The following is a 57,671-nucleotide window of genomic DNA, read 5'->3' on the forward strand; positions in this document are numbered from 1 at the left end:
TCGTGACAAACAAGGTAAAGCGCCAATTCGTGAACATTTAGCGGCAGCGCTGGTTAAACGTAGCGGCTGGCTTGAAGATACTAATAAGCCGCTTTTTGACCCCTGCTGTGGTTCTGGCACGTTATTAATTGAAGCGGCATCTATGGCGCTTGGCTTACCTACTAACCTTAATAAAGATTTTGCCTTTAAACGCCTGCCGAGTTTTCGTGAAAGTAAGTTCACCGAGCTTAAAGCACAATTAAAGGTACAGCCAGAGCAAAAGAGCTTATGGCTGATCGGTAGTGATATCGATGAACGTGTGCTGTCAATTGCTGAGCGTAATGCCAAGCGCGCAGGCGTTGAGTCACATATTAAGTTTAAGTTTGAAGATGCCAATCACCTTAGCCTTGCTGCTAAACGTCCTGGCATTGTGCTGAGTAACTTGCCTTATGGCGAACGTCTAGGTGGTATGGCTGAAATTATTACGCTATATCGCAATATGGGTATCGCCTTTAAAAAGCACTATAAAGACTGGAATTTGGCGTTACTTGCGAGTGAAGAAAGCCTATTAAAAGTGCTAAAACTAGCGCGTAAAAAGTCTTATAAGTTCAAAAATGGCCCGCTCGACGTGCTGCTTAACTTGTATGAAATGAATGAAATGCAGGTACAGCAAAATAAACAGAGCAGTGGGCTTAATTTTGAAGGCTCGACTGCGTTTGGTAACCGCTTGAAGAAAAATCTACAAGGCTTAAAATCTTGGCTGAAAAAAGAAGACGTTAATGCGTATCGTGTTTATGACGCGGATATCCCTGAGTACAATGTTGCGGTTGATGTATATAACGACAACGCAGTCATCTTTGAATACAAAGCGCCAAAAGAAATTGACGATAGCGTTGCGCAAAAACGTTTGCAAGACGTGATCACACTGACCGCCGAGCAGCTTAATATTGACCCGCTAAACATCGCGGTAAAAGTAAGAAAGCGCCAAAAAGGTCAAGAACAATACAAAGCCCTAGACAAGCAAAACCGTACTGAGGTAGTAGAAGAGTACGGTGCTAAATTTAAGGTTAACCTATTTGATTATCTTGATACTGGTCTATTCCTTGACCACCGTTTAGCCCGCAAGTTTATTCAGCAACATTCGAAAGATAAACGCGTGTTGAATCTTTTTGCATACACAGGTAGTGCTTCCGTGCATGCCGCAGTTGGCGGTGCTAAGTCTGTTACCACAGTAGATATGTCAAAGACCTATCTAAAATGGGCTGAGGAAAACTTTGAGCTAAATGGTTTGAAGAACCCACGTTTCAGATTTGAGCAAGCGGACTGCTTAAAATGGCTTGAAAGAGCAGTTGGTCAATATGATTTGATATTCTTAGACCCACCAACATTCTCTAACTCTAAACGTATGTCAGATGCATTTGATGTACAAAGAGATCATTTAAAACTATTTGGTTGGGTAAAGAAGATATTAGCACCGAACGGTGTACTGCTGTTTTCTAACAACAAACGCGGATTTAAAATCGATGAAATGGGACTTGCGGCACTTGGCCTAACCGCTGAGGAATACTCATCGCAAACCTTGTCTTTGGATTTTAAGCGTAACAAACAAATTCACAACAGCTGGTTGATCCGTCATGATTAAATGTACTTTATTTCACACCGATGGTTGTCATCTTTGTGAAGAAGCATTGGCGATGTTAATTCAATTTTTGCCTGAAGCCGAAATTGAACTCGTTGATATCGTCGATTGTGTAGAGACGATGACGGAATATCAATATAGAATTCCAGTGATTAAAAAAGGCGAGACAGGTCAGGAACTTGGCTGGCCTTTTACTCAACAACAACTACAAGAATTTATAGAATAATATGGATCTCATTCGAATTGCTAAAGCGCAACTGGCTTTTGGCTCACACCCTATACTTGACCAAGCTGATGCCGTTATTGAATCTGGCGAGCGCGTTTGTATCGTGGGCCGAAACGGTGCCGGTAAATCAACGTTACTGAAAGTACTTGATGACCAAGTTCAACTTGATGATGGTGAAATCAATCGTGTTGGTGGATTAAAAGTTTCAAGGCTAGAACAAGACCCACCAAAGGGCGCAAATGGGTCGGTCTTTGATTATGTTGCAAACGGTTTACCTGATGTTGCTGAGCTACTCATTGAATTTCATGAAGTCAGTGAAAAACTACAAACCAGCCAGTCAGATAAACTGATGACCTCGCTTGAGCGCCTGACTCAGCGATTGGAAAGCGAAGATGCGTGGCGTTTTGAGTCACGGATCAAGCAAGTGCTTAGCCAGTTGCAATTAGATGCGAATATGCGCCTAGAAGAACTCTCAGGTGGCTGGCTACGCAAAGTTGCACTGGCCAAAGCCTTGGTGAGTGACCCAGATTTACTGTTACTCGACGAGCCGACTAACCACCTTGATATGCAAAGTGTCATCTGGCTTGAGCAATTCCTGAAAGAGTTTAAAGGGGGGATCGTGTTTATCTCTCACGACCGTGCCTTTATTCGCGCAATGGCGACCCGAATTTTAGATTTAGACCGTGGCAAGTTGGTTTCATACCCTGGAGATTATGCGCAATATCTAGAACAAAAAGCTCATGATTTAAAAGTGGAAGAGCAACAGAATGCCTTGTTTGATAAAAAGCTTGCCGAAGAAGAAACCTGGATAAGGCAAGGGATCAAGGCCCGCCGAACCCGTAACGAAGGGCGTGTGCGAGCACTAAAAGCGCTTCGTGTTGAGCGCAAGCAACGCATCGAGCAACAAGGTAAGACAGACTTCAACATCGAGACGGCGGATCGTTCCGGTAAGCTGGTCTTTGAAGCGAAACATTTAGACAAAGCATTCCAAGAAAAATGCATTGTAAAGGACTTTTCAACGCTGGTGATGCGTGGCGATCGTATTGGCTTGGTCGGTCCTAATGGAGCAGGTAAAACTACGCTGTTAAAAATGCTTTTTGGTGACATTAAACCTGACGCAGGCAGCGTAAAACAAGGCGTGAACCTGGAAGTTGCGTACTTCGACCAATACCGTGAAAAATTGGATGAAGAAGCAACTGTGCAGGATAATGTCGCAGAAGGTAAGCAAGAAGTAATGATGGGCGGCCGCTCACGTCATGTGCTTGGCTATCTGCAGGACTTTTTATTTCCGCCTGCGAGAGCTCGAACCCCTGTAAAGGCATTATCAGGCGGTGAAAAAAACCGCTTATTGCTTGCTAAGCTCTTCCTTAAGCCTTCAAATATTATTGTGCTGGACGAACCGACCAATGATTTGGATATTGAGACGCTTGAGTTACTTGAAGAAATCTTAAACCAATACCAAGGCACGGTGCTGGTCGTCAGCCACGACCGAGAGTTTATCGATAATACCTGCGGCAGTGTCTGGGCGTTCGAAGGCGAGGGCTTGGTGACAGAAATTGTTGGCGGTTATAGTGATTTTGAACTGTACCAGCAAAGACGAGAGCAGCAAAAGAAAGAAGCACAAAAGGTTCATCAAGAAAAGCAGCAACAAGTCGAGACTAAAAAAGCAGCTGCACCTGCTCGTTCAAATAAGCTGAGTTACAAATTAAAACTTGAATTAGAGTCGTTGCCCAGTAAAGTAGAGGAACTTGAAGAGGCTGTGAACAAACAACAAGCACTGGTCAGCGATCCAGACTTCTTTAAACAAGATCAAGAAACGACCCACAAGGCATTGAACCATTTGACTGAGCTAGAGTCGAAGCTGGAAGCCGCGTTTGAACGCTGGGAAGAACTAGAAGCATTACAGAATCAGCAGTAAGGATTAAAATGAAATTTAAACTTTTAGCCGCGAGTGTCGCCGTAGCCCTTTCACAACAAGCGGCCGCTGCCACCTATCAGTTAACTGAATTACCAAGACATGATAATAGTAAATATAGCTACGTGTCGGACGCAAATGAAGCTGGAGACGTGATTGGTCATGCTTCCAATTTATTTGGTGTTAAGATTGATGTGTCATATATCGACTTCGATGATTCAACACTGAAAAGCGATTATGACAATGTAAAGAAGCAATATGAGCAGATAGAAGAAGAAATTACCTTCACCTTAGATGATATTCAAAATAATGATGCTGCAAATACCAACGCACAAGCTCATGCATTTATGCTTTATCACTTAAGTCGAAGAGGGGCTAATCAATTTCAAACTGTTGTTCAAGCAATCTCTCTTACGTACAACAACAATACTGCTGAAGAATTTGTAGTATATGATGAACAATCTCCTGATTACGAAGGGCTAACTCGCTCGGTCACTAACTACCTTACAAGCATCGCAGAAGACGGTACAATAGTGGGCTGGGGCTCTGCACCTTTTAAAAAGATAACTTTTACTCCTGAGGGTGAAACAGAAGAAGAAACTTATTTTGTACGCGATTGGCGAAATAAAGGAATTTTGGTAACTCCTGCTGGTGAGAAAGTTAGGCTGGAGCCCGCATTTACTGAGCATGGCGGTATTTCTATCGCGACAGACATCAAGCAAACTAACGAAGGTGGTTATATTGTCGTCGGGCAAAGCTCTACGTCATTATCTCAAAGAGCAATCGAAAATATAGCGGATGATTGTGATGGTGTAGATGAGCCAGTGGATGTTTGCATCCAGAGTATCAGCACTCCATATCACACTAGGGCATATAAATGGACTTTTGATAACAACTTTAATTTAGTTGATGCAACAGATTTAGGGCTCGGTTTTACGCCTGATGAAGATAGTGAAATTGCATACTCTAGTATTGCTGTTGCGACTAACTCGGATGGGTTAACCGTTGGTTACTCTCGAGTACGTAGACAAAGAGATGATAGACTACTGCCATATGAACAAGCTGTTTATTTCGAAGACGGTGAAATCAAACGAGTTAGAGAAGTTGAGAGCTTTATTGAATATAGCCAAGCAGTCGATGTGAATGACAACGGTACCATAGTTGGTGTATTTGGACGTTTCAGTGGAGGCTCTAGAGACTATGACGCAACTGGCTTCTACTTTAATACTACAAGTGCTGAGTTTAAGGAGATGCCCACATACTTTGAAGGTTCAGCAACAGCAATAAATGACATTAACAATAATGGCTTTGTTGTTGGTCAAGGTGTGATTGAAAAGAGTGGTTCAAACCGTCGTCGTGAAGCCTTCTTATATGAAATCGGGGCGGAAAAGCTAGTAAACATTAATTCTCTTCTTCCCTGTAAGAGCGATACCTTCCCTTACACGATTGCGGAAGCAGTAAAAATTACTGACGATAACAAGATCTATGCGATTGCCACCAAAACGGTTGAAAGACGCAATACACTTGGTGAAATTGAGAAGGACAGCAAAGGTGAGACTGAGTATGAGTCGGTAAGCTTACCGGTTCTACTTACGCCAATTTCTGGTGAACCTGAAAGCTGTACACCACCTGAAGCAGAGACATATGAGCGTCAATCTGCAAGTTGGTCTTGGCTTAGTTTACTCGCGCTACCACTAGTGGCGCTGAGAAGACGTCGTAAAGCCTAAAGTACAATTTATACGATAAAAAAGCCCGGAAGGGCTTTTTTTGTGTTTGAAAAGAAATATTCGCAAATTCAATTCGATATTTAATTCAAGCGATAAAAATCTTAACTATACTGGTATTAGCCTTGGCCGCGACTTTGCCACGCTTTATTCACTGAGCGTCGCCACAGGTAGTCGATACCGAAAAAGCCGATAATGGCGGCAAGTGTTGCGCAGATCAAAGAGCCGACGATAAATGCAGGCCCAATCGTTGTTAGGCTTTGTGCAAGCCATTCCCAACTCGCCTCAAAATGGAATGGTTGCTGCTCTTGACCAAGAGCAAATACACCGACTAGGTATGAGCAGTAAAATATAGGTGGCATCGTAAGTGGATTGGTGATCCACACGAGTGCAATAGACAAAGGCAAGTTAACGCGAAATGGAATCGCTAGTGCTGCCGCCAGTACCATTTGAAAAGGAACAGGGATGAATGCGAAAAATAGCCCCACCGAGAATGCGCCGCGTGCTGAGCGCCGGTTTAAATGCCACAGGTTGGCATCATGCAGTAACTTACCAAAGATTTTTAATGATTTCTGTTGTTTGATTTTATTATGATCAGGTAAAAAGCGTTGAATCGTTTTTTTCGCCATTTGCAGCTGCCATCTACTTGGATTCTGATATGTTTTGGAATAATTCTGGGTTGCTTCAGTGCGGTATTTCTTCTCGACAATTGGCGATCAGCCGCACTAAGCATATTCCTCTACTTCATGGGCCGCTATTCTAAGCTTTTTTGTCCTATATTGGCAGGATTTATTTTAGGGATTTCCATTGCTATTGGTCATTACTTTGTTTTTTATCAGCTAAAAATACCAGAAATGTGGCAATCGCAGCTTGTTACTGCTTCGGGTAAAGTTATTGAGGTTGATAATTCTGTGATTGGTGAAGCGTTAAAGGTAAAGCTTGAGCAAGTTGATGGCTACCAATTTGCCCGTTGGCGTACAGTAAACGCAAAACTCTATCGTAACTCATCCACGCCTATGTTGCGTGTCGGTGACCACATTGAATTTACGGTAAAACTTAAGCGTTATCGTAGCCGAATTAATATCGGACTTTTTAATGCTGAATTGCATGCGTTTAGGAAGCATATATATTTTAAGGGCAGCATCAAAACAATCAAGTCGGTAGTGAAGGACACTACGTGGCGAGATAACTACCGCTTATTCATAGATAAAAAGCTTGATGGGCGCAGCTATGCTTGGCTGTACTATATTTTATTAACTGGCGATACAAGCAAAGTCGACTTCGAAAACAAAACACAATTTAGAAGTCTTGGCTTGAGCCATCTGTTAGCGATTTCAGGGCTGCATATCGGAATGGTATTTGCCATCGCGTTTTTGCTGATAAAAGTCGTGCTGTATTGTATCCCGGTAATAATTCCCCAAGCAGCTAACTTACATCAATGGTGTTTGGTTTTTGCGTTACTGTTGTGTTTTGGTTACGTCATTCTCTGCGGTTACAGCGTATCGGCGACTCGAGCTTTAATCATGGCAATGGTGTGGGTTGCTTGTTACCTCTTTGCTGTGCGCCTTAAAGCGCTTCAGGTGCTAACAGTTGCGTTGACCATCGTCTTGATAGTAGACCCGTTTTCACTACTCAATCCTGGTTTATATTATTCCTTTTTTGCGGTTGCTATCATCGTAACGTTAGTGACAAAAGTTGGCAGAGGTTTAGGTGCAAAGCTACTTGCCTTAACCAAGTTGCAGCTTGCGTTATTTACCTGTCTGTTGCCACTCAACCTGTATTTCTTTTCCGGTGCGAGTATTATCTCATTGGTTGCGAACATCATTGTGATCCCGTTGGTTTCCATCGTGGTATTTCCGCTACTACTGCTTCATGTTACTGCGCTGCACGCTATTGGTTGGCAACTTCCACTTCATTTAGTTGATAATGTGTTAGTGTTTCTTTTTGAGCTGTTGCAAAGCGCTCCACTAACTTGGGTAGATATACCCGGCGTTTCGTCCATGTTTCTAATAACCAGCTACTTAAGTGCTTTGCTGCTGTATTTATTCAGAAATTATCTTGGTTTATTACCCATATTGTTTTTCCTCGTTCAGTATCAATTTCGAGCCTCTCCGCTATGGCAAATCGATATCTTTGACGTGGGTCACGGAACGGCAGTGTTAGTTTCTCGCAATAACAAAGGGCTGCTCTATGATGTGGGGGCCAAGTATTTTGGTTATTTTTCGATGTTCGAGTTTGTGATCAAACCTTATCTTTTGAATAATCGAATTACGCTGCAAGATACCATCATTAGTCATAATGATGGCGACCATAATGGTGGCGTTGACGACCTCATAGTCTATGACGGCGGAAAATCGTTACAGCGTTTTCACCCTGCAAGTCCAGCTGATAGTTGTGTGCTAGGAACACATCAATTTCAAGGGCTAGACGTATCTGTGATCTGGCCTCAAGAAGTGTCGAACAATGACAATAATAATTCTTGTGTGGTTCGTATCTCTGATGGGCGTTTTACGCTTTTATTACCAGGAGATATTGAGAAAATAACCGAAACTAAGCTGCTTAACATTGAAAAAGAAGCACTCAAGGCCGATATATTACTGGTTCCGCATCATGGTAGTGGCAGCTCTTCAAGCGAGCAGTTTATTCAAGCGATTGACCCAGATATTGCGATATTTTCTCGTGCCTTTTATTCGCCGTGGAAAATTCCCAATGAGAAAGTGATTGAAAGATACCAAAGAGTAGGGAGCACACTATTGGATACCGCCTTAGATGGCCATATAAAGATCTCAATTTTTGCTCAAGAAATTACAGTTGAACGAGCTCGGGAAGTGGAAAATTACTGGTTTCTCAGATAATCCATTCAGTTTTAACGATTTGAAAGTTACAATAATGCCATATAGAAAAGTAGAGGCTGGCAATGCAACCAACCGACAAGCAGATTTACGCTAGATTATTTAGCTATGTAAAAGATTTTAAACTCGCTGCCGTATTTTCAGTAATTGGCATGATAGGGTACGCTGCGATGGACGCTTCGTTCGTTGCCTTAATGGATCCGTTTATCGATGAGGGTCTCACTGCAGGCAATCGCGATGTACTAAAATTGGCTCCCTTTGTTGTCATCGCGCTAGTTATTGGACGCGGCATCTTTAATTATATGGCATCGTATTGCTTGTCTTATGTCGGGTCGCAGGTTGTGCGTGCTTTGCGACAGCAACTATTTGAACACATGTTGTATCTACCAGTGTCGTTTCATGATCAACACTCTAATGGTGAAATGATATCAAAAATCACTTTTGATACGGAGCAGGTACAGCAAGCCGTCACTAAGGCACTTCAAGTGCTGATCCGTGAAGGTGCATTTGTATTTTTCCTGCTCATTACGATGTTTTATGCAAGTTGGCAGCTATCGCTCATTTTCTTAGTTGTGGTACCGATCGTGGCGGTGATCGTTACTGTGGTGTCTAAGCGCTTCAAGAAAATCTCCAAGAATATTCAAGATGCGATGGGAGAAGTGACGAAAAGCTCTGAGCAAATGATGGCGGGTCATAAAGTCATTCATGGCTTTGGCGGCCAAGAAAAAACCATCTCTCACTTTGCTAAAGTTAATAATCATAACCGTCAGCAACGCGTAAAAATGGATGCGACTAAAGCGCTGAGCGTATCTATCATCCAAATCATAGCGGCGAGCGCAATGGCGGTGATACTCGCGATTGTCGCGATGCCTACTATGGTAGACAAAATTTCATCGGGCACTTTTGTCACTTTGATCACCTCTATGATGATGATGCTGCGTCCTTTAAAACAACTTGCCAATGTGAATAGCGACCTGCAACGCGGGATCTCTGCGGCGAAAAGTGTGTTTGCGGTGATTGATCTTGAACAAGAAAAGGACACTGGCACTCAGTCTTTATCTCGTGCTCAAGGTAACCTACAAGTCAAAGACTTAACCTTTACTTATCCATCTAAAAACGATCCGGTGATTGAGTCATTAAACCTTGAAATCAAAGCTGGGCAGAGTATTGCGTTGGTAGGTAGAAGTGGTTCAGGCAAATCAACTATCTCTAATCTATTACCACGTTACTATGATATTGAAGCGGGCAGTATTGAGTTAGATGGCACGAACATAAATGATTACCAGCTTGCGGATCTACGCGCGCAGTTTTCCATCGTGTCGCAGCAAGTGGTGTTGTTTAATGACACCATTGCAAACAATATTATGTACTCGTTAAAGCAACCCTTATCGCAAGAAGCCCTAGAAAAAGTAGTAAAACAAGCCCACGTCTGGGAATTTGTTAAAGATCTTCCTGAGGGCCTAAATACCGTTGTTGGTGAAAATGGCGTGATGCTTTCTGGCGGACAACGACAACGTATCGCTATCGCGCGTGCTATTGTGAAAGATGCACCTATCCTTATTTTAGATGAAGCAACATCAGCATTAGACACAGAATCTGAGCGTTTGATCCAACAAGCGTTAGAAGAGCTGATGGCCGACAAAACAACCATAGTAATTGCCCATAGGTTATCGACAATCGAGCGTTGCGACTGCATCTATGTGCTAGATAAAGGTAAGATCATCGAACAAGGCAAGCATGCTGAATTGGTCGCGCAGGAAGGGGTTTATCATGCACTTTGCAAAATGCAGTTTGGTGAGCAATAAATGGCATCCAAAATAGAGCAAAGTTGGTATAAAAAACCGGGACTACTAACGCTATTATTGCTTCCGCTAAGCCTGTTATTTGGACTTATTAGCTCGGTGAGAAAGGGGCTTTATCAACTCGGCTTTTGCCCTGCGTACCGCTCGCCTGTTCCGGTTATTATTGTCGGTAACATCAGTGTGGGCGGTAACGGCAAAACGCCATTTGTACTTTGGTTAGTCCCTTTTCTTGAAAATCTTGGTTTTAAGGTTGGGGTGATCAGTCGAGGCTACGGTGCAAAACCCAGTTTAACCCCATTTTTGGTCACTGAAGCGACCTCAACGGAAGAGGGCGGTGATGAACCTTGTTTGCTCGCCAAACGATTGAAATGCCCAGTGATGATTGGTGCTGATAGACAAGCCAGTATTGAAAAATTATTGGGTAATAGCGATGTAAACATCATCGTCAGCGACGATGGGCTACAGCACTATAAATTGGCACGAGATATTGAGTTCTGTATTGTTGATGCTGTGCGACGCTTTGGTAATGGCTTATGGATGCCAGCAGGGCCGCTTAGGGAATTACCTAAGCGTATTCAGAGTGTTGATCTTGCCGTATATAATGGTGGATGCGAAAGTTATTCCTACACGTTAGAGACCGTTGGTTTTTTTCGTGTTACAGATGATAGTCCAGCATCCAATATTGAAATGGCTGGCGCTTCAGTCTGTGCTATCGGCAATCCCGCGCGATTTGAAAATACGCTACGAGATAGGGGGATTGTTCTGAGTGAAAGCCTACATTTTGCGGATCATCATCCATATCAAGCGTCCGACTTCGCGCAAATCGATAACGGCGCTATTTTTATGACAGAGAAAGATGCGGTAAAGTGTCGCACTTTTGCAAAAGATAATTGGTATTACCTCAAAGTAGATGCCAAACCTACATCAGCGCTTGAAAAAGCGGTATTAAATTTACTTAAAAAGAAAGAGATTTATCATGGCCTTTGATACCAAATTACTAGAAATAATTGCCTGCCCAGTTTGTAAAGGCAAATTAAGATATGACAAAGAAAACAAAGAGTTGATCAGCACAGCAGCTAAGCTTGCTTATCCAATTAAAGATGATATTCCTGTGTTATTGGAAAACGAAGCGCGCGAGCTGAGCAGCGATGAGGTTGAGCAGTGGAATTCGTAGTCGTTATTCCGGCGCGTTATGCTTCAAGCAGGCTGCCTGGTAAACCACTTGCTGATATCGGCGGTAAACCAATGATCCAGCGTGTTTACGAACAGGCGATTCAATCTGGTGCGGCAGCGGTTTATATCGCAACCGATCACAGTGCGGTATTTGAGGCAGCGCAAAACTTCACTGATAATGTGCTCATGACGCGTGAAGATCACCAATCTGGAACTGAGCGACTCGCCGAAGTTGTTGAACAACTGGGGCTGAACGAACAAACCTTGGTGGTCAATGTACAAGGTGATGAGCCACTGCTAGAGCCTGATAACATCGCACAAGTGGCAGCACTACTGCACCATTCTGATGCACCGATGGCGACTTTGTGCGTTGATGTGGAAGATGTGGAAGAGGTGTTGAATCCGAATGCGGTGAAAGTGGTGTCTGATATTCAAGACAACGCACTGTATTTCTCTCGCTCTTCTATTCCGTTTCAGCGTAACAGCATGTTAACGCTCGACAAAAATAGCATTCCAGTGAGCCATTTTAAACGTCATGTTGGCATATATGCCTATCGTGCGGGCTTTATTCAAACCTATTTATCGCTAAGTGTTTCACCGCTAGAGGTGCAAGAGTCACTTGAGCAGCTACGTGTGCTGTATCATGGATACAAAATTAAGGTCGCTAAAGCGGTTAAGCCGGTGCATGCTGGAGTGGATACCCCCGAAGATTTGGCACGGGTTCAAGAGATACTGAATGGAAAAGTTTAAGCTCATTGCGGACGAGATAGACTATGTGGTTGCATACAAACCACAAGGTTTGAGCTTCCATAGTGAGGACGGTGCAGGTTTTGTTGCCTTACTGACGGAGCAACTAGGCTATCCCTTATTTGCGGTTCACCGCCTCGATAAAGTCACGTCGGGACTCATCCTTTTAGCGAAGTCTAGTGAGGCTGCAAAGCAGCTAACGAGCCTGTTTTCCGCTCGAAAAATAGATAAATTTTACCTGGCGTTAGTTAGTGCGAAACCTAAGAAAAAGCAAGGTTGGATAAAAGGCGATATGGCTAAGTCGCGCAGAGGTACCTATAAACTGATTAAAACTAAGCTAAATCCTGCGGTGACTCGATTTTATTCATGCTCTGTTGCGACCAACCTACGCGCTTGTATTGTCAAACCGTTTAGCGGTAAAACACACCAAATTCGGGTGGCACTAAAAAGCATCGGTGCACCAATTTTAGGTGATTTAGCCTATAGTGGAGAGCCTGCGGATAGAACGTATCTTCATGCATTTTGCCTTGAATTTGAATGGCAAGGTAACCATCAACGCTATCAAGCTGCGCCTGAAGGTGATGGTGCATTTGGCCATTTATTGGCACATGAAATCTTTGCAAGTTGGCAAAATCCAAGTCAATTAGAGTGGTAACATGACGGATTCGAATAGAGAACTAAGATTTGGCGGTATTGGTCGGTTATACGGTAACGCCGAGTTGGAAGCATTAAGTAAAGCACACTTTTGTGTCATTGGTATTGGTGGCGTTGGCAGTTGGGCTGTAGAAGCGCTAGTGAGAACGGGTATAGGTAAAATAACGCTTATCGATATGGACGATATTTGTGTAACCAACATCAACCGTCAGTTACATGCTCATAGCGAAAGTATCGGGATGCAAAAGATTGAAGCAATGCGAGATCGCTGTCTTGCGATTAACCCAGATTGTGAAGTTACCCTGATCGATGATTTTCTGATGTTAGATAACATTAGAAACTACATTCAAGGCTTTGATTATGTTATCGACTGTATCGACGCGGTTAAAGAGAAAGCGGCGCTAATCGCATATTGTAAGCGCAATAAAATACCGGTGATCACCACAGGTGGTGCAGGCGGTCAAACCGATCCGAGCCAGATCCAATATGGGGATGTGGCAAAGACGACCCATGATCCGCTGCTGGCAAAAGTACGCTATATTCTCAGAAAACAATATAACTTTAGCGATAATCCAAAACGTAAATTTGGCGTAGATTGCGTGTATTCCACAGAGCAACTCGTTTACCCAAGTACCGATGGCACCGTGTGCAAAGCAAAGCAACAAGCTGAAGGTGGGAAAAACATGGACTGCGCCACCGGGTTTGGCTCTGCCACTATGGTAACCGGGAGTTTTGGTTTTTTTGCGGCGTCCAAAGCAATACGTAAGTACCTCGATAAACAAAGCAAAAGCAGCGAATAAGTGTGCTCGTTTGAGCACCTTATATCACGTTATTTTAATATCTCCGCCTGCACTTGGATCTGTTCAACAATCGCACGTATACCATTACCTCTTGATGGGCTTAGGTGAGCAATTAATCCAAGCGACTCGAACAGCTTATAAGCATTAAATTGGCTCGCTTGCTCAGGCGTTTTACCTGCGTACGCTGCAATGATGATTGCAAGTATGCCTTTAACAATACGCGTATCTGAGTCGGCAATAAGTACGAGCTGCTGCGCGTTTTCATCTAAGTCCAGATAGAGCCAAACTTTACTATCACAGCCCGACACTAACGCTGAGTCAACTTTCAACGCATCAGGAAGCTCAGGAAGTTGTTTACCTAGCAGCATAATTTCACGATACTTGGCTTGCCAGCCATGACTTTCAGACAATTTTTTTGTGATATGTTCAATATTCATAAGTTCAATCTAATAATTCTATTGTGGCACTTAACGCATTAATAAAATGCTCAATATCGTCTTGGTTATTATAAAAAGCCAAACTTGCACGTACTGTCCCATTAACCTTGAGCATTTTCATTAGCGGCTGAGTACAATGGTGTCCGCTTCTGACTGCTACGCCGTATGTATTGAGTAGTGTGGCAAGATCGTAGTGGTGTTCGTTTTTATAGTTAAAACTGACGACGCCAACATTGTTTTGTGTATCGCCATAAACCGTGATGCCTTCAATCTGTTTTAGCTTTTCTAGAAGGAAGTGATAGAGCGCTTGCTCATAACGTTGAAGTGCACTGGGATCAATCTCGTTTACATAATCTATCGCTGCGGCAAATCCGATAACGCCAGAAATATTGGGAGTGCCGGGCTCAAACTTGCCAGGTGCCTCTCGATAGCTGGATCGCTCAAAACTCACTTCTTTTATCATTTCGCCGCCGGTTTTGTATACGGGGAGCGCATTTAGTTGCTGGTATTTACCATAAAGTCCGCCGACACCTGTTGGTCCAAGCGCTTTGTGAGCTGAAAAAACATAAAAGTCGCAATCCAGCGCCTTCAGATCAGGTCTTAAATGCAGTAAAGACTGTGCGCCGTCGATAACCGTGATGGTACCTAAGGCCTTGCAAACCGAAATGAGCGACTCAATTGGATGAATATTCCCAAGTGCGTTTGAAACATGGCCCATTGCTAACACATCAGGTTTATGCTGCTTTAACATCGCAATAGCGCCTTGCTCATCGAGGACGCCGTCTAACATAGGTAACACCAGCAAAGTTGCGCCTGTACGTTGACAAGCTTCTTGCCAAGGCACTATGTTAGCGTGATGTTCAAAGGGACTGATGGCAATGACGCTGTCTGAATTTAAGCTTGCACTCAGGCCATGAGCCACCAAGTTTAGTGATTCAGTTGCGCCGCTGGTCCATACGATTTCTCGTGTTTCAACATTTAAAAAATTGGCAATTGTTTCTCGGGCACTTTCGTAGCGAACAGTGGCGTTTTCACTAAGCGTGTGTAAACCTCTATGTACGTTTGAATTCTCATCTTGATAAAAAGTTTTTATGACATCAATGACTTTGTTCGGTTTTTGCGCAGTTGCAGCAGAGTCAAGATAGCAAAGCGGCTGTCCATCAAGTTGTTTGTTCAAAATTGGAAAGTCGTTGCGCAGAGATTGGATGTCAGTCATAACGTACCTGAGTTAATTGAGCAGCGCGATTCTAACGAATACGCGGCGATATTAAAACAAAAAAGGCCGCATTAAGCGGCCTTTTCAAACACAATAACGAGATTATCTGTCGTTTTGTGTTTTGTAGTCGCGAGACGTGTAGCCTTTGTAAAGCTGACGCGGACGACCAATTTTGTGTCCTGGCTGAGAAAGCATTTCGTTCCAGTGTGAAATCCAACCCACAGTACGAGACATCGCGAAGATAACTGTAAACATGCTTGTTGGGATACCGATTGCTTTAAGAATGATACCTGAATAGAAGTCTACATTCGGGTATAGCTTCTTCTCAATGAAGTAAGGGTCTTCTAGGGCAATCTGTTCAAGTTTCATTGCTACGTCAAGCAGTGGATCTTGAATGTTTAGCTCTTTAAGCACTTCGTGACACGTTTGACGCATTACTGTCGCGCGTGGGTCAAAGTTTTTATAAACGCGGTGACCAAAGCCCATTAGACGGAACGGATCGTTCTTATCTTTTGCTTTTGCAACGTACTCGTCAATACGATCAACAGAACCAATTTCTTCAAGCATAGTTAAACATGCTTCGTTTGCGCCGCCGTGTGCAGGGCCCCAAAGTGATGCAATACCTGCCGCGATACACGCGTAAGGGTTTGCACCTGAAGAGCCAGCAAGACGAACTGTTGAAGTTGACGCGTTTTGCTCGTGATCTGCGTGAAGCATGAAAATACGATCCATTGCTTTAGCAAGTACAGGGCTGACGTTGTAGTCTTCAGCTGGCACAGAGAACATCATGTGAAGGAAGTTTTCTGCGTAGCTCAAGTCGTTACGTGGATATACGAACGGTTGGCCAACGTTATATTTGTACGCCATTGCAGCAATTGTTGGTAGCTTAGCTACTAACTTGATTGCACAACGCATACGTTGATCTTCGTCAGAAATATCCAAATCGGAGTGGTAGAACGAAGATAACGCACCAACTACACCACATAGCATTGCCATAGGGTGTGCATCTACACGGAAGCCTTGGAAAAACGCAGCAATCTTCTCGTGCATCATTGTGTTGCGAGTGATCTCATCTGAGAACTCAGCTAGTTGTTCTTCGCTTGGTAATTCACCGTTTAATAGTAGGTAGCAAAGTTCAATATAGTTAGAATTTTCAGCAAGTTGCTCAATTGGATAACCGCGATGAAGCAGTACACCTTTGGCACCGTCAATGTAAGTGATAGACGAGTCACAAGAGGCAGTCGACATAAATCCTGGGTCATACGTAAATAGGCCGTGAGCACCTAAAGAACGAACGTCAACTACGTCTTGACCAGCAGTACCTTCGTAAATTGGTAACTCAATCGGATCGTGACCATCAATATGGACTGTGGCTTTTTTATCTGCCATCTATTTGTCTCCTATTTAATAACAATATTCTGATTGTTATGTTGTGATACTAATGTTAAGCAAATTCAGATCATTCTAACTTATAACCTAGGTTAAAAGTCAATTTTTCTGTGATTTATGCATAAATGTATAATAAATATTCTACGACGATTAAATATTAGACCATTCGCTAATTCGCAAGCGTCTCTATCTAAACAAGAATTGTAAAAGGGCGCATAGCCTTATATACTGTCAACGGTTTTATACCGTATCGTCTGTGGGTAAACCTATTTTTACATCAATTTTTACACTCGAGTGAACTTTTTGGTGTCCTAATTGGTTTATCTAGAGTGTGCCACCTACATTTGCAATATGTAGGTGGGTTTCATAAAAACAAGTAGATGAGCTCCTTTGTGGGCAAAGATGGGCAAGTAACTGTGAAAAAGCAAAGACCTGTAAATCTAGATCTTACGACTATATCTATGCCGCCAACGGCTAAAGCGTCGATTCTTCACCGTGTCACCGGTGTTGCTTTCTTCTTCGCTTTGACCTTTGTGATTTGGGCTTGGTCTGAATCCCTTTCTTCTCCTGAAGGCTTCGAGTTTGTAAAAGAACTGATGTCTGGCTTTATCGCGAAATTCATCGCGTGGGGCACCCTAACTGTATTGTCTTACCACATCATCGGTGGTATCCGTCACATGATCCAGGATATGGGACATTGGGAAGAATTAGAATCAGGCAACAATAGCGCGAAGATTGCACTAGCACTTTGGGTTATCGTAGCAATTTTGGCTGGAGTATGGATATGGTCTTAAATCAAGCGACTCTAAAGCGTGATGGCGTACAAGACTACGTGTCACTACGTACAACTGCGTTAATTATCCTAGCTTACGCGGTATTCATCGTAGGCTATCTTCTAATTACTCCTGAACTAACTTATGAAGCTTGGTCAGGGTTGTTCTCAAATTTAGCTGTGAAAGCAGCAACGATGATCACACTAGTATGTATCATGGTACATACACGCATCGGTTTGTGGCAGGTTCTAACTGACTACGTTAAGAACTCAACAACTCGCACTATTCTTGGCTTTGTATTAAACCTTATGGCTTTAGCTTACGTAGCTATTGGTCTGTTTGTTCTGTGGGGTGTTTAAGTGAAATATAACGTACGTGAATTTGACGCAGTTGTAGTCGGTGCAGGCGGTGCGGGTATGCGCGCGGCACTTGCTATCTCGGAATCAGGCAAAACTTGTGCTCTTATTTCAAAAGTTTTCCCAACTCGTTCTCATACAGTATCAGCACAGGGTGGTATCACCGTTGCGCTAGGTAACTCTCACGAGGACAACTGGGAATGGCACATGTACGATACGGTTAAAGGTTCTGATTACATCGGTGACCAAGACGCTATCGAGTACATGTGTAAAACAGGTCCAGAAGCTATCACTGAACTTGAGAACATGGGTCTACCTTTCTCTCGTTTTGAGAATGGTCGCGTATATCAGCGTCCTTTCGGTGGGCAGTCAAAAAACTTTGGTGGCGAGCAAGCTGCACGTACAGCAGCCGCAGCGGACCGTACTGGTCACGCGTTGCTACACTGCCTATACCAGCAAAACGTTAAAAACAAAACAAACGTTTTCTCTGAGTGGTATGCACTAGACCTAGTAAAAAATGACAATGGCGATGTAGTGGGTGTCACCGCAATCGACATCGAGTCAGGTGAAATCACCTATTTCAAATCAAAAGCAGTTGTTCTTGCAACTGGTGGTGCGGGTCGTATTTTCGCATCAACAACGAATGCGCATATCAACACAGGTGACGGCGTTGGTATGGCGGTTCGTGCTGGCATTTCAATGCAAGACATGGAAATGTGGCAGTTCCACCCGACAGGTATCGCAGGTGCGGGTGTACTAGTAACAGAAGGTTGTCGTGGTGAAGGTGGTTACCTTCTAAATAAAGATGGCGAGCGCTTCATGGAGCGTTATGCGCCAAACGCGAAAGACCTAGCATCACGTGACGTTGTTGCACGTTCAATGATGACTGAGATCCGTGAAGGTCGTGGTTGTGATGGTCCTTGGGGTCCGCACATCAAGCTGAAGCTTGACCACTTAGGTGCTGAGACACTTAATTTACGTCTTCCTGGCGTTTGTGATCTAGCGAAGACATTCGCACACGTAGACCCAGCGGAAGAGCCAATTCCAGTAATCCCTACTTGTCACTACATGATGGGTGGTGTACCTACTAACGTAAACGGTCAAGTACTGAACGTAGACGGTCAAGGTAATGAAAAGATCGTTGAAGGTCTATTTGCAGTAGGTGAGATTGCGTGTGTATCTGTACACGGTGCAAACCGTCTAGGTGGTAACTCACTGCTTGACCTTGTCGTATTCGGTCGTGCGGCGGGTAACTTCCTTGGTACTTACTTGAAAGATGCTGAAATCGCCAAAGAAGCAAGCAACGATAACGTAGACGCAGCACTTGCGCGTACTAACCGTTGGGAAACTTCTGCGAAAGGTCAGGGTGAAGATCCTGTACAAATCAAGAAAGATCTACAACGTTGTATGCAGCTTAACTTCTCGGTATTCCGTGAAGGTGATGCAATGGCTGAAGGTCTTAAAGAACTTAAAGAGATTCGTGAGCGTCTACAGTACGCACGTCTTGACGATAAGTCTGCTGAATTCAACACGCAACGTATCGAGTGTCTAGAGTTAGATAACTTGATGGAAACAGCGTATTCGACAGCGGTTGCTGCGAACTTCCGTACGGAAAGTCGTGGTGCACACTCTCGCTTCGATTACCCAGAGCGTGATGATGAAAACTGGTTGTGTCACTCGATTTACAACCCAGAGTCTGAGTCTATGAGTAAGCGTGAAGTTAACTACGCGCCTAAGACTCGTGAAGCATTCCCACCGAAAGCACGTACATACTAGGAGCTAAGCGATGGCAACTTTAGAATTATCTGTTTATCGTTATAATCCTGATGAAGATGCGGCGCCACGCATGCAAGACTATTCTCTAGAAGTAGAGGAAGGCCGTGACATGATGGTGTTAGATGCTCTTATGCAGTTAAAAGAGCAAGACCCATCTTTATCTTTCCGTCGTTCATGCCGTGAAGGGGTATGTGGTTCTGACGGTATTAATATGAATGGTAAAAATGGTCTTGCATGTATTACTCCAATTTCTGCTTTGCAGAGCGGTGGTAAAGGCAAGGTCGTCATTCGTCCATTACCAGGTCTTCCGGTGATCCGTGACTTAGTAATCGACATGAGCCAGTTCTATACGCAATACGAGAAGGTTAAGCCATTCTTGATCAACGACAAGCCAACTGGTGGTGAAGAACGTCTTCAGTCTATTGAAGAACGTGAAAAGCTAGATGGCCTGTACGAATGTATTCTTTGTGCATGTTGTTCAACGTCTTGTCCTTCTTTCTGGTGGAACCCAGACAAGTTCATCGGTCCTGCGGGTCTTCTACATGCTTATCGTTTCTTGGCTGATAGCCGTGATACAGCGACAGAAGAACGTCTTGCTGGTCTTGATGACGCGTTCAGCGTATTCCGCTGTCACAGTATTATGAACTGTGTTAGCGTATGTCCAAAAGGCCTTAATCCAACTAAGGCAATTGGACAAATTAAATCAATGTTGTTAAACCGTTCGGTATAACACATACTACTAGCTAAGATGGCAAGCAAAAGCTTGCCATCTTGTTTTCGTTTGAGTTTCTGCGCTAGATAAAAGGGCTAATAGATGCACGAAGGTGTGATGAAGGCATGGCTAGAATCTTCGCATTTGTACGGCGGTAACGTTGCGTACGTAGAAGATCTATATGAGGCGTATCTAGATGATGCAGCTTCAGTGCCAGAAGAGTGGCGAGAGGTGTTTGATCAACTACCTAAAGTTGATGGAGTGGATGTTGACACTAAACATTCAGAAGTAAGAGCGCAATTTGCGGAGCTTGCTAAAAACAAACACAGAGAAGTCGTGGTTTCCGCAGAGGGTTCTGCTGATGCCAAGCAAGTTAAAGTTCTGCAGTTAATTAATGCATTCCGTTTCAGAGGTCATCAGAACGCAAACCTAGATCCTTTAGGGATTTGGGATAGAGAACGTGTTCGCGATCTTGACCCTGCTTTTCATGATTTAACTGATGCAGACTTAGATAAAGAATTTAACGTTGGCTCTTTTGCTTGTGGCAAAGAGACAATGAAACTCAAAGACTTGTACGCTGCGCTTAAAGCGACATACTGTGGCTCTATCGGTGCAGAGTACATGCACATCACCTCTACCGAAGAAAAACGTTGGTTACAACAGCGTTTGGAATCGTCCTTCTCGAAGCCACAATTCGACAAAGAAACCAAACTAAGAATCTACAAAGGTCTAACTGCTGCAGACGGCTTAGAAAAGTACTTGGGCGCAAAATTCCCAGGCGCTAAGCGTTTCTCTCTAGAAGGCGGTGACTCACTTGTGCCTATGCTGAAAGAGCTTATTCACCGTGCTGGTGAAAGCGGTCAGCAAGAAGCCGTAATTGGCATGGCCCACCGAGGTCGTCTAAATGTACTAGTGAATGTATTGGGTAAAAACCCTCAAGAACTATTTGACGAGTTCGCAGGTAAATATGGCGAGCACGCAGGTTCTGGTGATGTTAAATACCACATGGGTTTCTCTTCTGACTTCGGTACGAAGGGCGGCAATGTTCATATGGCATTGGCATTTAACCCATCTCACCTTGAAATCGTAAACCCAGTAGTAATGGGTTCGGTACGTGCTCGTCTTGACCGTTTGAATTGCCAAAGTGGTTCTAAAGCATTACCAATCACAATTCACGGTGACTCTGCAATCGCAGGTCAAGGTGTCGTTCAAGAAACGTTTAACTTATCGCAAACACGTGCATACGGCGTTGGCGGTTCGATCCGTATCGTAGTTAATAACCAAGTTGGTTTCACTACGTCAAAACGCGAAGATACTCGTTCGACTGAATACTGTACTGATATCGCTAAAATGGTTCAGGCACCTATCTTCCACGTGAACGCAGACGATCCTGAAGCTGTTGCTTTTGTTACACAAGTTGCACTTGATTTCCGTAACAAGTTTAAACGCGATGTGGTAATTGACTTAGTATGTTACCGTCGCCACGGCCACAACGAAGCGGATGAGCCAAATGCGACGCAACCGCTGATGTATCAGAAGATCAAAAAGCACCCAGTACCTCGCCAATTGTATGCTGATCAACTTGTACGCGAAGGTGTGATTTCTGAAGACGATGCGAAACAAATTGCTGACGAGTACCGAAATGGTCTTGATAAAGGCGTTTGTGTCGTTGAAGAAATTCAAAAAGAAACCAAACACTCATCAGATTGGTCTAAGTATGTTGGTCACGATTGGGATACGCCGTATGAGCCAAAGGTTGCGCTAGATAAACTCAAAGCGCTTGGCGAAAAGATTGCGAGCTACCCAGAGGCCCATAAAGCACAATCACGCGTTAAAAAGATTTACGATGATCGTAAACTTATGGCGCAAGGCGAGAAAATGCTTGATTGGGGTATGGCTGAGACATTGGCTTACGCGACCTTGGTTGATGAGGGCACTGATATTCGTCTTACTGGTCAGGATTCTGGTCGTGGTACATTCTTCCACCGTCATGCCGTAGTTCATAACCAAAAAGACGCGTCGACTTATCTTCCGCTGCAAAACATTCGTGAAGGTCAAGGCCTGTTCGAAGTGTACGATTCAGTACTATCGGAAGAAGCGGTACTTGCGTTCGAATATGGTTACGCGACAGCAGAGCCAACGTCATTGGTACTATGGGAAGCGCAATTTGGTGACTTCGCCAACGGTGCTCAAGTCGTATTCGACCAATTCCTAAGTTCAGGTGAGCAGAAGTGGGGTCGTTTATGTGGTCTAACACTACTACTTCCTCATGGCTATGAAGGTCAAGGTCCAGAGCACAGTTCTTCGCGTTTAGAGCGTTATTTACAGCTTTGTGCTGACCACAATATGCAAGTATGTGTGCCGTCAACACCAGCGCAAGTTTATGCAATGCTACGTCGTCAATCGGTTCGTCCACTACGTCGTCCTCTGATTGTAATGACGCCTAAGTCGCTATTACGCCACCCATTAGCTGTTTCTAGCCTAGAAGAGCTATCCGAAGGCGTATTCAATAACATGATCGATGAGATTGATGATATCAATCCTGAAAACGTTGAGCGTGTTGTGTTCTGTAGCGGTAAGGTTTATTACGAACTACTGCAAGAACGTCGTAAGCAAGAGCTTAACAACGTGGCTATCGTTCGTGTTGAACAGCTATATCCATTCCCTCACAAAGAGATGGATGAGATCATGGCTCGCTACCAGCACGTAAAAGATTTTGTTTGGTGTCAAGAAGAGCCACAAAACCAAGGTGCTTGGTACTGTTCACAGCATCATTTCTGGGAAGCTATCCCAGCTGGCGCAAATCTGACTTATGCAGGCCGTAAGGCTTCAGCTGCACCAGCATGTGGATACATGTCTACACATACTAAAGAACAAAACGCGTTAATTGCTGACGCTTTAACAATTAAGAAATAAGGAATAAGAGATGACAACCGAAATTAAGGTTCCTGTTCTTCCTGAGTCTGTTGCCGATGCAACGGTTGCTACATGGCATGTAAGCGTTGGCGATAAAGTGACTCGTGATCAAAACTTAGTTGACATCGAAACGGATAAGGTCGTTTTAGAAGTTGTAGCGCCAGAAGATGGTGTTATCGTTACAATTTCTGAAGAGGAAGGCGCAACCGTTCTTGGCGAACAAGTTATTGCACAACTAGGTGCTGCTGATGAAGCAGCAGCGCCTGCTCAATCAAATGAAAAACCAGCAGCGTCAGAATCGGCGCCAGCAGCAGAAGGTAAAGAAGTGGACATTAAAGTACCTGTACTTCCTGAGTCAGTAGCAGACGCTACTATCGCAACTTGGCACGTTCAACCAGGTGAAGCGGTTAGCCGCGACCAGAATCTAGTTGATATTGAAACAGATAAAGTGGTTCTTGAAGTTGTTGCACCTGAAGACGGTGTGATGGGTGAGCACATCCACGCTGAAGGTGAGACAGTACTAGGTGATCAAGTTATCGGTAAAATCGTTGCCGGTGGCGCACCAGCTGCATCATCAAGTGCGAAGAAAGAAGAAGCACCAGCTGCTGCTTCTGACGAAAACTCAGATGTACTAACACCATCTGTTCGTCGTCTTATCGCAGAGAAAGGCCTTGATGCTGCTAAGATCAAAGGGTCTGGTAAAGGCGGTCGCATTACTAAAGAAGACGTGGACGCTTTCCTTAAAGCACCAGCAAAATCAGAGTCTAAGCCTGCAGCTTCAGCACCAGCTGCCCCGGTAGGTGAGCGTACTCAGAAACGTGTACCAATGACTCGTCTACGTAAGACAATCGCTAACCGCTTATTAGAAGCGAAGAACTCAACAGCAATGCTGACAACGTTCAACGAAGTAAACATGAAGCCAATCATGGATCTTCGTAAGCAGTACCAAGAGGTATTTGAGAAGCGCCACGGTATTCGTTTAGGTTTCATGTCTTTCTACGTGAAAGCGGTAACAGAAGCACTTAAGCGTTTCCCTGAAGTTAACGCGTCAATCGACGGTGACGATATCGTTTACCACAACTACTTTGACATCAGCATCGCGGTATCAACACCTCGTGGTCTAGTGACTCCAGTACTACGTGATTGCGATAAGCTTTCTGTTGCTGAAATCGAGAAGAATATTCGCGAATTGGCTATCAAAGGTCGTGATGGCAAACTAACTGTTGACGATATGACTGGCGGTAACTTCACTATTACCAACGGTGGTGTATTCGGCTCACTACTATCTACGCCTATCATCAACTTGCCACAGTCTTCAATCTTGGGCATGCACAAAATCCAAGAGCGCCCTATGGCAGTAAACGGTAAAGTTGAAATTTTACCTATGATGTACCTAGCACTATCTTATGACCACCGTCAAATCGATGGTAAAGAGTCAGTTGGTTTCCTAGTAACAATTAAAGAGTTACTTGAAGATCCAACACGTCTACTACTAGACGTATAATATTTGTTTAAAGAATAAGCTGTATGCTCGCATACAGCTTTTTTTTTGCGCCTTTGGTCTAAGTGGGGTTTTCATCAGAAGCCTTGGGATCTATACTATGTGCGCAATTTGGGATAGCTGACTATTTGCATAAATATTCAGCTTTTTTAGTATAAAAAATTGGATAAAGCATCATGAATTTGCATGAGTATCAGGCAAAACAACTTTTTGCCGAATATGGTTTACCTGTATCAGAAGGCTTTGCTTGTGATACACCTCAAGAAGCAGTAGAAGCTGCTGGTAAAATCGGTGGAGACAAGTGGGTTGTTAAGTGTCAAGTACACGCTGGCGGCCGTGGTAAAGCTGGCGGTGTTAAACTTGCAGACAGCAAAGACGAAATCCGCGCATTCGCTGAAAACTGGTTAGGTAAAAACCTAGTTACTTACCAAACAGACGAGAAAGGTCAGCCTGTTGCTAAAATCTTAGTAGAAAGCTGCACTGATATTGCAAATGAACTATACCTAGGTGCTGTTGTTGACCGTGGTTCACGTAAAATCGTGTTCATGGCATCAACTGAAGGTGGTGTAGAAATTGAACAAGTTGCAGAAGAAACGCCTGAACTAATTCATAAAGCTGAGATCGACCCACTAGTAGGTCCTCAAGCTTACCAAGGTCGTGAGCTAGCGTTCAAACTAGGTTTGAACCCAACTCAAGTTAAGCAATTCACTAAGATCTTCATGGGTCTAGCGCAAATGTTTATCAACCACGACTTTGCTCTACTAGAAATCAACCCTCTAGTGATCACAGACGCTGGTAATCTACACTGCCTAGACGGCAAAATCGGTGTAGACGGCAACGCATTGTTCCGCCAGCCTAAGATCCGCGAATTCCACGATCCTTCACAAGAAGACGCACGTGAAGCACACGCAGCAAGCTTTGAGCTTAACTACGTAGCACTAGACGGTAACGTTGGTTGTATGGTTAACGGTGCAGGCCTTGCGATGGGTACTATGGACATCGTAAACCTACACGGCGGCAAGCCAGCTAACTTCCTAGACGTTGGTGGCGGCGCGACTAAAGAGCGTGTATCTGAAGCATTCAAGATCATCCTTTCTGACGACAATGTTAAAGCAGTACTAGTTAACATCTTCGGTGGTATCGTACGTTGTGACATGATCGCTGAAGGTATTATCGGTGCGGTTAAAGAAGTTGGCGTAAACGTACCAGTAGTTGTACGTCTTGAAGGTACTAACGCTGAAGCTGGTCGTGAAGTACTAGCTAACTCTGGCCTTGACATCATTGCAGCTGAGTCACTAACTGACGCTGCTGAGAAAGTAGTTGCTGCTGCGGAGGGCAAATAATGTCTGTACTAATTAACAAAGATACTAAAGTAATCTGTCAAGGTTTCACTGGTGGTCAGGGTACTTTCCACTCTGAGCAAGCTATCCAGTACGGTACGCAAATGGTTGGCGGTGTTTCTCCTGGTAAAGGCGGCACAACTCACTTAGGTCTACCTGTATTTAACACAGTACGTGAAGCGGTAGAGTCAACTGGTGCAACTGCATCTGTTATCTACGTACCAGCTGCGTTCTGTAAAGACGCTATCCTTGAAGCGATCAGCGCAGGTATCGAACTAATCGTATGTATCACTGAAGGCATCCCTACACTAGATATGGTTGATGTTAAAGTGAAGCTAGAAGAAACTGGCGTTCGCATGATTGGTCCTAACTGCCCAGGTGTTATCACACCAGGTGAAACTAAGATCGGTATCATGCCAGGTCACATCCACTTACCTGGTAAAGTAGGTATCGTGTCACGTTCTGGTACTTTGACTTACGAAGCAGTTAAGCAAACAACAGACGCTGGCTTCGGTCAATCTACTTGTGTTGGTATCGGTGGTGATCCAATCCCAGGCACTAACTTCATCGACGTACTAGAGATGTTCCAAAACGATCCGCAAACTGAAGCTATCGTCATGATCGGTGAGATCGGCGGTACAGCTGAAGAAGAAGCGGCTGAGTACATCAAGCACAACGTAACTAAGCCTGTTGTTTCTTACATCGCAGGTGTTACAGCTCCTCCAGGTAAGCGTATGGGTCACGCTGGTGCAATTATCGCAGGCGGTAAAGGTACAGCTGACGAGAAATTCGCAGCACTTGAAGCAGCGGGTGTTAAAACAGTTCGCTCTCTTGCAGAAATCGGTTCTGCACTAAAAGAGAAAGCGGGTTGGTAAGTTAATACCACACGTTAAAAAGGCTCCTCAAGGAGCCTTTTTTGATCTCGCTATACCAATTGCATGAGGGGATTATGCCTTTTCATAAACTCGGTCAGCTTTGTGAAGCCACAAAAAATGAATTATTAACACTTACTCAGCAAAACCCAACGTTCGACACTAAGCGCTGCAGCCGCAATGAAATATTATTGCAACAAGGGCAAGTGCAACGTCATGGCTTTTTTATCCACTCTGGTAAGCTTGTATCATCGGTTGTAAATGAAACAGGGGAGCAAAGACATAAGGAGTTCTATTTTGCTGGTGAACTTTGTATTCTATTTGCTGAATGGATCCAAAAATCTCCTAGCTTCTATCAAATCTCTGCGCTGGATGATGTGGAGTTGGTACTCGTTCCGCTAGCCGAATTAGAACAAGATAATCTTCGCGCACTTAAATTAAAATTATTAGAACAGCAGTTGCTATTTAAAGAAGCAAAAGAAGCTTTTCTACTACTAAATACGCTGGAGCAAAGATATTGTTTTTTGCGTGACAAACGTCCGCATTGGGTTAATGGTTTAGCAAATTATGATCTGGCTAATTATTTGAGCGTAACGCCTCAAGGGCTATCACGGTTAAAGTCGCGAGTGAACAAAGCGCAAGCGACAACAACTAAGCGTTAGCTCAAAGACTATATTCACGCTCTACCTTGGCGATACGAGTTGTATAGCTTTGATACCATTTTTTATTGCCGTTTTTTTGCGCCTCAATATGCTCAGCATTGGCTTTCCATGCTTTGATTGACTCAAGGTCTCGCCAATAAGAAACGGTGATCCCAACCTCCTCACGCGCAGATTCTAATCCTAAAAAACCGGGTTGAAGCTGTGCAAGCTCGACCATTCTCGACGCGGTTTGGGCGTAACCCTCGTCGTCTTCATTTTTTATATTGGTAAGAATTACGGCGTAATAGGGTGGTGGTGGAGTAGTTGCAATCATAAGTTGTAGCGCAGTAAATTGTAGATGCTATGTTTATACCAATTAAGCTGTGCTCTAATCAATCACGATAAATGATGAGTTCCTCATCAGAGCAACTCATCATTTATTTCTAATATCATTCAACCCCAAAAGGATTGTCTATGCTGTGCGCAGGTACAGTAAACCAACGTGGACCATCGTCGGTCATATAGAAATGGTCTTCCAAGCGAATGCCAAATTCGTCAGGAATAACCAGCATAGGCTCGTTTGAAAAACACATTCCAGCTGCAAGCGGTTCAGGGTTGTCTTTGACTAAATAAGGCCATTCGTGAATATCTAAGCCGATACCGTGCCCAGTGCGATGTGGGCAACCTGGTAGTTGATAATCAGGACCAAGCCCATTGCTGGCAATATACTCTCTCGCCGCTTTATCAACAGCGCCACAGGGCGCACCAATTTTGGCTGCATTAAATGCTGCAATTTGCGCTTGCTTCTCGATTTGCCAAACGGACTTTTGCTTTTCACTGGGGTCGCCAAAAACATAAGTACGGGTGATATCGCTAAGATAGCCGTGTAACTTACAACCAGTGTCGACGAGAACCACGTCGCCTTTTGTCAGCGTTTGTGGATTTTTTACACCATGTGGGAATGACGACGCCACACCAAATAGCACAATACAAAAATAATTGCCCGGTGCTCCCACTTTTTTGTGCGCTTCATTAATAAAAGCTTCAACTTCGGTTGTGCTGATCCCTTCATACAGCATAGATGCCGTTGCTTTATGTACGGCAAGTGTCATGTCCATTGCACGTTGAATAAGGGCAATTTCATTGGCCGATTTATGCATTCTACAATGCGCGGTTACTGCCTTTGCATTGATAAGCGAAAGCTCAGGTGCCGCGAGTCTGATCCCGTCAGCAACAAAAAACGCAGTGCTTTCGTCAATGGCGAGTGTACCTGTGCTATCAATATTGAGTGTGTTAAGTACGTTTGCAACGAGCTCGTAAGGAGATTCTTCTTCTTGCCAAGCATGAATAGGGCCTTCAATCAGCCAATAATCCTTGATTGATCCGATCTCAAAAAACGGGACGATGAACTGAACTTGTCCATCGGCGGGTAAAATAGCACCGACCAAACGCTCACTGGCGTACCATTGCAAACCAGTAAAGTATTTTAAATTTGTACCTGCATTTAAATAGAGTGCATCAATGTTGTTCTGCTGCATATATTGTTGAGCTTTTTCTATTCTTGCTAAATACTCGCTTTCGGCAATTGGCGCTATGCCTTTGGTCATATCTTCTAAGTTATCTAGCGCTTGCTGCGCGCTCTGGTATGCAATACCTTTCATTTATTGTGATCCTTAGCTAATTAAATCGAGCAATACTAAAGGGAGTAAGATCGATGTCGTTGGGCTTGTTGTCAATAAGATCTGCGATACATTCACTTGAAATTGCGGCTTGGGTCAGTCCTAAGTGCTGATGACCCAGTGCAAAATAAAGGTTGTGATGATTTGGCGCTTGTCCGATGACAGGTAAATAATCTGGGAGTGAGGGACGGCAGCCAACCCAAAGCGCCTCACTGTGTTGTGGCAGAGTTTGCCTTAATAGAATGCTTGCGTGATGTAATAATGCACGAGCACGGCTGTAGTTGGGTTTACTATCCAGTGTGGCAAATTCTACCGTTCCGGCCAGTCGCAAACCTTGTGACATGGGCGTCATGATAAACCCTCGTTCACTTGATGCGACAGGTCTTGTAAGCGTATTATTCACTGCTAACATGTTGTGATAACCGCGTTCGGCAATCATGGGCAGTGAGTAACCTAAAGACGCACAGAGTGTTTTACTTGCCGCTCCTGTTGCTACAACTACTTTGTTAAAGGTCATCTTGTGGCTTTTGGAGTGAAGTGTATAGCCATGCTCTGTGTGGATAATATTGTCGATTGAGGCTTGCTTGAATGCTCCCCCTAGCTGCATAAACTGCTCATATATAGTCAAACAAAGGGCGTAGGGATCTGTGCTATGCGCGACTTTATCAAAATACAGTGCTGAGGTAATGGTACTTGATAGGCTCGGCTCCATTTCTCGGGCTTGATCACCTGTAAGTAAGCTCACTGAGATGTCTTGTTCGGTGTATTTGTTATAGCTTTTACGGGCAGAGCTTTCGTCACCTTCAAATACCAGTAAACTGCCGTTGCTAGATATAAGTGTATGATACTTATCACCAAGTAAACGCTGATATGCGGGTAGTGCGCGTTCATTTAAACTTCTAAGTGCGATTGTACCTTTGTGGAAACAGCTGCTTTTCATTTGCTTTAAGAATCGTACAAACCAAGGAATATTTTTGAGCAAAGAGGTGGTCTCAATTCGCAAAGGCCCCACCGGATTGACTAACATGCCAGGCACTTTTGTTAGTAAAGCTGCGTCTGCCATAGGGAATACCTGCTCTGTGGCAAAATGCCCTGCATTACCCTTGGAGCATCCCTCTGCAGGCTGATTTCTATCGAGCAAGGTAACAGCGTGGCCTCGTCGAGCTAATTGCAGCGCGGTGGTTATTCCAATGATCCCTGCACCGATCACTGCAATTTTATTATTACTTTCCACAATTTACCTCTCCATCCTAAATTGTATTTCCACATAGACATCAATCAGGCCTTGTCTAAATACCAAAAAGAAAAAATTTACCACTTATAAATCATAAGATTACAGACGTTTAAGTCAGTCAATTGAGCTAATGGTTAAAAAATCTCTCTTTTGAATATTGATTATTGTATACAATATACCTATGATGGCAAGCACAATAACTAAACAACCTAATGAAAGGCGAGAACCATGAACGTAAATTGGCAGGGTGTATATCCAGCAGTAACCACTCAATTCCATGATGACGAAAGCATCAACTTTGATACCACCAAAGAGATGATAGATAACCTGATTAACGAAGGGGTTCATGGCATCATAGTATTAGGCACCGTTGGTGAAAACTGCTCACTCACGGCTGACGAGAAACGCCAAGTTTTAAAAGCGGCGACAGAAGTGGTAGGTGATAGAGTGCCACTACTTAGTGGTGTGGCTGAGACCACAACTGCACTGGCTGTCGAGTTTGCCAAAGATGCAGAAGCGCTTGGAATAGATGGACTGATGGTGTTGCCGGGGATGGTCTACCGCTCAACCGAGCGTGAAGCTATTCATCATTACCAACAGGTAGCGCGAAGCACGGCATTACCTATTATGATTTATAACAATCCGGTGACCTACGGTGTCGACGTGTCTATTGAAGGTATGAAAACCTTAGCTGAAGAGTCCAATATTGTTTCAGTAAAAGAAGCAACGGAAGATACCCGTCGTATTAGCGAACTGTTTAGCGCATTTGGCGATCGTTACGTTGTATTTGGTGGTGTTGATGATATCGCACTGGAAAGCCTGATGCTTGGCGCGACGGGTTGGATCTCGGGATTGACCAATGTATTCCCACGCGAGTCAGTGGCTATTTATAAACTTGCTGAACAAGGTCGCTATGAAGAAGCGCGCGCGCTGTGGCGTTGGTTTTTACCTTTGCTACGCTTAGATACTATTCCGACACTGGTGCAGTGCATCAAATATGCAGAACATTTGGCTGGACGCGGTAGTGAAGTGACTCGTTCTCCAAGATTGCCACTCACCCAAGAGCAAAAGGCTTACGTGAGTCGTTTGTACGATGAAGCGATGGCAAATCGAATTGACTTAAGCCAATATAACTTGGACTAAGCGTATGATTTTAGGCACCTACTATTGTATAGATGGCCACACCTGTGGCAATCCCGTGCGCTTGGTCACGAGTGGTCATCCACCGCTTTTGGGCGAGAGCATGAGTGAAAAGCGCCAACATTTTTTACGCGACTACGATTGGATAAGGCGCGCACTGATGTTTGAGCCCAGGGGCCATGACATGATGTCGGGTGCCTTTTTATATCCACCGACCACTGCTGATGGGGATGTGGCAATCCTATTTATCGAAACTTCTGGGTGCTTGCCGATGTGTGGGCACGGCACTATCGGGACAGTCACTTTTGGCCTTGAAAGCGGCCTTATAACTCCAAAGGAACAGGGGGTACTCAAGCTTGACACCCCTGCGGGGCGCGTGAATGCCTATTATGAGATGAAGGCAGATAAAGTGACTTGGGTAAAGCTCTACAATGTGCCGGCATTTTTGGCGTACCAAGCGGTGCCTGTCCATGTTGATGGGCTAGGGGAGCTCATCGTTGATATTGCCTACGGCGGTAACTTTTACATTATTGTTGAGCCTCAAAGTCTATTTGCTGGTGTGGATCAAAGCTGCGCTGCTAAATTATTGGCATGGAGCCCCAAAGTGCGCGCGGCAGTTAACGCGCAAATAAATCCAATTCATCCCGAAGATTCTTTTGTATGTGGCGCCTCCCATGTGTTATGGACAGGCAAGCCACAACATCCAGATAGTCATGCTGCAAACGCGGTATTTTATGGCGATAAAGCGATTGATAGATCGCCTTGTGGCACCGGCACAAGTGCACGCATGGCACAGCTGTTTGCAAAAGGACTGCTAAAAGATGGCGACACTTTTGTTCACGAGAGCATCATAGGCAGCCAATTTATCGGTAAGGTCGAAGGCACAACTGAAGTTGCGGGAAAAGCCGCAATTCTGCCAAGTATTCAAGGTTGGGCACGTCAAACGGGGAGTAATTGTATCACTGTGGATGACGAAGATCCGTATGCATTTGGTTTTCAGGTGCTCTAGGGCCTGTTGACCTTTGCTGCAAAAACAAACTTGAAAGATCAACAGGCCCTAGCCATTAAGGTTGAAAGAAAACAGGAGCTAACAATGAATTTATCAGGAAAGAGCTACATTAACGGTGCGTGGCAGGCCGCACAAACTGCAACAACGTTTTACGCGTTTTGCCCAGCAACCAATGAGCCGCTGACGCAAGCATTTTTTAACGCTAGTGAAGTACAAGTAGAGGAAGCTGTTAATGCGGCAGAGCAGGCTTTTAAGGCTTATCGTAAAACGTCGATGACTGCTCGAGCAGAGTTTTTAGAAACCATAGCCCAAGAAATTCTTGCCTTAGGTGATGGGCTAATAACCACAACAATGGCAGAAACTAACCTGCCAAGGGCAAGACTCGAGGGCGAGCGTGGCCGCACGGTAAACCAATTAAACGCATTTGCTACAGCGCTGAGAGATAACCTAGCTGAGCTTTGCCTTGCTAAGGAAGAGCAAGCGGACCCAAATCGCACGCCGCTGCCTAAGCCAAAAACACAGCTTAAGCATATTCCTATTGGCGTTGTTGCGGTGTTTGGTGCATCAAACTTCCCTTACGCTTTCTCAACGCTTGGAGGCGATACCGCAGCTGCGTTAGCCGCTGGTTGCCCCGTGGTGTATAAAGGTCACCCAGCACATCCGGCAACGTGTGAGCTAATGACCAAGGCCATTGCTGCAGCAATAAGCAAATGTGATATGCCAAGCGGGGTGTTTTCAATGCTGCAAGCGAAAGCGTACGATGTCGCGCATTGGCTGGTTAAAGCTGAGCCTATCAAAGCGGTTGGATTTACGGGCTCCTTTGGCGTCGCAAAAGCATTGCAGGGCACTATAGCGAAGCGCCATGAACCTATCCCGCTTTACGGTGAGCTTGGCAGCGTAAACCCGCAAATTGTCTTACCTGAAAAAATACAGTCGCAAGGCGCAGAGCTTGGTGCACAATTTGTCCAGTCTTTACTTATGGGCAATGGTCAATTTTGTACTAGCCCCGGTATTTGGTTGGTGCCAAGCAATCATTCACAAACATTTATCGAGACAGCTAAGCAAAATATTAGCGCAGCACCTTCCGATACCTTATTAACCCCTGGCATTTTAAAAGCTTATCAAAACAGCACTGCGGCGCTAAAAGCACACCCTCAAGTAACGTTGTTGAGCGCTGGTGAGCAAGCACAGCCGTTTCACGCCAACGCGCACTTGTTTTCAACGGATAGCAAAAGTTTTGTATCTGACGAGAGGCTTAAAGAAGAAGTCTTTGGGCCAAGTGCTTTAGTGGTGAGCTATGACGACTTAGCGCAGCTTGAGGACTTAATCGCAGACTTAGATGGGCAGCTCACCGCCAGTATTCATGGCACTGATTCTGACTTACATCAAGCCGAAGACATCATAGAGGCGTTACAATACCGCGTAGGTCGATTGATTTATGGGCAAATGCCAACGGGCGTTGAAGTGTGTGCCACCATGAACCATGGCGGGCCGTTCCCGTCATCAACTGATGTACGTTCAACGTCGGTAGGGTTAGAAGCGCTAAAACGATTCGTAAGACCAATTTGTATACAAAGTTAAGCAAACCAAGCCCATAGCATTGCTATGGGCTTTTCTAATGTATTGAACTTAAGGTGGTTTTAGTGCTTATGGCGAGGTTGCATCGTAGGTAGATACTTAGGAGGTTTTCGCTTGAGCAGATATGTGTAGAGTGATAAGTTACCGCTTTTCATAACAATAATCGGAAAAGTGATAGCATTCATGGTTTATAAAAACACAGATAAAAAGCCTAATTCACTAATTAACTCAAACAAGCACAAGTTCAAACTAGCGCTGGCTTTAGGAGTCATAGCGCTAGTCGGTACGGTTATATTTTTTGCCCTGACCAGTAATTTTATGGCGGTTGACAATTGTTTAGATGCTGGGGGAAGCTTCGATTACGCACTAGAGACTTGTGTTCATTCATAAAGTCACCGTTATATGTGTCGCTCCTCATACAATGTTAACCGGTGCGATTTAATAACGAGGAACAAATATGTCTCTTCATCTACGAGTAAACTATAAAACGAAACTCAGTACAATAAACATAAATCTAGGTTTGCTCAGCTGTTGGTAACTCAACACTTGACTCTGTAATTAATTAAGACAAACATGCAATTTGAACTCAGATGCGTTTATAATGAGTTCATAAAACAATAATTACTAAATACTATGGCGATTGTACATAAAACTCGAACTCAATTAGTTGCTGAAGCAATTCGTGAAAAAATCCTCACAGGCGAAATCAAAGCGGGCGAGCCGCTGAGGCAAGCCGCGCTGGCAGATGAGTTAAATGTAAGTCGTATTCCCGTTAGAGAAGCACTGCTGCAACTAGAAGCCGAAGGCTTAGTTAACTTTGAAGCGCACAAAGGCGCGACGGTCACACGTTTAAGCGCTGAGCAAATCGACGAAATTTTTGACCTACGCGCATTGTTGGAAGCCGAGCTTTTATGCCATTCAATCGATAAGTTAACGGCGCGCGACTTGCTAGAAGCTGAAGCCATCTTAGCCGAGCTTGAAGAAGCAATGGCTGCTGGCGATACACAACTGGCAACTGGCAAGCTTAACGCCGAATTTCACAGCAAACTCTACAGCAAAGCACAGCGCCCACAGACTCGTGAGCTGGTGGATGTGTACAGTAAAAATTCCGAGCGTTATGTGCGCATGCATATCCTACTTGCAGGTGGCATTAAAACCGCACCAGATGAACACCGCCAGCTATTGGAACTGTGCCGCGATAAAAATACCAAAGGGGCATGTGACTTTTTGAAAAAACATATTACTGGCGCAAAAGATGATATCAAAGCGCTGCTGCTAAAGCTTGAAAGCGAGCAGTAGGTAAACTTGGTGGGGTAGGCTTCGGCGGATCTCTGAACAATCGTCACGTATATTTCAATGGCGGCTCGATTGTTCAGGGTGCTGTGATTATATTTGCTTGCAAGAGCAAGTGCTCATTTAAGGTTATCTTTTAACTTATGCTAACTCTTTTGAGTAAAGGCGGCACATACTGCAACTCCAAGGCTACACCCAAAAGCCGCACCTATTGCCACACTAAAAGCTAGTATGTTAAACGCTACGCCAACCATAACACCTATTGTAGTTCCAATAACTGCGCCAACTGCAATACTTTTTCCAAGAAACTGATTGTTTAGCTTTTTAGGGGGAGACATAGAAATAATCCTTTATTTTTTTTATAACTTTGAGCGTGCAGAGCAAACTAACAGTAAACAGTAACACCTGCAATCGCCTCATTCTGCTTCATATTAGTACCAGATCAAACATCCACCAACTTTCTTTGTTAAAAAGTAGGGCAATTTATTCGTAGCGAGTAGATGACTCCCAAAGGCACTTTCTTAACTCTAAAAGAAAGTAAGCTTAACTTTGGAAATGTACATTAGCTAAGCTATTGTATCCCCCATACAAACCATAATCGTATCTAACGCCCCCAACCTTGATCTATATCATCCTCGCAAGACTAAAGTCTCATCAAAACTTGGCGATTTTTTATCTATCTTTACTAAGTTCCAGCGAAACTGAGTAACTTAATATGACAACAACAAGCTATCAACAGGCATACCACACATTTTCCCAAGACCCAGAGGCGTTTTGGCTTAAAGAAGCGACACGGCTTGATTGGCACACGCCACCAAAAATCGGACATAGCCAAGACCAAGAGGGGTTGAGTCATTGGTTTAGCGATGGTTTGATGAATACCAGTTATGTGGCACTCGACCATCATGTACACCAAGGGAGAGGAGAGCAAACAGCATTAATTTATGACTCGCCGGTGACGAATACCAAACGCAAAATTAGCTATCGCGAGTTGCTCTCTCAAGTGAGCCATTTTGCGGCAGGCTTAAATCAGCTTGATGTGAGCGTAGGGGATAGGGTCGTAATTTATATGCCCATGGTGCCTGAGGCGGTCGTTGCTATGCTTGCTTGCGCGCGCGTGGGTGCTATTCATTCAGTGGTGTTTGGCGGTTTTGCGCCCCATGAGCTTGCGGTGAGAATAGATGATGCTAAACCAAAGCTAGTGATCAGTGCTTCTTGCGGAATTGAAATAGGCCGCACTATTGAATACAAGCCTATGCTGGATGAGGCTTTGTCGCTGGCAAAGCATCAAGTTGAACATTGCATTGTGTTACAGCGTGAAGCATACCAAGCGCAGATGTCATCGCCAAGAGACTTAGACTGGGCGGTGGTGGCAAACACGCCAGAATCCTTTGATGCCGTGCCGTTACCAAGCACGCATCCGCTTTATATTTTGTATACCTCTGGCACCACAGGTACACCCAAAGGTGTAGTGCGAGAGCAGGGCGGTCATGCTGTGGCATTAAACTACAGTATGAAAACCGTTTACGGCATGGCGCCCGGCGAAGTATTTTGGGCAGCATCTGACATTGGTTGGGTTGTGGGACATTCTTATATTGTTTATGGCCCACTGATTTATGGTTGCACTAGCGTATTATACGAAGGTAAACCGATTAAAACCCCAGATCCAGGTGCGTTTTGGCGAGTGGTAGAAGAATACCAAGTGGCTGCACTTTTTAGTGCACCTACGGCATTTCGTGCCATTAAAAAAGAAGATCCGAGCGCTGCGCTCTTGGCTAACTACAACACCAGCAGTCTAAAAGCGCTATTTTTAGCTGGTGAACGACTTGACCCTGCTACCTACGACTGGCTACAGTCCACCACAAAGCTGCCGGTAATTGACCACTGGTGGCAAACCGAAACGGGTTGGGCAATTGCATCTAACCCAGTTGGAATTGAATTGATGCCAACAAAGGCGGGCAGTGCCACTGTTCCCACACCGGGCTATCAAGTCGAGATCCTTGATGTGGACGGCAGTCCTTGCGAGGCCAATCAACAAGGTGTTGTTGCGGTGAAATTACCACTCCCTCCCGGTTGTTTAACCACTATTTGGAATAACACGGCGCGCTTTAAAGGCAGTTACTTATCACAATACCCCGGCTATTACCTCTCTGGCGATGGCGGGTATTTTGATGAAGACGGCTACCTGTTTATTATGGGCCGCACCGATGACGTAATAAACGTAGCCGGGCATAGACTGTCAACCGGTGAAATGGAAGAGATCGTCGCAGGCCACAATGCAATTGCAGAATGCGCTGTGTTTGCCGGTAAAGACGAGCTAAAAGGCCAAGTGCCTATTGCCATGGTGGTACTGAAAGATGGCGTAAACACCACAGAAACAGCCATTGCAGAGGAAATCAGAAGCCTGATCCGCGAAAAAATTGGGGCGATTGCCTGTCTTAAAACCATTAAAGTGGTTGAGCGTTTACCCAAAACCCGTTCAGGTAAAATACTCAGAAAGAACCTACGCCAGCTGGTGGACGGTGAAGACATCATCGTGCCATCTACCATTGACGACCCCGTCATTATTGAAGAGTTACAGCTAATGTGGAATACATGCCAACACCATAATAGATGAGAGAATTATACCAATTGGCCTTAATACTTGCTCAATTTGAAGAAGCAAACCTGACGCTAACGGTGTTAAAGCTTTCTTATTTAGAACACTAAATAACCTGAGCTTCGGATAATTAATGCCTTTCTAGCAGCCTGTTTTAGCGCTAACTGCGTTAAATTCACTTCCAATAGCCCAGCTATTGGGCCGTAAATTTGCCTTGCCTACAAGGATGTAGGTACCAGTGCGGTAGCAGGACGCGAGATCGGAGTTATCCCCCAAAACTCTCTGGCTAGGTAAGAAGATAGTTTAAGGTGATTAAAAAAACAGTGAGTCAGTTCATTCCTTATCCAAACCTCAGGTTAAATAGGATTTTTTCCTGATTATCGACAAGATTTTTTCGCCTCAAAATAGGTAGCTTAATTAAGCGAATTGGTATTAATGCAATATAAACTCTTCATTGCTTAGAGAGGTTATTTCAACACAAGCAGAACGAATATTTTGCCAATGCAAATTATATTAGTAAGCCGCACTGCTGTTTATCGACGAAGTCAGCATTTCATATTAGCGCCAAGCGGTGCGGGCTATTACGGCATTAACTACAAACTTTGAGCGTAATGATAAAGCGCTTTTAAGATCTGCATATTGTGCTCATTACCTTCATTCTCTGCGACTAAATTTTCAAGCTCTAGCATAAAATCTTCGGCTGAAATTGAAGGGTTATCTTCATTATGCATCAACTTGTTTTGGCAGTATTTACACCATTTATCAAGCTCTACAGGTGAGAGCGTCTGCGGCCAGTTTCTTGCTCGATAGCGAAACAGCAACGTGTTAAATTTACTGTCTTCAAAATCCAGTTTAATGGTTGCCAACTCTTCAGGCGATGCATTGCGAATGATTGCAAATTTGGCTTTATCAGCCTTACTGGTGAAACCGTCGTAGAGTTGATAATCTGGATTACTTGGTTTCTCGAATCCCTTTTCATCGCTAAAGACTTCCGCAACCTTATCCCTTAGTTCTGGACGCGCTTTAAGATACTTTAAATTTTCAAGGCATTGCTCGCGGTCAATTCCAAGCCTCGCTGCGTTTTCGGGCAAGAGGGTCTTAGCTGGCGCAACCAACGGGCATTTATTGATATGTACTAGTTTTAATCCAACTGGTAGCTCATCATCACCCAATTCGCTGCGTTTTGTATAAAGCCGTTGTTTGAGCGCCTCAACGTCAAGGTCATTCAATACCTCTGGCGACTGTGTTAAGTCAAAGCAGATCACGGCATTGCTATTGACCGGGTGAAAACTCATCGGCGCAATCCAAGTGGTGCAACCTTGTTGTGCCGGAAACATAGAAGAAACGTGCACCAAAGGCTGCATATTGAAAACGTCGATTAGGCTCGATACCGCTTTTTTATGTCTGTGATTAAAGTAGAACTCATACAATTTTGGCTGTTTGGTTTTAATCAGTTTAGCCAGCGCAATCGTTGCGGTAACATCACTCAATGCATCGTGCGCGGCGCCGTGCTCAATGCCATTGGCGACGGTTAAGTGTTCCAGTTTAAAACTCGGATTGCCATCTTCTCTGGTTGGCCATTCTATTCCTTCTGGGCGAAGCGCATAACAGGCTCTTACCAGATCTATGATGTCCCAACGGCTATTGCCATTTTGCCATTCACGCTCATAGGGGTCATAAAAGTTACGATAAAGGCTATAACGGGTTAGCTCATCGTCAAACCGAATACTGTTATATCCAGCAACGCAGGTTTGTGGCTTTGCAAATTCAGCGTGGATCTTTGCCATAAACTCGGCCTCGGTCAGGCCTTTTTTTAGTGCTAACTGTGGTGTGATCCCGGTGACTAAACAGGCTTGAGGATGCGGGAGATAATCAGGCGCTGGTTGACAATACTCAATCAGTGGCTCACCAATAATATTGAGGTCCAGATCCGTTCTGATCCCAGCAAATTGGCTTGGCCTGTCTTTTTGCGGCGTCGCACCCCAACTCTCGTAGTCGTGCCAGAAAATAGTTGGGATGTTCTGGGCATTATTCGGTGTATCTGATTGGTTTGTATTTGTCATAAAGTCAAAAAGTTATTCTACTGTTTTTGTTTGTTTTGGTTAATTATATTTGTCGTGATGGTATGACAACTGTGTATATCATCACGACAAATATGATTAACGATAGGCACGCATTATCGCATAGAGGCGCGCTTAGAGTAAGGCATAACCATGGCGGATTGTCTTATTAAAACAAATCAGAGCGGTAATTGGGGAAGCTACGTCACTTATTGACAATCAAACTGCCCAATTACCTATTGTTCAATCACTAAATCGCGATTAAAAGCGCTTTCTTTGAAAGTTTCTCCACATAGCAACTGTTATAACTATTAATAGAGCTGAAACTACAATCAAGACATTAAAATTAAGTGTGTGGTTTTCGCGGGGCGTGACTAGCAAACTTGCAATAGTGCCGCCAGAGGCTATCGCAAAGTGCTGTATCGCATTTTGCAGACTGATAAAGGTACTGCGCTCTTCTGCGTGAAGTGAGGTTATAAGTTCTGTCACTAAGATCATAGAGCGGGTAGCGCTTGCAATCACAAACAGGGTAAAAAGTCCGGCTGCAAAAATAACTGAACTTATCGTAAAACCAAACAAGGCTGCCAATATCATCAAGCCACTAAGAAAGTAAATTAAGTATGAGGTTGTGTGATTGTTTAGCTTACTTCGAGCGTATAGCTGAACCGCAACAAACGAACACACACCACTAAACAAATAGCTCGCGCTTAGCATCGAGCTTGAGATGTTTAAGTTGGTAATTAGCATCACCGGAAATTGAGTTGAAATTGCAAATGTACTTAGCACCACAAAAAATGCGATGAATAGCGCGTATTTAAGGGTTTTGGTCGGGTTAAATGTGTTGCTTGGCATTGGGTTGCTATCGCTGCTTTGCGAAGCTTGCTTTATGTTTGAGAGAAATATAAATGTAAATAATAGCACTGTAATGGCTAAGCCACTTCCCAGTATCATGAACCCCAACTGCCAGCCTTGATTTGCTGTGATAAATAATAGCGCAGGGATCCCAATTGCCAAGGCGAGTGGAAAAGCACTCAACAGTATCGCGGTGTCTTTTTTCTTGTCGTTTTCATGGCTTAGCTGAATCACCAAGTTGAGATTGAGTACTACCAGTGCGCCGCCACCAATACCAGTCAATGCACGTACGAAAAGCAGGGTATAAAAACTCTCGAGTGCTGAAGTAAGCAAGGTTAACAATGTGGTTGCTGACAGAAAAATAAAGACTTTGTATTTCTCCTTTGAGAGGTTGCCTGTACCACGCACACATAAACAAGTGAAAGCAGCGGCAATTGCATAAGCTGAAACGAGTAGTCCTGAATTTGATGGGTTGGTACCTGAGCTTAGCGCCATATCCGCGCTAAAGGGTACAATGATTAATGCATCTAACGCGACTAAAAAGTGGATGACAAAACATAACCCAAATTTTGCTTTTGGGCTTGCTAAGGTGGTCATTGAAGCTGAAAACATAGACATCCTTAATTGATATAAACAAAGAAGCCTTGATTGTATTAGCCTTAATTAGGTAATAAAGTGTCTATTATTGAATTGATAAACCCATATGTTGGGCTAATAAAATGATTGATCAGATTGACCCTCAGTGGCTTAACAGTTTCCACTGTGTTTATGAATGCTTAAGCTTCAAACAAGCGGCAGAGTTTCTGGATATACCAACCTCCAACGTAAGTCGTCATATTGCACTACTTGAAGAAAAGCTTGATGCAAGATTGTTGGAACGAACAACAAGGCGGATCTCAGTGACAGAAGCGGGTGAGCAGCTTTATGTGAGTACAAAGCCGTTAATCGATTCGCTGTCGGATGCGTTGCAAGAAGTAAATAAACATGCCTCTACGCCAATGGGGCATTTGCGTATAGTGATGCCCGACATCCCCATTCTTGGTCAAGCAGTGGTAACCTTTTGCGCTGCACATCCATTAATTTCAATAAGTTGTGATACCAGCCTGAGTCCAAGAGAAAATCTCTTAGATGGCTTTGATGTCGTGCTTTACTTTCATCGTGGCAAGCTTGAGGATAGCAATTGGGTGGTTAAAGAGTTGGCTCGATTACCAAGCGTCGTAGTGGCAGCTCCCAGCTTGCTAGAAAAGCATACTTCGCCGTATAGATTAGCAGATTTACAATCTCTGCCTTGTATTTCAACCGTGACCGCCGTAAACGGTACACCTTGGATATTTACTAACAATGAAAGAAGATTAACGACGGTGAATGTTAAATCAAACTTTAGGGTAAACAGTGGGTTTATAGCTAAGTCTGCCGCGCTTTCAGGGGTTGGGTTTGCTATCTTGCCACTGAACTCCTGTAAAGCAGAAATTGAGTCAGGCGCGCTGGTACCACTTAAATTAGAGCAGCAACCGGAAGACCTTGTACTTTATGCGTTCTATGCTGGCCGTAAACATCTGGCCAAAAAAATATCAGCGTTTTTGGCACATTTAGAACGCGCGCTACAATGACTATCTTTTGATTTCTACTTTAGGCCAAATCACCATTGATCGAATCTAGTAACTCAATAAGTGCTCGTGCTTTTTGCTCGTCGATGCTTGGAAATTTACAGCGGATCTGCTCAGGAATTGTGGCAGCTTGATGTTGCAGATCTTGACCCCTACTTTGTAGTTTTACCACTCGTTTGCGCTTATCTTTTTCGTCTTTAACGATTGAAAGCAGGGCTTTGTCAGTCATTTTCTTTAATATTTGTGTCATAGCACCGCCATCGATGGCGGTTTTCTCTAGTAACTCAGCAATGCTGATTTCATCTTTCTCCCAAAGTGCCATCATCACCACATATTGAGGGTAGGTTAAGTCGAGTTTTTGTAAAGATGCTCGGTAAGCACGGGCAATACCATTGGAAGCCATGTAGAGGCGGTGGCAGATTTGAGCGTCTAGTTTTAATTGTGGGTAGTTCATCACATATTCCTACAAAGTAGCTAAGCTACATTTTAATTTGCACACAAAGTATTTGCAATTCTAAAAAATTGAATCTATTATTTTGCATGCAAAATAAATGTTTAATTGATTTTACTTCATCTAGAGTAAAGCCTCGCTGCGTTAGGGTGTAGGTGAGTACTCTACAAGCACAAACTTAGGAGAACGAAATGAAAGAACTACAAAGTATTGCATATACGGCGAAAGCCACTGCCACAGGTGGCCGAGAAGGTGTGGCAAAGTCTGACGATGGTCGTCTTGATGTTGCGCTTTCGACACCAAAAGGCTTAGGTGGGGATGACGGCCAAGGGACTAATCCGGAGCAATTGTTTGCAGCAGGTTATGCGGCGTGTTTTATTGGCGCATTAAAATTGGTGGCAGGCAAAGCAAAAGTCAAGTTGCCAGAAGACACACATATTAACTCTGAAGTGTCTATAGGGCCAATTGAAGGTGGCTTCGGGATAGCGGTGAAATTGGCGGTATCAGTTGGTGACTTAGACAAAGACACGGCGCAGTCACTCGTTGAAAAAGCTCACGAAGTTTGCCCATATTCAAATGCTACTCGTGGCAACATTGCGGTTGAGCTTTCAGTTATTTAACTAACCTGAGGTTTGGATAAGGAATGAACTAACTAACTGTTTTTTAATCACCTTAAACTATCATCTTACCTAGCCAGAGAGTTTTGAGGATAACACCGCTTCCGCGTCCTGCTCTCGCTAAGGTACCTACTTCCTGTAGGCAAGGCGAATTTACGTACCAATAGCTAGCTATTGGAAGTGAATTCAACGCAGTTAGCGTTAAAACTGGCTGCTAGAAAGGCATTAATTATCCGAAGCTCAGGTTAACTCACTCAAGTGAGACAAAGCCAGCGTATTTTGACGCTGGCTTATATGTTTTCTAAGGAGTCGGTAATTTTAAAGCAATGAATATCGCCGCCTGTTCTAAAATCAATTCGTTTAACTTGCTCAACGATTTCCACCGTATTATAGCCATTGAGTAAACCAAACATTGCCGCTTGTTGGCCTGAGCCGATGGCATAAGATTGCGCTAAGGGTTCAGATTTACAGGTGCCCCTTTTTACACAACCATACCATACGCCTTTTTTGGGGTGGTATTTAATGAATTCCAAACTCTCAATCGTATCAAATTGATTATTTGAAAAATTGTGCTGCAAATTGTGTATATCGCATGTCTGACCAGTGCAAAACACTCTCCAACCATGATAATCAAACCACTTTTGAGCATTATCGGTAACGATGATCTTATCGGTAGTGGTTCTACTATCACAGGCTATTTCTGCTGTTTTAGCGTTATAGACGATGGTTGTCATTCCTTTTGACTCCTATGAAATTACATTCGATGAAACCATGCAACTAGTGCAGGTAAAAATGCTGATGGTATAAAGACTTGAATGCTAATTGAATGTTGCACGAGAAGAAGTTTACCTGAGGTGAATGTCTGCTTTCAGGCTAAGATTATAAGAATTCTACGATGTTATTCAATTGTAACTTAAATGAACTTTATTTAATTATCTAGTCATATAAAATGGGGCGAAATTGACCGTTAACTCAAAATAGTATTTATCACTTCATAAAGCTTTTTCATATCTATCGGTTTTGCGACGCAATTATCAAATCCAAGTTGCTGATAGTTTTCTAAATCTCCCGACATCACGTTGGCTGTAACGGCAATAAGTGGGGTTGTCTTATCTTGTTCTCTGACTTCTGAACATACTTTTAGGCCATCTTTTTTTGGCATCTGAATATCTACAAAAAAGATATCAGGTTTCAATTCGTGATAAAGCTCAATCGCCTCTTCACCATCCTGAGCTATGACAAGATTCGCTTCAGTTGGTTTAATCATGGCGCTAAATATTTTTTGATTAAGTGGATTATCTTCAGCAAGTAGCAGGTTTTTATCCCTCAAAGCGGGTATAGCTTGCAAATCTTGCATGACAGATTGTTCTGGTGCATCGCAGATATCGAGTACGAGTTCAACTGTAAACTCACTGCCAATACCTTCTTTACTTGTCACCGTAACACGGCCGTCCATTAACTCGGCAAGTTGTTTTACAATTGCAAGTCCAAGACCGGTTCCTCCATACTTTCTGGTGGTCGACGAGTCTGCCTGTTGAAATCGATTAAATAACTTCTTTAGCGCGACTTCGGAAATACCGGCGCCCGTATCTATTACACGGATGGAGAGATGTTTACCGCCATCTTGGAGTATAACGGTTACAGAACCGTCACTGGTAAATTTAACGGCATTGGATATTAAATTTCTTAGTATCTGCTTTAAACGCAGCGAATCACCGAGTCGATAAGGATTTGCAAGCTCCTCAGTATGAATAATAAGGTCAATTTGTTTAGCATTGGCAGTATGGACAAACTCTTGTTTTACTTCACTGACAATACTTCTGACATCCACTGTCGCTGATTCCATTTTAAGTTCACCAGCTTCAATTTTAGAGAAATCAAGTAAGTCATTGAGTAAGCTAAGTAATGTTTCTGTGGACGTCATGCCCTGTGCAATAAGCTCTTTGGAATCTGCTGCATTTCTATGGTGCTTCATTAATTGGAATACACCATAAATACCGTTAAGTGGCGTCCTTAATTCATGGCTCATATTTGCCAAAAAGTGACTTTTTGCCCGCTCTGAACTTTGTGCCTTCACTTTTTCACTTTCAAGAGAACCTATTTGCTCCTTAATTTGTTTCGCAAGTTGGTTGAGGGTCACTTGGAGCGTTCTTAGCTCTCTAAATTCAAAATCGCTTGTTGCAGAAACATAATGTCCCTGTTTAAGTCGTTCGCAATGACGCTCAAGTGCGCGCATCGGATTGGTCAAGCGTTTTGCTAATCGGCGTAAATACCAGGTAAGTAATACCACTAGCATCAAGCCGATAAGTACAATGTATAACACCGCGCTTAAAATATCGTTACTGTATACTTCGGCTTCTCGTTGTAGCTGTAAATCAAGTTCAACAAAATCGTCTTTTTGTGAATAAATAGGACTGTGATATACACCTTCAGTGGCATTTGAGGAATGTGTTCCCGCAAGCACAAGGTCTTGACTGGTGATCCAGATAGAGCCTTTTTCCTGATTGGAACCTAAAAATGGTTCAAGATCGACTTCGAGGAATAGTACACCCGTATATTTATAAGGACGCATTAACGACGATAATTTTTGTCTAAGGGGAATGGCGAGAAACAATTTGGCCTGATCAGACGGTTTTTCTTCAATGCTTTTAACTGGGACAACTAGTTTGTCGATTTTTAATGTGCGTCGCTGTTGCGCGAGGACCTTGTGAGCATGCTCGCTAAATACAGAATTGTTCCAACGTAGGGTATTAAAAGGATATCCCTCTACGGTAAACACGGAGCCATCGTTGATAAACGCAGATTTTACCATGTCGGTATTGTCGACTAAGTTGGTTAGCGCCTTAACCGCGTACTGAGTAAACAGTAGATCGCTCGGTAAGGTAGATAAAATATGGTCTTCACTTAATGGTGCAACTTGATAGATAAGCTCATTGATTTGCGCTTTAAAATCGCTGATAAGACTTGCGCCAGTGCGTTTAACGTCTTCTTGCTCTAGGGTTGCTTTTTGTTGCATTAAGGAAAAGCCAACCATCGCAACCAGTACAACCAGGAAGAGAGAGAATAATGCCGTAATTTTTCTTTTTATTTCATCAACGATGCTGCGATTTGCTTTCATTCTGTCCCGACTTTGTGACGATAAATTGCATATATTGCGTCGTTTCTTCGACACTATACACACCACCTAAATAGCGTGTTAGCCCCTTTAACATGGCTTCCCAAATATAGGCCATAATAGGTTCATTCGGTTGTGGATAGGTTTCATGCAGAGATGCGATCAGTTGAGACAGTGCTTTGTCGTCGCGTTTTATAAGCTCAGCTAAGCTGTCACCGTTTGCAGGCAGCGCATTGAGCTCATCCCATAGTTTATCTTGTACCTTCTGGCTTTGCATAAAGTCAACAAGCTGCTTTAGATGCGGACTTTTTTTAGATTCTATGCCATTGGCAGGAAAAGCCAGTACATGAGACGATGCGAGAGACATCAGCTGATAATTACCCCATCTCGGTAAAGGCGCGATGGCTAGGTCGTCTTTAAGCTTGTCTTTAAGTTGACGATATGCCCAAATTCCATTCACAAAATAATCGAGCTTGCCGGTCTTAAAACGATTCATTAAGCATTGGTAAACACAATCAGCGTCTATGATGCCGCTGTTGAGAAGTGATTGATAATTGGAAATTGCGAGGCGCATCGCTTTGGTGTCAAGCTGTGGCACGCCTGCCTGAATGAGATTAGGCTGAAGGGCGTTCGCAAACGTCACAAACCAATACATTTCATAAAAATTCCAGCCGAGCGTAGGTTTGTCTGCAACAGTTTGCTGTGCGTAGGTTTGTAAGTCGGTAATAGGGTGTGGCACAAGTGCACGGTTGTAATAGAGTACAAGATGGTTGCCATACATAATTGGTACGCCCTTAAGCTCACCATTGACCTTACTATTCTCAATGACTTTTTGTGTGAGCTTTTTGCTTAACCAAGACTCTGGCACCTGAGAAAATTGCAGTTCTGACAACCCCATATAATCGCTGGGAATAATCACGGCATCCGGTAACTGTAGGGCATCTGCATACAACAATAACTCGCTTTTCAACTGATTGTTGTTAAAAGCAAGAATATTAACTTTAATACCCGTTTTTGCACTAAACTCTTCAAATAATGGCTGAAAATCAAAGTTTTCAAGTCCTACCGCGACATCTATCTCTGGCGGTTCACTTGCACGGGCATTTACTGGGTTATAAACCAAAAGAAGTAACATGAACACCAAATAGAGCATTTTACGCGGCATATCAATACGCTTCCTTTACGGGCCTAAAAGGCATGTTAATGTTGCTCAGCATTGGGCGTTTCTTATATAAAATTATTCGGATGTGCTTGTTATTGTAGACCAAATTTTTCTGTTTTAAATTATTTTCAGAATGACAAATTCAATTTATTAGACAATTCAATTCTATTTCAGTCGTGAATAATTCACTAAAACACGATAAAATAACAGCCAAATAAGAATGATGAGTACGTCCTTGCTATGAAAAAAGGGTTTATGCTGGTCTGCGATGGCAGCAATGGCGCTGGAAAAACAACGGTTATTACCGGATTGGAAGCGCATTTAAAACAACGCGGTATTGAAGTTGTGATGACTCGTGAACCCGGTGGAACAGAGATCTCAGAGAAGATAAGAGAAATCATTCTAGATCCCTCAACCCCCGAAATGGCAGACATGACGGAGCTTATGTTGTTTGGGGCTGCGCGTGCTCAGCACGTTCGTGAAAAAATTATGCCAGCACTTGAGCAAGGCAAAGTCGTTATTTCTGATCGATTTGACGCTGCAACATTTAGTTTTCAACATTATGCAAGAGGGCTAGATCTTGCCACCATCACAACCATTAATCAGCTTGCGCTCGGCGGCTTTCGTCCAGACATGAATTTGATTTTGGACTTGGATCCTGAAGAGGGCTTAAAGCGAGTCAAATCGCGAGGTGAGGGGCTAGATAGACTCGAGGATGAAAAGCAACAATTTTTGCAGCGCGCACGTGAGGGTTATCTCGTTCAAGCGAAAAATGACCCTGAACGATTTACTGTGATTGATGCCAGTCAAAGTAAAGCACAAGTACTTGAGCAAAGTATTGAACTGCTTGATAGCTTGATAGCCACACACTTTACAGTGGATGGCAATGAATAATTTGCTTCCAAGTTGGCACAGCAGCGCTCTAAGTTATCTTGCTCGAGCACAGCAAAACGGTCGTTTGCACCATGCTCAGCTGTTATCGGGTAAAAAAGGCGTGGGAAAGTCTCTGCTTGCGGCGCACTTGGCAGATGCACTGTTATGCTTACACCCACAAAATCTCACTGCCTGTGGGCAATGTAAGCCGTGTAACTTGAACTTAGCTGGTAATCACCCAGATAGACTGAGTGTCGTGCCTGAGGGAAAATCAATCGGGGTGGATGAAATTCGAGAGATCACGCATTTCTTGAACCATTCAGCGCAGCAAGGTGGCAATAAAGTCGCGTTGATTGAGCACGCGCATTTGATGACCCATTCAGCCGCAAATGCGCTGTTAAAAACACTTGAGGAGCCAAATGCTAATCGTTATTTGGTCGTAACCAGCGATGATGACAGTAAGTTACCTGCCACCATTTTGAGCCGTTGTAATAAAGTGGCGATCCACTCGCCCAATCAAGCAGAGGCCGCGCAGTGGCTGGCTGCTAAAAATGTCGCTTGTGATTTCCCTTGGTTTGATGAATTTTCTCTACAGCCATTTATAATCGAAGCGTGGCAACAAGAAGGTGCACTTGACGATGTGACTGCGCTTTATCACGCGGCGAATCAATTAACAGTAGAGAGTGCACAAACGGTTGAAAAAATTCTGTTAAAGCACAGCGCAATGAGTGATGTATTTGCCCGTTTTTTGCTCAACCGTTTAAAAGGGGCGATGACACAAGGGAATGGTTTGAGTTTTACCCAGTATCAAGACTTAGTGAGCTTAGTACATCGGTTTATGTACGAACAGAAAAATGTGTTAGGGTTAAATCAAAACCTTAGCATTTCTAATTTACTTTTTGCCTTACAAAAACAGCTATAAAGAGGTGGCGCATGCAAGAGTTACTTGCGGATTTTGAAGATTTAGATGAGCTATATCGTTGTTATATGCCATTTCTGAAATCCGGTGGCATATTTATCAAGTCCAATGCCCATTTTGATATGGGGCAAGAATTAAAGCTCAGAGTCACCTTGCCTGACGCTCTAGAGGCGGACGAAGTCAACGCTGTGGTTGCTTGGTTAACACCGCAAGGCGCGCAAAATTCTAATCCATCTGGGGTTGGCGTTGCGTTTGTTGACGCGCCAGCTCTGAACGATAAAATAAATAAGCTTTTGGGTGCGACTTTGCATTCAGATAAACCAACTTACACCATGTAGAGCCAGTATGATTGTAGACTCTCACTGTCATTTAGATAGACTCGATTTTGAAAAGTTAGGCCTAAGCCTTGAAGAAGTACTCAGCAACGCGAGACAAAAACAAGTAGAACACTTTTTATGCGTTAGCGTGACGCTAGACCAATTTCCATCCATGTTAGAAAAAATAGCTCATTTTGATGATGTTTCTGCATCTTGTGGGGTACATCCACTAGATCAAAAAGATAAATTGGATGTTGAAAGGCTAATACAACTGGCGAGTAATGATAAAGTCGTTGCTATTGGTGAAACTGGATTAGATTATTATTATTCAAAAGATACGCATCAGGTACAGCAAGAAAGCTTTGCTGGACACATAGATGTGGCTAATCAGCTACAAAAACCACTGATCATTCATACTCGCGATGCAAAAGCGGACACGATAGACATCATGCGTGCCCACAATGCGCAAAATTGCGGTGGCGTGTTGCACTGTTTCACTGAAGATTGGCCGATGGCAAAACAGGCACTAGATCTTGGTTTTTACATTTCAATCTCAGGTATTGTGACGTTTAAAAATGCGACGGCGCTTCAAGAAGTCGTTAAGCAAATCCCTATGGACCGATTGCTGATTGAAACCGATTCACCTTATCTTGCACCTGTCCCGCATCGTGGTAAAACTAACCAGCCTGCTTACGTACAAGACGTTGCGTATTATATTGCTGACTTAAAAGGAATGAGCTACAAAGCGCTTGCAGAGCAAACCACGAATAACTTTTACTCTTTATTTAATTTGGTGAAACGCCAAGATGGTAGCACAACTTAATCAGCTACCTCAGGTGTTGATGGGCCCGCTGGTTCGCCGAGCTGAGCAGAATAAAATTTGTATTCAGGTTGTTACTTGTGAAGCCGTGGACATCTCGGCTTCGCTATTGGCCCATCACAGTCGATGTGAGGTTGAGACGTTTCAGCTCGGTGCAGCCTGCTTTTTGCATTTTTTGATGATATGCAGCGAGAAGGCTCTGCCAACAGCGCAGCTGCTCGAGTATCAAGTGCTTATTAACGGTGCCGCGTATAAGCCAGATTATCTGCGTTATGGAGAAGAGCTTAGCTTTGCGATACCTGCTTTGCTCAAGCAAATATTACATGGCTCATGCCGTAACCCGCATCACCACGCAAAAGACAGTCTACATACTGCAGATCAGTGGCAAGAGCAGCAACGCGAACTCGGTGAGCTAGGCGCTGACTTGTGTATTTTTTCTGGCGATCAGATCTATGCAGATGATGTTGCCGGCGCCATGTTGTTGGCTATTAACCAACTTATAGCGCGATTGGGTTTGTTTAAAGAAACGAAATTGCCAATGCACCTACCAGCTGATCAACAAGCTCAGCTTTACCATCGTCACTTATATTTACCAAAGACGCCATGGCAGGAGCGCTCAAAGTTTTCACCAGGCTATTGGTTTCGAAAGGATGAACCGCACTTTTCTAGTGTTAAGGCCTTTAATCACCTAATTTTCTTCGAAGAGTTTGTCGCCTGTTACCTGTTAAACTTCTCTCATCTTGCTTGGCAGTTGGTTAACTTTGATGCGCTTCATTATGATGGTGGTAACGACAAAGTTAGGCGAATATTTGAGTCCGAACTTGACGCCTTAAAAGGCTTTGTTGAAACGTTGCCTAGCGCTGAGCGGTTGTGTGCGAACGTGCCTGTACTAATGATGTTTGACGACCATGATGTGACCGATGATTGGAACTTGACGGCTAAATGGGAACAGGCAATTGCGAACCATAAAGTGAGTCGACGCATTATCAGTAATGGCATCATTAGCTATTGGCTGTTTCAAGGCATTGGTAATGATGCGTTTGAGTATAGCGGGGCGCTGACATCAGCTTTTAATTCAAGCCTGATTGACAACGAATGGCACTTTTCGGCGTTTGACAAACAAGTTCGTCGATTCACACACTGGCATTATTGTTTAGATACGTTTCCAAAAGTGGTGGTGCTAGATACTCGTACACATCGGTGGCGTAATGAACAGGATTTCAATGAACCAAGTGGTTTACTCGACTGGGAAATGTTGATGGAGCTGCAAGACACGCTTATTGACCACAGTGCAGTATTGATGGTCAGTCCTGCGCCAGTATTTGGGGTAAAGGCAATCGAAACCATACAAGCCATATTTAACACCTGTGGTGAACCGTTGGTGGTGGATGTGGAAAATTGGATGGCACATGAAGGGGCTGCGAAAAAGCTAATTGAAATTTTTAAGCGTCCAGATACACCTAAAGAAACCATTATACTCTCAGGCGATGTACATTATTCGTTTTGCTTTTCGGTTCAGGCTCGTTTTGGTCGTCATGATAACCGCATTTGGCAGCTAACCGCATCAGGGATAAAAAACGAATTTCCAAAGCCGCTTATCAATATTTTAGATAAGATGGACACGATTTTGTATGCCAAATATAGTCCTCTGAATCTCTTTACGAAACGCTGGCAGCTATCGGTAAGTAAGCATCCTTCATCGCTAAAAAAACATGGCTATTTGGTGTCAGACTCTGCGATTAGTTTAGTAACGCTTGAAAACGGCTTGCTAGAGAAGTATGAGCTACTGCACGGCACGGGGATCCACAGTCATTTTGAGTTATAAGCCTTGGTAATAGATTTTAGAATTGAATAAACCTATTTTAGCTATTTGTAGCTTAGCTTGGCTGTACGAGTGAGCTTGCGTGATGCGCTAAACCCATCAAAAAATACATGCTCTTTTTCGCTTTTGCTATAGTTAATATAACGCGGGCTAACATCTCGACTATATGACTCTACTCAAGCGCATGTCTCTGTTCGTTGTACCATACAGCACACTGAAATGGTTTTGTGTGTTGCTGCTGTTGTTATTACCGAGTTTTCCTTGTGCCGCCAGTTTTCCCGAATTTAGCGATACGGCGCAGGTTATGCGACGTTATGACTATAATTCTGGCCTCAGTCAGGTCACTATCACTGCCATTGCGCAAGATCAACTCGGGTACATTTGGGTTGGCACACAGTCTGGCCTAAATCGTTTTGATGGTCATGATTTTGTTCAATTTGAAGTAAAGCAGAACTCCAAACATCATCTCTCTGGTGGCTTTATTACCTCACTATGCCACAGTGGCAAATATATCTGGGTTGGAACAAGTACTGGGCTTAGCATTTACGATACTGAAGCGGGGACCTTTCGCTCTATCTTAGCGGCGCAGAATGAGGCGGTTAGCTCCGATAGAGTTAAAAAAGTGGCCTGTTATGGTGAATCAGTGACAGTATCAACAGAAGAGGGCGATGCTTACCGAGTTAACTACCAAACCTTAATGCCTGAAAAACTTTATTTAACTGGTAAATTTGTTCGTGAAGTCCAAGAAACAAGGGATGCATTTGTTTACCTCAATGCAGATGGCCTAGTCAGTCAGCCAAAAGACAAAGTAGGTGCGAACGTTCTGTTGGAAGGTGAGTTTAAAACACTGTCGCTTTCCCACGGAAGGATATTCGTGGTTGACGCGGATGATAAAATCATTAGTTTCGACACTCAGTTCAATAAAGTGCAATGGCAAAAGTCGGTCAGTGCGAAAGTAAACCTCAGCATTCACCAAATTAAAGTAAGGGCGAATGAGATACTCGTTGCTTCCAATACAGGAGTGTTTATTTTAGATCTGCAAGGTAGTATCAAGCGGCATTGGTATCGCCGTGCAGAACAATATGATGGTCTACAAGATAACAATGTACTTAGTGTTCAACGAGATAGAAACGGCGATTTATGGATAGGGACGGAGTCACAGGGGCTGCACTTTTTTAGTCAGCTGAGCGAATCGTTTGGTCACGTTGGTGAACAAAACTTTCCGCATGCTCCTTTGGGGCATCCTGATGTTAGGAATTTCGCACTAGACAGTAGCGAGCGTTTTTGGATAGGTACGTCATCGGGTTTATATATTTATCAAAAATCGAGCTTTATCGAAGCACATCGAATTTTCCCGAGTTTATCTGCAATCAAAGGGAGCTTTATCACGCAAGTAAAGATCTATGATGATACCTTGTGGGTAACAACAAGAGGTGATGGCGTTGTTAGGTATGCTTTAACCCAAGGGGAATACAGCCATTTGATGCCCAACTCGAATAATGGTCCAGAGCTTAGCTTTAATGATGTTATCGAATACCAATCACAGATTTTGGTAAGTTCCAGAACACTAGGTCTTATGAGGTACGACGTGGAGTCTAAAACCCTAGTGCAGTTTTTCGAAAATCGTTCAGATGCACCTTCACATGTATCTTCATTTAAAGTTGTTGGGCAAGATTTATGGTTTGGCACTATAGGTGAGGGGTTGTTCAAGTTTAGTAAAGGCCAGCTCCATAATCTGACTACGCAGGATGGCTTAAAGTCGAATTTAGTTTTTATGATAGATGAAGACCCGTGGCAACGTATCTGGGTTGCAAGTGAAGCGGGCATTAGTTTAGTTGATAAGCAAATGAAAGTTGTCCGAACCATAGGAGAGCAAGAAGGACTAGGAAACCAAGCCGTGTGGGGGCTGGTTTATGATGACTATGAATATATGTGGCTTGGCACCAGTGGTGGGCTGTCGCGCATTAATGTAATGGATTTTGCCATTGATAATTTTCTTCCAATTGACGGCGTACAAGCGCACGAATTCAACTACAATGCCGCATGGAAAGCCCCTGACGGCCGAATTTTTATGGGTGGAGCCAAAGGATTTAATCAGTTCTTCCCCCAGAATGTATCAATTTCAAATACCGCGCGGCCTATTTTAGTTTCCACAATCGAATTACTGGGCGAGCCTTTACAGCCAAGTCTCGATGGGATCCTCTCTGTTGCGCCAGAGCTTGCGGGGTCATTACGATTACGCTATGACCAAAATATCATATCGTTGCAATATTCAAGTCTAGACTTTGGCTCTGAGAAGCTGAGCTTTTATTACCGTATTAAAGGACTAAGCGACAAGTGGCTGAAACTTGCAAATGGAGCAAGGCAAATAAATTTACTCCAGCTTGAGCCTGGCACCTATCGAGTAGAAACCTATACTGTTAATCGCTTTAATATGCAGTCGCCCGTTCACGAGTTTAGCATTTATATCGCTGCACCAATTTGGTGGAACGCTTACTCGAAGACCCTTTATACCCTAGTCATTGTGCTTATCATTGCAGCATTTGTTCGAGCGAGACAACGGCGTTATCAGCAAGTGCTGCGGGATAATCAGAAAATGTCAGCGTTACAAGAGCGGTTAGAGTTGTCATTGTGGGCAAGTGGTGATGAACTTTGGGATTGGCATGTTGAGTCGGGTAAAATTTATCGTTACAGCGTAAATCCAAGGATCGATTTTAGTGATCTCCAAGATAAACTTATTCTCAATGAGCTTGACCAGTTTGTACACCCTAAAGATTGTGTGTTACTTGAGGAGCGCCTGCAATCTTGTGTGGACGGCCGTGAAGACGTATATGAATTGTCTATTCGAGTTAAAGATCAACAGGGAGAGTGGATCTGGGTATTAGATAGAGGAAAGGTAGTTGCACGAGATGATAATGGTAGAGCAACGCGGATAGCGGGGGCACTGAAAGATATTGCTGATTTGAAAGCACATCAACAAGCCTTGCAGTCGTTAAACGAGCAACTTGAGATAAAAGTTGCGATGCGCACCGATGAGCTATATAAAAAGAATCAAAAACTTGAGCAAGCAATGTTTGAGTTAAAGCAAACGCAAGAAGACTTGATTGAAAGTGAAAAAATGGCTTCTTTAGGTGTTGTGGTTGCGGGGGTTGCGCATGAGATCAATACACCTTTGGGTATTGCTATCACAGCGCTTTCTCATAACGAAGATTGTTTATCTGAGTTGGTAGAAAAGCTTGAGAATAAAACCCTTAAGCAAAAAGATTTGGTTTCCTCCATCGATGCACAGCAAGAAGGGTATCTGCTGATTAGTCGCAATCTGCAAAGAGCTGAAAGCCTTATTAGTAACTTTAAGCAAGTCGCAGTAGATCAATCCAGTGAGACTGAGCGTGATATTAACCTGCTTGAATATATCAATGACGTATTTGACTCACTTAAGCCATTGGCTAAAAATAAAGAAGTATATTTGTCTATAGATGGGAATGCTGATGTAAATCTCTCCACCTATCCAGGCGCGGTTTATCAAATAATGGCAAACCTATTTAACAACTCCGTTATCCATGGCTTTGAGGGGAGTGCCTCTGGTACGGTTAGCGTGTTAGTCGAGGCGACGGATAGCCACTGGACTATTGTATACTGCGACAATGGTGTCGGCATGGACGAAGCAATGCAAAAGACCTTGTTTGAGCCATTTGTAACCACAAAACGTAATCAAGGCGGATGCGGATTAGGCATGCATATTGTTTATAATTTGGTTACGCAACTTTTAAAAGGCGAGATCCGCTGTAAAACGGCGAAATTACAAGGTGTCGAAATTACAATAAAAGTACCGTTTAGGAAAATAGCGGTCGAAAATTAACTTAGGTGAATTACAGTTAGCTAACAGCCTGTGACAATGCTTCTTTTAGGAGTTTGTCATGTTCTTATTATCTCAAGTTTTGGTTACCCTTGCTGTTTTACTCGATCTCGCCTCATTTCAATTTATGAAACGCCAGCAGGTGTTATTGGCACTAAGCTTGTCGACTGCACTCACTGCAATTCACTTCTATCTACTTGATGCTATGGCTGGTGCTTTGCTTATGGCGGTTGCGAGCCTCAGATATCTGGTGTTTATCAAGTCGCAGTCAAAGCGCTTGCTTATCGGGTTTCTACTACTCAATACAGTGCCACCTTTAGTACAATTAAATGCAAATTACGAACTTTATGCTGTTATTGGTAGTATTTTATTGACATTTGGTGCATTTATTCGAAAGCAAGTGGTATTTCGGTGTGTGATGATGTTAGGTACGGTGTGTTGGCTGATACATAATTGTTATATCGGCTCTCCCATGGCGATTGTGTTAGAAAGTACTTTTTTGGTGAGTAATTTGATTGGGTTATGGCGAATTTATATGAAGCGTAAAGCGAGTAAGTTAAAGGCTGGGTTGAAGTAGATTCAATTTTACTGGAATGGGCACTAATAAAATAGGTTGAGCTTTAAATGTGTTATATTTCAGTTGGTTAAGTTGTTTTCTATCTACTTTTTCAGATAATTGCGCTGATTACAAGTGGCATAGGAAACAGACTGGAATAAAAGTTATATAAATAATCTTTATATAAATCATAGTGTTATCACTTTTATTAATATTAATTGCATAATTAATATTGTATACAATATATCAATTGTGTATTGTTTGTTCGTTACCAAAAAACACTCAAATCAATGGGAACAAAAGGACAACAATATGCGTAATAACAAAAAAACAGCGCAAACACTGTGTAAATCACTCACTGCATCAGCACTTGCTCTAGCATTGGGGACTTCTACTGCATTTGCTGCAGATGGCAATAGTACTGTGAAAGGGAGCATCGTAAATGGTCAAGGTACTGAGTTATCTCAGGCTCAATTGACCTTTACACACAAATCCAAGGGGCTGAAGTTTGCTGTACAAACTAATGGCAAGGGCGAATACATTTTGCGTAATCTACCTGTTGGCCGTTACAGCGTGTCAATTAATAAAGCTGGATTCGAATCCGTTATTGAAGAGGATGTCGAGCTTAATATTGGACAGGCGCTAATCTTAGACGCTCAATTATTACAACAA

General features: G+C 43.6%; 48 protein-coding genes (2 of these 48 running past the window's edge). 35 read left to right on the forward strand and 13 right to left on the reverse strand.

Annotated elements, in window-relative coordinates; all coding sequences use genetic code 11:
* The 4 genes in view from rlmKL to QSH61_RS08670 are tightly spaced (at most 8 nt apart) and all read left to right on the forward strand, a layout consistent with a single transcriptional unit that may run on beyond the window.
* A protein-coding gene (gene rlmKL / locus QSH61_RS08655) for a bifunctional 23S rRNA (guanine(2069)-N(7))-methyltransferase RlmK/23S rRNA (guanine(2445)-N(2))-methyltransferase RlmL (protein WP_174168955.1) crosses the window boundary here: on the forward strand, positions 1-1,621 show its 3' portion. 491 nt of this gene lie to the left of the window's left edge; 1,621 of the gene's 2,112 nt are visible here — the last part of the coding sequence; the start codon falls outside the window, past its left edge; its stop codon occupies positions 1,619-1,621.
* Complete coding sequence (locus tag QSH61_RS08660) at positions 1,614-1,844, forward strand: glutaredoxin family protein (RefSeq protein WP_206472837.1); 231 nt, start codon at positions 1,614-1,616, stop codon at positions 1,842-1,844. Before rlmKL ends, QSH61_RS08660 begins: the two co-directional genes overlap by 8 nt.
* 1 nt (position 1,845) lies before the next feature.
* Positions 1,846-3,762: an ATP-binding cassette ATPase Uup gene (gene uup, locus QSH61_RS08665; RefSeq protein WP_010604640.1), complete on the forward strand. Its 1,917-nt coding sequence runs from the start codon at positions 1,846-1,848 to the stop codon at positions 3,760-3,762.
* A gap of 8 nt (positions 3,763-3,770) precedes the next feature.
* Entirely contained in the window at positions 3,771-5,486 is a 1,716-nt protein-coding gene (locus QSH61_RS08670) for a DUF3466 family protein (protein WP_174168953.1), read from the forward strand.
* A 116-nt stretch (positions 5,487-5,602) separates the two neighbouring features.
* On the opposite strand, the gene QSH61_RS08675 is transcribed toward QSH61_RS08670, so the two are convergent.
* Positions 5,603-6,112 carry a DUF2062 domain-containing protein gene (locus tag QSH61_RS08675; protein ID WP_010371507.1) on the reverse strand — a complete coding sequence of 170 codons (510 nt, stop codon included), beginning with the start codon at positions 6,110-6,112 and terminating at the stop codon, positions 5,603-5,605.
* Between QSH61_RS08675 and QSH61_RS08680 the strand changes: the two genes are divergently transcribed.
* From QSH61_RS08680 to tcdA, 7 genes are all read left to right on the forward strand, one after another.
* Positions 6,113-8,338 carry a DNA internalization-related competence protein ComEC/Rec2 gene (locus QSH61_RS08680; protein ID WP_248298731.1) on the forward strand — a complete coding sequence of 742 codons (2,226 nt, stop codon included), beginning with the start codon at positions 6,113-6,115 and terminating at the stop codon, positions 8,336-8,338.
* A gap of 62 nt (positions 8,339-8,400) precedes the next feature.
* A complete protein-coding gene (gene msbA, locus QSH61_RS08685; RefSeq protein ID WP_206472838.1) occupies positions 8,401-10,140 on the forward strand; it encodes a lipid A export permease/ATP-binding protein MsbA in 1,740 nt (579 codons plus the stop codon).
* On the forward strand, positions 10,141-11,124 hold the full coding sequence (lpxK, locus tag QSH61_RS08690; RefSeq protein ID WP_206472839.1) for a tetraacyldisaccharide 4'-kinase: 984 nt from the start codon (positions 10,141-10,143) through the stop codon (positions 11,122-11,124).
* On the forward strand, positions 11,114-11,311 hold the full coding sequence (locus tag QSH61_RS08695; RefSeq protein WP_010371492.1) for a Trm112 family protein: 198 nt from the start codon (positions 11,114-11,116) through the stop codon (positions 11,309-11,311). The genes lpxK and QSH61_RS08695 overlap by 11 nt, the downstream gene beginning before the upstream one ends.
* Positions 11,299-12,060, forward strand: a complete 762-nt coding sequence (gene kdsB / locus QSH61_RS08700; protein WP_174168950.1) for a 3-deoxy-manno-octulosonate cytidylyltransferase — start codon at positions 11,299-11,301, stop codon at positions 12,058-12,060. Before QSH61_RS08695 ends, kdsB begins: the two co-directional genes overlap by 13 nt.
* Positions 12,047-12,712 carry a TIGR01621 family pseudouridine synthase gene (locus tag QSH61_RS08705; protein ID WP_206472840.1) on the forward strand — a complete coding sequence of 222 codons (666 nt, stop codon included), beginning with the start codon at positions 12,047-12,049 and terminating at the stop codon, positions 12,710-12,712. Before kdsB ends, QSH61_RS08705 begins: the two co-directional genes overlap by 14 nt.
* Before the next feature lies 1 nt (position 12,713).
* Complete coding sequence (gene tcdA, locus QSH61_RS08710) at positions 12,714-13,511, forward strand: tRNA cyclic N6-threonylcarbamoyladenosine(37) synthase TcdA (RefSeq protein ID WP_206472842.1); 798 nt, start codon at positions 12,714-12,716, stop codon at positions 13,509-13,511.
* Positions 13,512-13,540: 29 nt separating this feature from the next.
* Here the strand turns inward: tcdA and QSH61_RS08715 are convergent, their stop codons facing one another.
* The 3 genes from QSH61_RS08715 to QSH61_RS08725 form a co-directional block, all read right to left on the reverse strand.
* Positions 13,541-13,948 (reverse strand): SufE family protein, encoded by a 408-nt coding sequence (locus tag QSH61_RS08715; protein ID WP_010604648.1) that lies wholly within the window; start codon positions 13,946-13,948, stop codon positions 13,541-13,543.
* A 4-nt stretch (positions 13,949-13,952) separates the two neighbouring features.
* A complete protein-coding gene (locus QSH61_RS08720) occupies positions 13,953-15,164 on the reverse strand; it encodes an aminotransferase class V-fold PLP-dependent enzyme (RefSeq protein WP_206472844.1) in 1,212 nt (403 codons plus the stop codon).
* 102 nt (positions 15,165-15,266) lie between these two features.
* The gene (locus QSH61_RS08725) at positions 15,267-16,553 is read right to left on the reverse strand and encodes a citrate synthase (protein WP_010371472.1); all 1,287 of its coding nucleotides are present in this window, start codon (positions 16,551-16,553) and stop codon (positions 15,267-15,269) included.
* Between the two features lie 416 nt (positions 16,554-16,969).
* On the opposite strand from QSH61_RS08725, the gene sdhC reads away from it, so the two are divergent.
* The 9 genes from sdhC to QSH61_RS08770 all read left to right on the forward strand — a co-directional run bounded on the left by sdhC (position 16,970) and on the right by QSH61_RS08770 (position 27,461).
* Positions 16,970-17,347, forward strand: a complete 378-nt coding sequence (gene sdhC / locus QSH61_RS08730) for a succinate dehydrogenase, cytochrome b556 subunit (RefSeq protein ID WP_125252744.1) — start codon at positions 16,970-16,972, stop codon at positions 17,345-17,347.
* On the forward strand, positions 17,338-17,685 hold the full coding sequence (gene sdhD / locus QSH61_RS08735; RefSeq protein WP_010371467.1) for a succinate dehydrogenase, hydrophobic membrane anchor protein: 348 nt from the start codon (positions 17,338-17,340) through the stop codon (positions 17,683-17,685). The genes sdhC and sdhD overlap by 10 nt, the downstream gene beginning before the upstream one ends.
* Complete coding sequence (sdhA, locus tag QSH61_RS08740; protein WP_010371464.1) at positions 17,686-19,458, forward strand: succinate dehydrogenase flavoprotein subunit; 1,773 nt, start codon at positions 17,686-17,688, stop codon at positions 19,456-19,458. It abuts the gene before it with no gap.
* A gap of 10 nt (positions 19,459-19,468) precedes the next feature.
* On the forward strand, positions 19,469-20,188 hold the full coding sequence (locus QSH61_RS08745; RefSeq protein ID WP_174168947.1) for a succinate dehydrogenase iron-sulfur subunit: 720 nt from the start codon (positions 19,469-19,471) through the stop codon (positions 20,186-20,188).
* An 84-nt stretch (positions 20,189-20,272) separates the two neighbouring features.
* The gene (sucA, locus tag QSH61_RS08750) at positions 20,273-23,086 is read left to right on the forward strand and encodes a 2-oxoglutarate dehydrogenase E1 component (RefSeq protein WP_102056725.1); all 2,814 of its coding nucleotides are present in this window, start codon (positions 20,273-20,275) and stop codon (positions 23,084-23,086) included.
* A 10-nt stretch (positions 23,087-23,096) separates the two neighbouring features.
* Positions 23,097-24,590 (forward strand): 2-oxoglutarate dehydrogenase complex dihydrolipoyllysine-residue succinyltransferase, encoded by a 1,494-nt coding sequence (odhB, locus tag QSH61_RS08755; RefSeq protein WP_174168945.1) that lies wholly within the window; start codon positions 23,097-23,099, stop codon positions 24,588-24,590.
* 173 nt (positions 24,591-24,763) lie between these two features.
* Complete coding sequence (gene sucC, locus QSH61_RS08760; RefSeq protein WP_010371452.1) at positions 24,764-25,930, forward strand: ADP-forming succinate--CoA ligase subunit beta; 1,167 nt, start codon at positions 24,764-24,766, stop codon at positions 25,928-25,930.
* Complete coding sequence (gene sucD, locus QSH61_RS08765; RefSeq protein ID WP_010371451.1) at positions 25,930-26,802, forward strand: succinate--CoA ligase subunit alpha; 873 nt, start codon at positions 25,930-25,932, stop codon at positions 26,800-26,802. The genes sucC and sucD overlap by 1 nt, the downstream gene beginning before the upstream one ends.
* Before the next feature lie 41 nt (positions 26,803-26,843).
* Positions 26,844-27,461: a Crp/Fnr family transcriptional regulator gene (locus tag QSH61_RS08770; protein WP_248298722.1), complete on the forward strand. Its 618-nt coding sequence runs from the start codon at positions 26,844-26,846 to the stop codon at positions 27,459-27,461.
* Position 27,462: 1 nt separating this feature from the next.
* Here QSH61_RS08770 and QSH61_RS08775 read toward each other — a convergent pair whose 3' ends face one another.
* The 3 genes from QSH61_RS08775 to QSH61_RS08785 all read right to left on the reverse strand — a co-directional run bounded on the left by QSH61_RS08775 (position 27,463) and on the right by QSH61_RS08785 (position 30,353).
* Positions 27,463-27,774: an antibiotic biosynthesis monooxygenase family protein gene (locus QSH61_RS08775; RefSeq protein WP_174168944.1), complete on the reverse strand. Its 312-nt coding sequence runs from the start codon at positions 27,772-27,774 to the stop codon at positions 27,463-27,465.
* Positions 27,775-27,889: 115 nt separating this feature from the next.
* Positions 27,890-29,101: a M24 family metallopeptidase gene (locus QSH61_RS08780; RefSeq protein ID WP_206472846.1), complete on the reverse strand. Its 1,212-nt coding sequence runs from the start codon at positions 29,099-29,101 to the stop codon at positions 27,890-27,892.
* A gap of 16 nt (positions 29,102-29,117) precedes the next feature.
* Entirely contained in the window at positions 29,118-30,353 is a 1,236-nt protein-coding gene (locus QSH61_RS08785) for an NAD(P)/FAD-dependent oxidoreductase (RefSeq protein ID WP_206472848.1), read from the reverse strand.
* 228 nt (positions 30,354-30,581) lie between these two features.
* On the opposite strand from QSH61_RS08785, the gene QSH61_RS08790 reads away from it, so the two are divergent.
* The 5 genes from QSH61_RS08790 (at position 30,582) to QSH61_RS08810 (ending at position 37,990) form a co-directional block, all read left to right on the forward strand.
* On the forward strand, positions 30,582-31,496 hold the full coding sequence (locus QSH61_RS08790) for a dihydrodipicolinate synthase family protein (RefSeq protein ID WP_069019092.1): 915 nt from the start codon (positions 30,582-30,584) through the stop codon (positions 31,494-31,496).
* Positions 31,497-31,500: 4 nt separating this feature from the next.
* Positions 31,501-32,502, forward strand: a complete 1,002-nt coding sequence (locus tag QSH61_RS08795; protein ID WP_206472850.1) for a 4-hydroxyproline epimerase — start codon at positions 31,501-31,503, stop codon at positions 32,500-32,502.
* Positions 32,503-32,586: 84 nt separating this feature from the next.
* The gene (locus QSH61_RS08800; RefSeq protein WP_206472852.1) at positions 32,587-34,083 is read left to right on the forward strand and encodes an aldehyde dehydrogenase (NADP(+)); all 1,497 of its coding nucleotides are present in this window, start codon (positions 32,587-32,589) and stop codon (positions 34,081-34,083) included.
* A 630-nt stretch (positions 34,084-34,713) separates the two neighbouring features.
* Entirely contained in the window at positions 34,714-35,379 is a 666-nt protein-coding gene (locus tag QSH61_RS08805; RefSeq protein WP_010604660.1) for a GntR family transcriptional regulator, read from the forward strand.
* Between the two features lie 709 nt (positions 35,380-36,088).
* Positions 36,089-37,990 (forward strand): propionyl-CoA synthetase, encoded by a 1,902-nt coding sequence (locus QSH61_RS08810; RefSeq protein ID WP_206472854.1) that lies wholly within the window; start codon positions 36,089-36,091, stop codon positions 37,988-37,990.
* 575 nt (positions 37,991-38,565) lie between these two features.
* Here QSH61_RS08810 and sbcB read toward each other — a convergent pair.
* Both sbcB and QSH61_RS08820 read right to left on the reverse strand, forming a co-directional pair.
* Positions 38,566-40,035, reverse strand: coding sequence for an exodeoxyribonuclease I (gene sbcB / locus QSH61_RS08815; RefSeq protein WP_206472856.1), 1,470 nt, complete (start codon positions 40,033-40,035; stop codon positions 38,566-38,568).
* Between the two features lie 258 nt (positions 40,036-40,293).
* Entirely contained in the window at positions 40,294-41,496 is a 1,203-nt protein-coding gene (locus tag QSH61_RS08820; RefSeq protein ID WP_010604664.1) for an MFS transporter, read from the reverse strand.
* A gap of 107 nt (positions 41,497-41,603) precedes the next feature.
* On the opposite strand from QSH61_RS08820, the gene QSH61_RS08825 reads away from it, so the two are divergent.
* Complete coding sequence (locus tag QSH61_RS08825; RefSeq protein ID WP_206472858.1) at positions 41,604-42,494, forward strand: LysR family transcriptional regulator; 891 nt, start codon at positions 41,604-41,606, stop codon at positions 42,492-42,494.
* A 19-nt stretch (positions 42,495-42,513) separates the two neighbouring features.
* Here the strand turns inward: QSH61_RS08825 and QSH61_RS08830 are convergent, their stop codons facing one another.
* Positions 42,514-42,945, reverse strand: coding sequence for a MarR family winged helix-turn-helix transcriptional regulator (locus QSH61_RS08830; protein WP_017217491.1), 432 nt, complete (start codon positions 42,943-42,945; stop codon positions 42,514-42,516).
* Positions 42,946-43,133: 188 nt separating this feature from the next.
* Between QSH61_RS08830 and QSH61_RS08835 the strand changes: the two genes are divergently transcribed.
* Positions 43,134-43,562 carry an organic hydroperoxide resistance protein gene (locus QSH61_RS08835; RefSeq protein WP_010604667.1) on the forward strand — a complete coding sequence of 143 codons (429 nt, stop codon included), beginning with the start codon at positions 43,134-43,136 and terminating at the stop codon, positions 43,560-43,562.
* Between the two features lie 287 nt (positions 43,563-43,849).
* On the opposite strand, the gene QSH61_RS08840 is transcribed toward QSH61_RS08835, so the two are convergent.
* The 3 genes from QSH61_RS08840 to QSH61_RS08850 form a co-directional block, all read right to left on the reverse strand.
* The gene (locus tag QSH61_RS08840) at positions 43,850-44,293 is read right to left on the reverse strand and encodes a hypothetical protein (RefSeq protein WP_010604668.1); all 444 of its coding nucleotides are present in this window, start codon (positions 44,291-44,293) and stop codon (positions 43,850-43,852) included.
* Between the two features lie 233 nt (positions 44,294-44,526).
* Positions 44,527-46,677 carry an ATP-binding protein gene (locus tag QSH61_RS08845; RefSeq protein ID WP_206472860.1) on the reverse strand — a complete coding sequence of 717 codons (2,151 nt, stop codon included), beginning with the start codon at positions 46,675-46,677 and terminating at the stop codon, positions 44,527-44,529.
* Positions 46,652-47,839 (reverse strand): sugar ABC transporter substrate-binding protein, encoded by a 1,188-nt coding sequence (locus QSH61_RS08850; RefSeq protein ID WP_010604670.1) that lies wholly within the window; start codon positions 47,837-47,839, stop codon positions 46,652-46,654. The genes QSH61_RS08845 and QSH61_RS08850 overlap by 26 nt, the downstream gene beginning before the upstream one ends.
* Before the next feature lie 237 nt (positions 47,840-48,076).
* Between QSH61_RS08850 and tmk the strand changes: the two genes are divergently transcribed.
* The 8 genes from tmk to QSH61_RS08890 form a co-directional block, all read left to right on the forward strand.
* Positions 48,077-48,730, forward strand: coding sequence for a dTMP kinase (gene tmk / locus QSH61_RS08855; RefSeq protein WP_206472862.1), 654 nt, complete (start codon positions 48,077-48,079; stop codon positions 48,728-48,730).
* Positions 48,723-49,631, forward strand: a complete 909-nt coding sequence (holB, locus tag QSH61_RS08860) for a DNA polymerase III subunit delta' (protein ID WP_206472865.1) — start codon at positions 48,723-48,725, stop codon at positions 49,629-49,631. Before tmk ends, holB begins: the two co-directional genes overlap by 8 nt.
* 11 nt (positions 49,632-49,642) lie before the next feature.
* Positions 49,643-49,966: a PilZ domain-containing protein gene (locus QSH61_RS08865; RefSeq protein WP_010604673.1), complete on the forward strand. Its 324-nt coding sequence runs from the start codon at positions 49,643-49,645 to the stop codon at positions 49,964-49,966.
* Positions 49,967-49,973: 7 nt separating this feature from the next.
* Positions 49,974-50,768, forward strand: coding sequence for a TatD family hydrolase (locus tag QSH61_RS08870; RefSeq protein ID WP_045990081.1), 795 nt, complete (start codon positions 49,974-49,976; stop codon positions 50,766-50,768).
* Entirely contained in the window at positions 50,752-52,590 is a 1,839-nt protein-coding gene (locus QSH61_RS08875; protein WP_206472867.1) for an alkaline phosphatase D family protein, read from the forward strand. Before QSH61_RS08870 ends, QSH61_RS08875 begins: the two co-directional genes overlap by 17 nt.
* Positions 52,591-52,771: 181 nt before the next feature.
* The gene (locus QSH61_RS08880; protein ID WP_211200946.1) at positions 52,772-56,446 is read left to right on the forward strand and encodes a sensor histidine kinase; all 3,675 of its coding nucleotides are present in this window, start codon (positions 52,772-52,774) and stop codon (positions 56,444-56,446) included.
* A 58-nt stretch (positions 56,447-56,504) separates the two neighbouring features.
* Entirely contained in the window at positions 56,505-57,020 is a 516-nt protein-coding gene (locus tag QSH61_RS08885) for a YgjV family protein (protein ID WP_174168927.1), read from the forward strand.
* A gap of 291 nt (positions 57,021-57,311) precedes the next feature.
* Positions 57,312-57,671, forward strand: the start of a protein-coding gene (locus QSH61_RS08890) for a TonB-dependent receptor (protein WP_206472868.1). The gene runs 2,625 nt beyond the window's last position; the window shows 360 of its 2,985 coding nt (coding positions 1-360); the start codon lies at positions 57,312-57,314; its stop codon lies off the right edge, out of view.

It is taken from the genome of Pseudoalteromonas sp. JC3 (assembly GCF_030291895.1).
In the GTDB taxonomy this organism is placed as follows: Bacteria; Pseudomonadota; Gammaproteobacteria; order Enterobacterales; family Alteromonadaceae; genus Pseudoalteromonas.

Bases quoted from the DNA above. Each gene is read 5' to 3' on its own strand.
- QSH61_RS08660 (WP_206472837.1), top strand. From the start codon at position 1,614: ATGATTAAATGTACTTTATTTCACACCGATGGTTGTCATCTTTGTGAA.
- uup (WP_010604640.1), top strand. From the start codon at position 1,846: ATGGATCTCATTCGAATTGCTAAAGCGCAACTGGCTTTTGGCTCACAC.
- QSH61_RS08670 (WP_174168953.1), top strand. From the start codon at position 3,771: ATGAAATTTAAACTTTTAGCCGCGAGTGTCGCCGTAGCCCTTTCACAA.
- QSH61_RS08675 (WP_010371507.1), bottom strand. From the start codon at position 6,112: ATGGCGAAAAAAACGATTCAACGCTTTTTACCTGATCATAATAAAATC.
- msbA (WP_206472838.1), top strand. From the start codon at position 8,401: ATGCAACCAACCGACAAGCAGATTTACGCTAGATTATTTAGCTATGTA.
- lpxK (WP_206472839.1), top strand. From the start codon at position 10,141: ATGGCATCCAAAATAGAGCAAAGTTGGTATAAAAAACCGGGACTACTA.
- QSH61_RS08695 (WP_010371492.1), top strand. From the start codon at position 11,114: ATGGCCTTTGATACCAAATTACTAGAAATAATTGCCTGCCCAGTTTGT.
- QSH61_RS08705 (WP_206472840.1), top strand. From the start codon at position 12,047: ATGGAAAAGTTTAAGCTCATTGCGGACGAGATAGACTATGTGGTTGCA.
- tcdA (WP_206472842.1), top strand. From the start codon at position 12,714: ATGACGGATTCGAATAGAGAACTAAGATTTGGCGGTATTGGTCGGTTA.
- QSH61_RS08715 (WP_010604648.1), bottom strand. From the start codon at position 13,948: ATGAATATTGAACATATCACAAAAAAATTGTCTGAAAGTCATGGCTGG.
- QSH61_RS08720 (WP_206472844.1), bottom strand. From the start codon at position 15,164: ATGACTGACATCCAATCTCTGCGCAACGACTTTCCAATTTTGAACAAA.
- QSH61_RS08725 (WP_010371472.1), bottom strand. From the start codon at position 16,553: ATGGCAGATAAAAAAGCCACAGTCCATATTGATGGTCACGATCCGATT.
- sdhD (WP_010371467.1), top strand. From the start codon at position 17,338: ATGGTCTTAAATCAAGCGACTCTAAAGCGTGATGGCGTACAAGACTAC.
- QSH61_RS08745 (WP_174168947.1), top strand. From the start codon at position 19,469: ATGGCAACTTTAGAATTATCTGTTTATCGTTATAATCCTGATGAAGAT.
- sucA (WP_102056725.1), top strand. From the start codon at position 20,273: ATGCACGAAGGTGTGATGAAGGCATGGCTAGAATCTTCGCATTTGTAC.
- odhB (WP_174168945.1), top strand. From the start codon at position 23,097: ATGACAACCGAAATTAAGGTTCCTGTTCTTCCTGAGTCTGTTGCCGAT.
- sucC (WP_010371452.1), top strand. From the start codon at position 24,764: ATGAATTTGCATGAGTATCAGGCAAAACAACTTTTTGCCGAATATGGT.
- sucD (WP_010371451.1), top strand. From the start codon at position 25,930: ATGTCTGTACTAATTAACAAAGATACTAAAGTAATCTGTCAAGGTTTC.
- QSH61_RS08775 (WP_174168944.1), bottom strand. From the start codon at position 27,774: ATGATTGCAACTACTCCACCACCACCCTATTACGCCGTAATTCTTACC.
- QSH61_RS08780 (WP_206472846.1), bottom strand. From the start codon at position 29,101: ATGAAAGGTATTGCATACCAGAGCGCGCAGCAAGCGCTAGATAACTTA.
- QSH61_RS08790 (WP_069019092.1), top strand. From the start codon at position 30,582: ATGAACGTAAATTGGCAGGGTGTATATCCAGCAGTAACCACTCAATTC.
- QSH61_RS08795 (WP_206472850.1), top strand. From the start codon at position 31,501: ATGATTTTAGGCACCTACTATTGTATAGATGGCCACACCTGTGGCAAT.
- QSH61_RS08800 (WP_206472852.1), top strand. From the start codon at position 32,587: ATGAATTTATCAGGAAAGAGCTACATTAACGGTGCGTGGCAGGCCGCA.
- QSH61_RS08805 (WP_010604660.1), top strand. From the start codon at position 34,714: ATGGCGATTGTACATAAAACTCGAACTCAATTAGTTGCTGAAGCAATT.
- QSH61_RS08810 (WP_206472854.1), top strand. From the start codon at position 36,089: ATGACAACAACAAGCTATCAACAGGCATACCACACATTTTCCCAAGAC.
- sbcB (WP_206472856.1), bottom strand. From the start codon at position 40,035: ATGACAAATACAAACCAATCAGATACACCGAATAATGCCCAGAACATC.
- QSH61_RS08820 (WP_010604664.1), bottom strand. From the start codon at position 41,496: ATGTTTTCAGCTTCAATGACCACCTTAGCAAGCCCAAAAGCAAAATTT.
- QSH61_RS08825 (WP_206472858.1), top strand. From the start codon at position 41,604: ATGATTGATCAGATTGACCCTCAGTGGCTTAACAGTTTCCACTGTGTT.
- QSH61_RS08830 (WP_017217491.1), bottom strand. From the start codon at position 42,945: ATGAACTACCCACAATTAAAACTAGACGCTCAAATCTGCCACCGCCTC.
- QSH61_RS08835 (WP_010604667.1), top strand. From the start codon at position 43,134: ATGAAAGAACTACAAAGTATTGCATATACGGCGAAAGCCACTGCCACA.
- QSH61_RS08840 (WP_010604668.1), bottom strand. From the start codon at position 44,293: ATGACAACCATCGTCTATAACGCTAAAACAGCAGAAATAGCCTGTGAT.
- QSH61_RS08845 (WP_206472860.1), bottom strand. From the start codon at position 46,677: ATGAAAGCAAATCGCAGCATCGTTGATGAAATAAAAAGAAAAATTACG.
- QSH61_RS08850 (WP_010604670.1), bottom strand. From the start codon at position 47,839: ATGCCGCGTAAAATGCTCTATTTGGTGTTCATGTTACTTCTTTTGGTT.
- tmk (WP_206472862.1), top strand. From the start codon at position 48,077: ATGAAAAAAGGGTTTATGCTGGTCTGCGATGGCAGCAATGGCGCTGGA.
- holB (WP_206472865.1), top strand. From the start codon at position 48,723: ATGAATAATTTGCTTCCAAGTTGGCACAGCAGCGCTCTAAGTTATCTT.
- QSH61_RS08865 (WP_010604673.1), top strand. From the start codon at position 49,643: ATGCAAGAGTTACTTGCGGATTTTGAAGATTTAGATGAGCTATATCGT.
- QSH61_RS08870 (WP_045990081.1), top strand. From the start codon at position 49,974: ATGATTGTAGACTCTCACTGTCATTTAGATAGACTCGATTTTGAAAAG.
- QSH61_RS08875 (WP_206472867.1), top strand. From the start codon at position 50,752: ATGGTAGCACAACTTAATCAGCTACCTCAGGTGTTGATGGGCCCGCTG.
- QSH61_RS08880 (WP_211200946.1), top strand. From the start codon at position 52,772: ATGTCTCTGTTCGTTGTACCATACAGCACACTGAAATGGTTTTGTGTG.
- QSH61_RS08885 (WP_174168927.1), top strand. From the start codon at position 56,505: ATGTTCTTATTATCTCAAGTTTTGGTTACCCTTGCTGTTTTACTCGAT.